Origin of the sequence: Streptomyces sp. NPDC051776 (assembly GCF_040681345.1) — a bacterium.
Lineage (GTDB): Bacteria > Actinomycetota > Actinomycetes > Streptomycetales > Streptomycetaceae > Streptomyces.
This window is the reverse complement of the sequence record NZ_JBFAYQ010000023.1, coordinates 45,672-103,342: the sequence shown is the minus strand read 5'-3', so window position 1 is coordinate 103,342 and position 57,671 is coordinate 45,672. Positions and strand designations below refer to the sequence as shown.

Annotated in this window: 51 protein-coding genes and 2 pseudogenes (1 of these 53 only partly in view); 42 read left to right on the top strand and 11 right to left on the bottom strand. The window is 70.5% G+C overall.

Annotation, left to right across the window (positions count from 1 at the left end):
- The 7 genes from hemL to ccsB form a co-directional block, all read left to right on the top strand.
- A protein-coding gene (gene hemL, locus AB0M26_RS19190; protein ID WP_365262372.1) for a glutamate-1-semialdehyde 2,1-aminomutase crosses the window boundary here: on the top strand, positions 1-46 show its 3' end. It extends 1,283 nt beyond the left edge of the window; the window shows 46 of its 1,329 coding nt (coding positions 1,284-1,329); the start codon falls outside the window, past its left edge; it ends in the stop codon at positions 44-46.
- 8 nt (positions 47-54) lie between these two features.
- The gene (locus tag AB0M26_RS19185) at positions 55-792 is read left to right on the top strand and encodes a histidine phosphatase family protein (RefSeq protein ID WP_365262369.1); all 738 of its coding nucleotides are present in this window, start codon (positions 55-57) and stop codon (positions 790-792) included.
- A 169-nt stretch (positions 793-961) separates the two neighbouring features.
- Complete coding sequence (locus AB0M26_RS19180; RefSeq protein ID WP_365262366.1) at positions 962-2,194, top strand: hypothetical protein; 1,233 nt, start codon at positions 962-964, stop codon at positions 2,192-2,194.
- Between the two features lie 328 nt (positions 2,195-2,522).
- Entirely contained in the window at positions 2,523-3,113 is a 591-nt protein-coding gene (locus AB0M26_RS19175) for a TlpA disulfide reductase family protein (protein WP_365262363.1), read from the top strand.
- Positions 3,114-3,120: 7 nt separating this feature from the next.
- Positions 3,121-3,882, top strand: coding sequence for a cytochrome c biogenesis protein CcdA (locus tag AB0M26_RS19170; RefSeq protein ID WP_365262424.1), 762 nt, complete (start codon positions 3,121-3,123; stop codon positions 3,880-3,882).
- A gap of 4 nt (positions 3,883-3,886) precedes the next feature.
- Entirely contained in the window at positions 3,887-5,923 is a 2,037-nt protein-coding gene (locus AB0M26_RS19165) for a cytochrome c biogenesis protein ResB (protein WP_365262360.1), read from the top strand.
- Entirely contained in the window at positions 5,920-7,014 is a 1,095-nt protein-coding gene (gene ccsB, locus AB0M26_RS19160; protein ID WP_365262357.1) for a c-type cytochrome biogenesis protein CcsB, read from the top strand. The genes AB0M26_RS19165 and ccsB overlap by 4 nt, the downstream gene beginning before the upstream one ends.
- Before the next feature lie 62 nt (positions 7,015-7,076).
- On the opposite strand, the gene AB0M26_RS19155 is transcribed toward ccsB, so the two are convergent.
- On the bottom strand, positions 7,077-8,078 hold the full coding sequence (locus tag AB0M26_RS19155; RefSeq protein WP_365262354.1) for a 2-oxoglutarate and iron-dependent oxygenase domain-containing protein: 1,002 nt from the start codon (positions 8,076-8,078) through the stop codon (positions 7,077-7,079).
- Between the two features lie 132 nt (positions 8,079-8,210).
- Positions 8,211-8,633: a PLD nuclease N-terminal domain-containing protein gene (locus AB0M26_RS19150; protein ID WP_365262351.1), complete on the bottom strand. Its 423-nt coding sequence runs from the start codon at positions 8,631-8,633 to the stop codon at positions 8,211-8,213.
- A gap of 112 nt (positions 8,634-8,745) precedes the next feature.
- On the opposite strand from AB0M26_RS19150, the gene AB0M26_RS19145 reads away from it, so the two are divergent.
- Positions 8,746-10,197, top strand: coding sequence for a menaquinone biosynthesis decarboxylase (locus AB0M26_RS19145; RefSeq protein WP_365262348.1), 1,452 nt, complete (start codon positions 8,746-8,748; stop codon positions 10,195-10,197).
- The gene (gene mqnP / locus AB0M26_RS19140; protein ID WP_365262345.1) at positions 10,194-11,117 is read left to right on the top strand and encodes a menaquinone biosynthesis prenyltransferase MqnP; all 924 of its coding nucleotides are present in this window, start codon (positions 10,194-10,196) and stop codon (positions 11,115-11,117) included. Before AB0M26_RS19145 ends, mqnP begins: the two co-directional genes overlap by 4 nt.
- 114 nt (positions 11,118-11,231) lie before the next feature.
- Here the strand turns inward: mqnP and AB0M26_RS19135 are convergent, their stop codons facing one another.
- Positions 11,232-11,924, bottom strand: a complete 693-nt coding sequence (locus AB0M26_RS19135; RefSeq protein WP_365262342.1) for a rhomboid family intramembrane serine protease — start codon at positions 11,922-11,924, stop codon at positions 11,232-11,234.
- 82 nt (positions 11,925-12,006) lie between these two features.
- On the opposite strand from AB0M26_RS19135, the gene AB0M26_RS19130 reads away from it, so the two are divergent.
- The 7 genes and pseudogenes from AB0M26_RS19130 (at position 12,007) to AB0M26_RS19100 (ending at position 18,334) form a co-directional block, all read left to right on the top strand.
- Complete coding sequence (locus tag AB0M26_RS19130) at positions 12,007-12,732, top strand: UbiX family flavin prenyltransferase (protein WP_365262339.1); 726 nt, start codon at positions 12,007-12,009, stop codon at positions 12,730-12,732.
- 129 nt (positions 12,733-12,861) lie between these two features.
- Positions 12,862-13,317 carry an Lrp/AsnC family transcriptional regulator gene (locus AB0M26_RS19125; RefSeq protein ID WP_365262336.1) on the top strand — a complete coding sequence of 152 codons (456 nt, stop codon included), beginning with the start codon at positions 12,862-12,864 and terminating at the stop codon, positions 13,315-13,317.
- Positions 13,318-13,368: 51 nt separating this feature from the next.
- A complete protein-coding gene (gene mqnE / locus AB0M26_RS19120; protein ID WP_365262333.1) occupies positions 13,369-14,532 on the top strand; it encodes an aminofutalosine synthase MqnE in 1,164 nt (387 codons plus the stop codon).
- Between the two features lie 300 nt (positions 14,533-14,832).
- Positions 14,833-15,597, top strand: coding sequence for a UdgX family uracil-DNA binding protein (locus tag AB0M26_RS19115; RefSeq protein ID WP_365262329.1), 765 nt, complete (start codon positions 14,833-14,835; stop codon positions 15,595-15,597).
- Positions 15,598-15,607: 10 nt separating this feature from the next.
- Positions 15,608-16,143 (top strand): annotated as a pseudogene (locus AB0M26_RS19110) (GNAT family N-acetyltransferase).
- 13 nt (positions 16,144-16,156) lie between these two features.
- Entirely contained in the window at positions 16,157-16,534 is a 378-nt protein-coding gene (locus AB0M26_RS19105) for a DUF4229 domain-containing protein (RefSeq protein WP_365262326.1), read from the top strand.
- 453 nt (positions 16,535-16,987) lie between these two features.
- Positions 16,988-18,334 carry a dicarboxylate/amino acid:cation symporter gene (locus tag AB0M26_RS19100; protein ID WP_365262323.1) on the top strand — a complete coding sequence of 449 codons (1,347 nt, stop codon included), beginning with the start codon at positions 16,988-16,990 and terminating at the stop codon, positions 18,332-18,334.
- 518 nt (positions 18,335-18,852) lie between these two features.
- Here AB0M26_RS19100 and AB0M26_RS19095 read toward each other — a convergent pair.
- Positions 18,853-18,996, bottom strand: coding sequence for a hypothetical protein (locus AB0M26_RS19095; protein WP_360861154.1), 144 nt, complete (start codon positions 18,994-18,996; stop codon positions 18,853-18,855).
- 329 nt (positions 18,997-19,325) lie between these two features.
- Here AB0M26_RS19095 and AB0M26_RS19090 point away from each other — a divergent pair, with 329 nt between their 5' ends.
- Positions 19,326-19,688, top strand: coding sequence for a hypothetical protein (locus tag AB0M26_RS19090; RefSeq protein WP_365262320.1), 363 nt, complete (start codon positions 19,326-19,328; stop codon positions 19,686-19,688).
- 40 nt (positions 19,689-19,728) lie between these two features.
- Here the strand turns inward: AB0M26_RS19090 and AB0M26_RS19085 are convergent, their stop codons facing one another.
- Positions 19,729-20,334, bottom strand: a complete 606-nt coding sequence (locus AB0M26_RS19085) for a hypothetical protein (protein WP_365262317.1) — start codon at positions 20,332-20,334, stop codon at positions 19,729-19,731.
- Positions 20,335-21,459: 1,125 nt separating this feature from the next.
- On the opposite strand from AB0M26_RS19085, the gene AB0M26_RS19080 reads away from it, so the two are divergent.
- Positions 21,460-23,388, top strand: coding sequence for an AMP-dependent synthetase/ligase (locus AB0M26_RS19080; RefSeq protein ID WP_365262314.1), 1,929 nt, complete (start codon positions 21,460-21,462; stop codon positions 23,386-23,388).
- Positions 23,389-23,452: 64 nt separating this feature from the next.
- Here AB0M26_RS19080 and AB0M26_RS19075 read toward each other — a convergent pair whose 3' ends face one another.
- Positions 23,453-24,649: an AraC family transcriptional regulator gene (locus AB0M26_RS19075; protein ID WP_365262311.1), complete on the bottom strand. Its 1,197-nt coding sequence runs from the start codon at positions 24,647-24,649 to the stop codon at positions 23,453-23,455.
- A gap of 245 nt (positions 24,650-24,894) precedes the next feature.
- Here AB0M26_RS19075 and AB0M26_RS19070 point away from each other — a divergent pair, with 245 nt between their 5' ends.
- Both AB0M26_RS19070 and AB0M26_RS19065 read left to right on the top strand, forming a co-directional pair.
- Positions 24,895-26,787, top strand: coding sequence for a long-chain fatty acid--CoA ligase (locus AB0M26_RS19070; RefSeq protein ID WP_365262308.1), 1,893 nt, complete (start codon positions 24,895-24,897; stop codon positions 26,785-26,787).
- Positions 26,788-26,926: 139 nt separating this feature from the next.
- Complete coding sequence (locus tag AB0M26_RS19065; protein ID WP_365262305.1) at positions 26,927-27,358, top strand: hypothetical protein; 432 nt, start codon at positions 26,927-26,929, stop codon at positions 27,356-27,358.
- Positions 27,359-27,521: 163 nt separating this feature from the next.
- Here the strand turns inward: AB0M26_RS19065 and AB0M26_RS19060 are convergent, their stop codons facing one another.
- A complete protein-coding gene (locus AB0M26_RS19060) occupies positions 27,522-27,725 on the bottom strand; it encodes a cold-shock protein (RefSeq protein WP_365262302.1) in 204 nt (67 codons plus the stop codon).
- A 499-nt stretch (positions 27,726-28,224) separates the two neighbouring features.
- Here AB0M26_RS19060 and AB0M26_RS19055 point away from each other — a divergent pair, with 499 nt between their 5' ends.
- From AB0M26_RS19055 to AB0M26_RS19035, 5 genes are all read left to right on the top strand, one after another.
- On the top strand, positions 28,225-29,034 hold the full coding sequence (locus AB0M26_RS19055; protein WP_365262421.1) for a menaquinone biosynthesis protein: 810 nt from the start codon (positions 28,225-28,227) through the stop codon (positions 29,032-29,034).
- Between the two features lie 182 nt (positions 29,035-29,216).
- Positions 29,217-31,070: a serine/threonine-protein kinase gene (locus AB0M26_RS19050; RefSeq protein WP_365262299.1), complete on the top strand. Its 1,854-nt coding sequence runs from the start codon at positions 29,217-29,219 to the stop codon at positions 31,068-31,070.
- Positions 31,071-31,240: 170 nt separating this feature from the next.
- Positions 31,241-32,494: a cyclic dehypoxanthinyl futalosine synthase gene (mqnC, locus tag AB0M26_RS19045; RefSeq protein WP_365262296.1), complete on the top strand. Its 1,254-nt coding sequence runs from the start codon at positions 31,241-31,243 to the stop codon at positions 32,492-32,494.
- 7 nt (positions 32,495-32,501) lie between these two features.
- Positions 32,502-33,167 (top strand): hypothetical protein, encoded by a 666-nt coding sequence (locus AB0M26_RS19040; RefSeq protein WP_365262293.1) that lies wholly within the window; start codon positions 32,502-32,504, stop codon positions 33,165-33,167.
- Between the two features lie 14 nt (positions 33,168-33,181).
- On the top strand, positions 33,182-33,877 hold the full coding sequence (locus AB0M26_RS19035) for a demethylmenaquinone methyltransferase (RefSeq protein ID WP_365262290.1): 696 nt from the start codon (positions 33,182-33,184) through the stop codon (positions 33,875-33,877).
- An 87-nt stretch (positions 33,878-33,964) separates the two neighbouring features.
- Here the strand turns inward: AB0M26_RS19035 and AB0M26_RS19030 are convergent, their stop codons facing one another.
- Positions 33,965-34,420 carry an Lrp/AsnC family transcriptional regulator gene (locus AB0M26_RS19030; protein WP_365262287.1) on the bottom strand — a complete coding sequence of 152 codons (456 nt, stop codon included), beginning with the start codon at positions 34,418-34,420 and terminating at the stop codon, positions 33,965-33,967.
- Between the two features lie 155 nt (positions 34,421-34,575).
- On the opposite strand from AB0M26_RS19030, the gene AB0M26_RS19025 reads away from it, so the two are divergent.
- Both AB0M26_RS19025 and AB0M26_RS19020 read left to right on the top strand, forming a co-directional pair.
- Positions 34,576-35,586 (top strand): asparaginase, encoded by a 1,011-nt coding sequence (locus AB0M26_RS19025; protein ID WP_365262285.1) that lies wholly within the window; start codon positions 34,576-34,578, stop codon positions 35,584-35,586.
- A 318-nt stretch (positions 35,587-35,904) separates the two neighbouring features.
- Entirely contained in the window at positions 35,905-37,191 is a 1,287-nt protein-coding gene (locus tag AB0M26_RS19020) for a geranylgeranyl reductase family protein (protein WP_365262282.1), read from the top strand.
- A 116-nt stretch (positions 37,192-37,307) separates the two neighbouring features.
- On the opposite strand, the gene AB0M26_RS19015 is transcribed toward AB0M26_RS19020, so the two are convergent.
- Positions 37,308-38,099 (bottom strand): NlpC/P60 family protein, encoded by a 792-nt coding sequence (locus AB0M26_RS19015; RefSeq protein ID WP_365262279.1) that lies wholly within the window; start codon positions 38,097-38,099, stop codon positions 37,308-37,310.
- Between the two features lie 722 nt (positions 38,100-38,821).
- On the opposite strand from AB0M26_RS19015, the gene AB0M26_RS19010 reads away from it, so the two are divergent.
- The 15 genes from AB0M26_RS19010 to AB0M26_RS18940 all read left to right on the top strand — a co-directional run bounded on the left by AB0M26_RS19010 (position 38,822) and on the right by AB0M26_RS18940 (position 55,942).
- A complete protein-coding gene (locus tag AB0M26_RS19010) occupies positions 38,822-39,181 on the top strand; it encodes an NADH-quinone oxidoreductase subunit A (protein ID WP_365262276.1) in 360 nt (119 codons plus the stop codon).
- Between the two features lie 17 nt (positions 39,182-39,198).
- Complete coding sequence (locus tag AB0M26_RS19005) at positions 39,199-39,753, top strand: NADH-quinone oxidoreductase subunit B family protein (protein ID WP_365262273.1); 555 nt, start codon at positions 39,199-39,201, stop codon at positions 39,751-39,753.
- The gene (locus AB0M26_RS19000; protein ID WP_365262270.1) at positions 39,750-40,484 is read left to right on the top strand and encodes an NADH-quinone oxidoreductase subunit C; all 735 of its coding nucleotides are present in this window, start codon (positions 39,750-39,752) and stop codon (positions 40,482-40,484) included. Before AB0M26_RS19005 ends, AB0M26_RS19000 begins: the two co-directional genes overlap by 4 nt.
- Positions 40,484-41,860 carry an NADH-quinone oxidoreductase subunit D gene (locus tag AB0M26_RS18995; protein WP_365262267.1) on the top strand — a complete coding sequence of 459 codons (1,377 nt, stop codon included), beginning with the start codon at positions 40,484-40,486 and terminating at the stop codon, positions 41,858-41,860. Before AB0M26_RS19000 ends, AB0M26_RS18995 begins: the two co-directional genes overlap by 1 nt.
- A 35-nt stretch (positions 41,861-41,895) precedes the next feature.
- Complete coding sequence (gene nuoE / locus AB0M26_RS18990; protein WP_365262418.1) at positions 41,896-42,708, top strand: NADH-quinone oxidoreductase subunit NuoE; 813 nt, start codon at positions 41,896-41,898, stop codon at positions 42,706-42,708.
- Positions 42,708-44,099 carry an NADH-quinone oxidoreductase subunit NuoF gene (nuoF, locus tag AB0M26_RS18985; RefSeq protein WP_365262264.1) on the top strand — a complete coding sequence of 464 codons (1,392 nt, stop codon included), beginning with the start codon at positions 42,708-42,710 and terminating at the stop codon, positions 44,097-44,099. Before nuoE ends, nuoF begins: the two co-directional genes overlap by 1 nt.
- A complete protein-coding gene (locus AB0M26_RS18980) occupies positions 44,100-46,613 on the top strand; it encodes an NADH-quinone oxidoreductase subunit G (protein WP_365262261.1) in 2,514 nt (837 codons plus the stop codon).
- Positions 46,610-47,965: an NADH-quinone oxidoreductase subunit NuoH gene (gene nuoH / locus AB0M26_RS18975; RefSeq protein ID WP_365262258.1), complete on the top strand. Its 1,356-nt coding sequence runs from the start codon at positions 46,610-46,612 to the stop codon at positions 47,963-47,965. The genes AB0M26_RS18980 and nuoH overlap by 4 nt, the downstream gene beginning before the upstream one ends.
- Positions 47,958-48,590 carry an NADH-quinone oxidoreductase subunit NuoI gene (gene nuoI / locus AB0M26_RS18970; RefSeq protein WP_365262255.1) on the top strand — a complete coding sequence of 211 codons (633 nt, stop codon included), beginning with the start codon at positions 47,958-47,960 and terminating at the stop codon, positions 48,588-48,590. The genes nuoH and nuoI overlap by 8 nt, the downstream gene beginning before the upstream one ends.
- Complete coding sequence (locus AB0M26_RS18965; protein ID WP_365262252.1) at positions 48,587-49,405, top strand: NADH-quinone oxidoreductase subunit J; 819 nt, start codon at positions 48,587-48,589, stop codon at positions 49,403-49,405. The genes nuoI and AB0M26_RS18965 overlap by 4 nt, the downstream gene beginning before the upstream one ends.
- Positions 49,402-49,701 carry an NADH-quinone oxidoreductase subunit NuoK gene (nuoK, locus tag AB0M26_RS18960; protein WP_365262249.1) on the top strand — a complete coding sequence of 100 codons (300 nt, stop codon included), beginning with the start codon at positions 49,402-49,404 and terminating at the stop codon, positions 49,699-49,701. The genes AB0M26_RS18965 and nuoK overlap by 4 nt, the downstream gene beginning before the upstream one ends.
- A 12-nt stretch (positions 49,702-49,713) precedes the next feature.
- Positions 49,714-51,609 (top strand): NADH-quinone oxidoreductase subunit L, encoded by a 1,896-nt coding sequence (nuoL, locus tag AB0M26_RS18955; RefSeq protein ID WP_365262246.1) that lies wholly within the window; start codon positions 49,714-49,716, stop codon positions 51,607-51,609.
- A 3-nt stretch (positions 51,610-51,612) separates the two neighbouring features.
- A complete protein-coding gene (locus AB0M26_RS18950; RefSeq protein WP_365262242.1) occupies positions 51,613-53,223 on the top strand; it encodes an NADH-quinone oxidoreductase subunit M in 1,611 nt (536 codons plus the stop codon).
- Between the two features lie 5 nt (positions 53,224-53,228).
- Positions 53,229-54,905 (top strand): NADH-quinone oxidoreductase subunit NuoN, encoded by a 1,677-nt coding sequence (nuoN, locus tag AB0M26_RS18945; RefSeq protein WP_365262239.1) that lies wholly within the window; start codon positions 53,229-53,231, stop codon positions 54,903-54,905.
- 221 nt (positions 54,906-55,126) lie between these two features.
- The gene (locus tag AB0M26_RS18940; protein ID WP_365262236.1) at positions 55,127-55,942 is read left to right on the top strand and encodes a glycerophosphodiester phosphodiesterase; all 816 of its coding nucleotides are present in this window, start codon (positions 55,127-55,129) and stop codon (positions 55,940-55,942) included.
- 113 nt (positions 55,943-56,055) lie between these two features.
- Here AB0M26_RS18940 and fahA read toward each other — a convergent pair whose 3' ends face one another.
- Both fahA and AB0M26_RS18930 read right to left on the bottom strand, forming a co-directional pair.
- The gene (gene fahA / locus AB0M26_RS18935; RefSeq protein WP_365262233.1) at positions 56,056-57,297 is read right to left on the bottom strand and encodes a fumarylacetoacetase; all 1,242 of its coding nucleotides are present in this window, start codon (positions 57,295-57,297) and stop codon (positions 56,056-56,058) included.
- A gap of 87 nt (positions 57,298-57,384) precedes the next feature.
- Positions 57,385-57,671: pseudogene (locus AB0M26_RS18930) on the bottom strand (hypothetical protein); the annotation flags it as partial.

Below are 57,671 nucleotides of genomic sequence, written 5' to 3'. Positions count from 1 at the left end.
CGCGCTGCCGTCCGCCGCTCGGGCCGCTGCCGAGGCGTCTGCATGATGGACGACATGACCAACGAGTGCGCCCCCACCGAGACCCCTGCCACCGACCGGACCGACCCGGGCGTCACCGTCGTGCATCTGCTGCGCCATGGTGAAGTCGAAAATCCGGACGGGGTGCTGTACGGGCGCCGCCCGGGCTACCACCTCTCGGAACTCGGACGGCAGATGGCCGACCGCGTCGCCGACCACCTCGCCGAGCGTGACGTCCGGTACGTCGTCTCCTCCCCGCTGGAGCGCGCACAGGAGACGGCGACCCCGATCGCCAAGGCGCACTCGCTCGACATCGCCACCGACGAACGGCTCATCGAGGCCGGCAACGTCTTCGAGGGAAAGACCTTCGGCGTCGGGGACGGGGCCCTGCGCCGGCCCGCCAACTGGCGGCACCTCACCAACCCCTTCCGCCCGTCTTGGGGCGAGCCATACATCGACCAGGTCGTACGGATGATGGGCGCGATCTCCGCGGCGCGCGATGCCGCGCGCGGACACGAGGCCGTGGCCGTCAGCCATCAGCTGCCGATCTGGATCGTGCGCAGCTACGCGGAACGGCGGCGGTTGTGGCACGACCCGCGGCGCCGGCAGTGCTCGCTCGCGAGCCTGACGTCCTTCACGTTCCACGACGACCGGATCGTCTCCGTGGGCTACAGCGAACCGGCCGGAGATCTGGTACCGGCGCATCTGCGGCCGGGAGCACAGCGGCGGTTCGGGCGGGGCGCGGTGAAGGGCGCCAAGGGATTCGGCGCCTAGCCGCGTCGCAACACTGTTTCGCGGTACTGCACCGAATCTCCGTCGAAGTCCTCGAAGTTACTCATAAGAAACCGGCCATCGGGCCGGAACCAGTCTCTCCGTCAATCCCTCTTAGCGGCTGTCCGGTTACTGGAGCAACCGGGCACTGCGAGTTCGTAGGGGGACAACGATGGGTGACATCAGCCGACGGGGAATTCTCGGACTGGGAATGGGAGCGGCGGCTGCCGTGGGCATCTCCGGCTGTGGCTCGGCGAAGGGCTGGGAATCGACGGGGGGTTCGGGATCCGGCAAGAGTTCGGGAAAGAGCGAGGGGCGGAAGGCCGAGCCGATCGGTGACGGTTCGACCGCCCGTACCGGGCCGCAGCCGCACCAGCCGAAGCCCGAACGGCTCGAACCGGGCCAGAAGCCGCCGCAGTTCGTGGTCTTTTCCTGGGACGGCGCGGGGGACATCGGAGACGGCCTCTTCCCGCGCTTCCGGAAACTCGCGAAGGACTACGGCGCTTCGATGACCTTTTTCCTTTCCGGGCTCTATCTGGTGCCGGAATCGAAGAGGAGTCTCTACCGTCCGCCGAACAACCCGGCGGGTGCATCGGATATCGGCTTTCTCAGCGACGAGAATATACGCAGGACCCTGAAGAGCGTGCGGTCGGCCTGGCTCGACGGCCACGAGATCGGCACGCATTTCAACGGGCATTTCTGCGCCGGTTCCGGTTCCGTCGCGCACTGGACGCCCGCGCAGTGGAAGTCCGAGATCGAGCAAGCTGTGTCGTTCGTCACCAAGTGGCGGACGAACACCGGCTTCAAGGATCTGGAGCCGTTGCCGTTCGACTACCGCAAGGAACTCGTCGGCGCACGTACACCGTGCCTGCTGGGCCAGGACAACCTGCTGCCGACGGCGCGGAAGCTGGGATGGCGCTATGACGCCAGCTCGCCGGGCGGACTCCAGGTCTGGCCCGGGAAGAAGAAGGGCATATGGGACTTTCCACTCCAGCAGATACCCTTCCCCGGCCGCAGCTTCGAGGTCCTGTCCATGGACTACAACCTCATGGCCAACCAGTCGCAGAACGCGACGCAGAGCGACCCGGCCAAGTACCCGGCCTGGCAGCGGCAGGCCCGTGACGCCTACGTCGCCGGCTTCGAGCGGGCCTACGGGAGCAACCGCGCGCCGCTGTTCATCGGCAACCACTTCGAGTCCTGGAACGGCGGGATCTACATGCGTGCCGTCGAGGAGGCGTTCAAGCACATCGCCGACGAGAAGCGCAAGGACGTACGGGTGGTGTCCTTCCGCCAGTACGCGGACTGGCTCGACGCCCAGGACCCGCGGGTGTTGCGGAAGCTGCGCGGGCTCGGCGTCGGCCAGCGCCCGCCCGGTGGTTGGAAGGCCTATCTCTCGGCTTCCTGACCCCGTTCGCTCGCCATCCCGATCCGCTCGTTCACGGCCCATTCGCTCATTCGCCGGCCGATCCGGTCATTCACCACATCGCCGGTCGTTCGTCGCATGGCCGGTCGTGCGACTGCGCGATCCCGGCCGGGCTCCGCGCGCTTTCCGCCGACGGCTCCTCGGAGCCGAGGGGGTGCCGCTGCGGCTTCCTCGGGTTCCGACCAGGGCCGACAGATGGTTTCGGGTGACTTGAGGGGGGTGCGGAAGATCCCTCGTAGCTCCATGCGAAACTTTTCACATGTTTGCCAGCCGCGCCTCGCGACGCCGCACGACCCCCAGTCGGCCTGCGGTGCGGAGGACTTCTCGCACCACGCTGCTGGCCGCCGGAACGGCGGCCGCGGCGGTGGCACTTACCGGGTGCCAGTCGGGCGGTACGTCCGGGGGATCCTCGGACACGAAGTTCGTCACCGGACTCGGTGGCATCGACACCGTGAAGGCCGCCGACCGGAAGCCGCTCCCGAAGATCTCCGGCACCACCCTCGAGGGAAAGCCTCTCGATCTCGCCGACTACAAAGGCAAGATCGTCGTGGTCAACGTCTGGGGATCGTGGTGTGCCCCGTGCCGTGCCGAGATGAAGCACCTCGTGAAGGTGGCGAACGCCACAAAGGCAGACGGGGTGGAGTTCGTCGGCATCAACACCCGCGATCCGAACAAGGCGCCGGCGCAGAAGCTCGAGAAGGAGTACGACGTTCCGTACCCGAGCCTCTACGACCCCATGGGCAAACTGATGCTGCGCTTCCCGCCCGGCAGCCTCAACCCCAAGGCCATCCCGTCCACGGTGATCGTCGACCGTGAGGGCCGGATCGCGGCGCGGGCGCTCAAAGCGCTGAACGAGAAGGACCTCAGCAAGACACTTGAACCGCTGATCGCGGAGAAGTGATCACGTGATCGCTCTCGCCGCCGCGACCGACCCCAACCAGACGGTCCTCACCGGCGCCCTGCTGCTGGCGGTGCCCGTCGCCCTGCTGGGCGGACTGGTCTCGTTCTTCTCCCCGTGTGTCCTGCCGCTCGTGCCCGGCTATCTCTCGTACGTGACGGGCGTCACCGGGACCGACCTCGCGGAGGCGCGGCGAGGCCGGATGGTCGGCGGAGCGTTGTTGTTCGTCCTCGGCTTCACGGCGGTCTTCGTCTCCTACGGGGCGATGTTCGGGCACTTCGGGCTGACGTTGGAAGAGCACAAGGAGACGATCTCCAAAGTGCTCGGTGCTCTCACGATCGTGCTGGGGCTGGTCTTCATGGGAGTCCTCGGCGGCTTCACCCAGCGCGAGTTCCGCTTCCACAAGCGGCCGACCCTCGGCCTCGCGGGCGCGCCGATGCTGGGCGTGCTGTTCGGCATCGGCTGGACCCCCTGCATCGGTCCCACGCTGACCGCCGTCAACGTCCTTGCGCTCAACGAGGCGAGCGCCGGACGCGGCGCACTGCTGACCGTGGCCTACTGTCTGGGTCTCGGGGTTCCCTTCATCCTCGCTGCCGTAGCCTTCCGCCGTGCGCTGGGCGCGTTCAGCTGGGTCAAGCAGCACTACGTATGGGTGATGCGGACCGGCGGCCTCATGCTGGTGCTGGTCGGAGTTCTGCTCGTCACGGGGACCTGGGACCGCTTGATCGGCGATCTGCAAGTCTGGTCGTCCACCTTCACTCCGGGAATCTGAGCCAATGTCCAAGACGGAGACGCAGACCGACGGCCCCGACGCGGCCGATGACGTCCGGACCGGCGGCGTCCGGGCGGATCGGGGCGGCGCGGACGACCGCGAACTCGGCGCCGCGGGCTCACAACTGTCCACCGCGCCCGAGGACAGGATCAACGTCCCGGTGCTGGGGATCCTCGGCTGGACGCGCTGGTTCTGGCGGCAGCTCACGTCGATGCGCGTCGCGCTGATCCTCCTCTTCCTGCTCTCACTCGGCTCCATCCCCGGCTCACTGATCCCCCAGGACAATGTCGACCCCATCAAGGTCGAGGAGTTCCGGACCCGCCACGAGACACTCGCCCCGCTCTACGACAGTCTCGGACTGTTCCACGTCTACAGCTCGGTGTGGTTCTCGGCGATCTACATCCTGTTGTTCGTCTCCCTCATCGGCTGCATCGTCCCGCGGAGCTGGCAGTTCGTCGGACAGCTCCGCGGTCGCCCGCCTGCCGCTCCGCGACGCCTCACCCGGCTGCCCGCCTACACCACGTGGCGCACCGGCGCCGAGCCCGCGCAGGTCCTGTCCGCAGCACACCGGATGCTGGGACGGCGCCGCTTCCGCGTGCACACCCCCGGCGATGCGGTCGCCGCCGAGAAGGGGTACCTGCGGGAGGCCGGCAACCTCGTCTTCCATGTCGCGCTCATCGTGATGCTGGTGGCCTTCGCCTCCGGACAGCTCTGGAAGGCCGAGGGAGGCAAGCTGATCGTCGACGGCGACGGCTTCTCCAACACCCTTACGCAGTACGACGACTTCAGGTCCGGCGACCTCTTCGACTCCGACGCCCTCGCCCCCTTCGGCTTCTCGCTGCACGGCTTCGAATCCAGCTACGAGCGCACAGGTCCCGAGAAGGGCACGGCCCGCGAGTTCCGCGCCCACGTCAAGTACTGGGAGGGCGCGGACGGCACCGAGCACAGCGACACGATCGAGGTCAACGAGCCCCTCGACGTGGCGGGCAACAAGGTCTACCTGCTCGGCAACGGCTACGCCCCCGTGGTCACGGTCAAGGACGGTCAGGGCGACATCGCGTACCAAGGGCCGGTGCCCTTTCTGCCGCAGGACAAGAACCTGACCTCCGTCGGAGTGGTCAAGGTCCCCGACTACCGCGACAAGAACGGCAAGAAGAACCAGCTCGGATTCCAGGGACGGTTCACCCCCACCTACGCGCTCGACGCGGTACGCGGTCCGCATTCCTCCTTCCCCGCGCTCGACTACCCCGTGCTCTCCCTGAACGCCTTCCGCGGCAGCCTCGGCATCGACTCCGGTCTGCCTCAGAACGTCTACCAACTCGACACGCGGAAGATGAAGCAGTTCAAGGACGAGAACGGCGACCTCTTCCGCAAGGCCCTCCGCCCCGGCGAGACGATGACGCTGCCCGACGGCGCGGGCTCGCTCACATTCGACGGAGTGAAGACATGGGCGAGCTTCCAGATCTCCTACCAGCCCGCCAACGGCCTGGCTCTCGGTGGTGCGTTGGCGGCCCTGGCCGGCCTCGCCGCGTCGCTGTTCATCCAGCGTCGCCGCGTCTGGGTGCGGGCGGTCCGGGGCGACGACGGCACGACGGTGGTCGAGATGGCCGGGCTCGGTCGCAGCGAGTCCGCCAAACTCCCGGAGGAACTGGCCGACCTCGCCGTGGCGTTGCAGCCCGACGCACCCCCCGTCGCCGAGGAGCCGAGCACCGATGACCCGGCTGCCGAGCAGCCGAGCACGGATCACCCGACCGCCGAGCAGCCGAGCACGGATGTGCCGGTCGCCGAGCAGCCGGGCACCGAGAAGCCGAGCACCGATGACCCGGCCGCCGAACAGCCGGGCACCGAAGAGCCCGACTCCGAGCACCCGGTGAACGACCTGAATGAGCCCCCGGCCGCCGAGCACCCGGCGAACGCAGCGCCGGTTCGCGACGACCGGGGCTCTGAGGCCCCCGCCACCGACAACCGGGCCGCCGGCGATTCGGCCACCCCGGACGACGACCACGCAGACCCTGCTGAAGGCGAAGGAGCGCGCGCGTGAACCTCGCGGTCGCGGCCAACGAGAACATGGCCAACATCAGCAACGTGCTGATCTATTCGGCGATGGCCGTCTACACCCTCGCCTTCCTCGCGCATATGGCCGAGTGGGTCTTCGGCAGCCGGAGCAAGGTCGGCCGCACCGCCGCCGCGCTGACCGATGCGGCCGGTGCCCGCTCCGCCGCCACCGTGGCTGTGAAGGTCGCCACCCGGGGAGGTGGCACCGCCGTACTGGAACGCCCGAAGGTCGTCACCCGGTCCGTCGCCGGATCGCGCGACGTCCCGGACGGTCCCGGCGCCGCTGGTGACAGCGAACAGGGCGATCTGTACGGCCGGGTCGCGATCTCGCTCACCGTCCTGGCCTTCCTCCTCCACGCGGTCGGCGTCGTCGCCCGCGCGCTCTCCGTGGAGCGCGCCCCCTGGGGCAACATGTACGAGTTCTCGACCACCTTCTCCGCCGTGGCCGTCGGTGTGTACATCGTCTTCCTCGCGACGAAGAAGAATGTGCGCTGGATCGGGCTCCCCCTGGTCACGACCGTCCTCCTCGATCTCGGCCTCGCTGTCACTGTCTTGTACACCGACAGCGACCAGTTGGTTCCCGCCCTCCACTCGTACTGGCTGTGGATCCACGTCTCCTGCGCGATCATCTCCGGCGCGGTGCTCTACCTCGGATTCGTCGGCACGCTGCTCTACCTCTTCCGCGACCGCTACGAGGCCAAGCTCGCCGCCCCGGTGGGCAAGCGGCCCGGCGCGTTCGCCTCGTCCGTGCTGGAGCGGCTCCCGTCGGCCGCGAGCCTGGACAAGTTCGCGTACCGCATCAACGCGACCGTCTTCCCGCTGTGGACCTTCACGATCATCGCCGGCGCGATCTGGGCCGAGGCCGCCTGGGGCCGCTACTGGGGTTGGGACCCCAAGGAGGTCTGGTCGTTCATCACCTGGGTCGCCTACGCCTGCTATCTGCACGCCCGGGCCACGGCAGGCTGGAAGGGACGCAAGGCCGCGTACATTGCGCTGGTGGCCTTCGCCTGCTTCCTCTTCAACTACTACGGCGTCAACTTCTTCATCAACGGCAGGCACTCCTACGACGGAGTCTGAGACGCCGGAGCCGTACGACGTCCGCGAGCGGCCCGTGCTGCCGGGACCACCGCTCGCCGTGGTCAGTCCGCGCTGATCGCGTCGAGCCTGGCCCGCAGATACGTGTGCGAGTCCACTGGCTCGTACGCGATCCTGCCGACCGGCGCGGGCAGCGACTCCACGCGCGTGCGCGGGTCGCACTCGTAGAAGTACACCAGTGACATCAGTTCCTCCGCCGGGGCGGCGGCCGGAGGAGGCAGGACGCGGTGACGGCCGGAGCGCCACCGGTCGCCGGTCCAACGGGCCATCAAGTCCCCGATGTTGACCGTGAAGGCCGCCGGGTCGTACGGCGCGTCCTCCCAGCCGCCCTCGTCCGTGAAGACCTGCAGCCCGCCCTTGCCGTTCTGCCGGTCGAGGATCGTGACCGTCCCGAAGTCGGTGTGCGCGCCGATGCGGAACTGGCCCGGCTCCGGTTCGCCCACGACGTCCCTGCCCGGGTACCAGTTGATGTTGAAGCCCCAGGTCGGGTGGCGCGTGTGCCGGGTGAAGAAGTCCGGCGGGCCGCCGAGGGCCCGCGCCAGCAGCTCCAGCATCGTGTCGGAGAGCGTCCGCATCCGCGCGACGTACGTCTCGACCGGACGGCGCAGTTCCGGAGCCTCCGCCGGCCAGGCGTTGGGCAGGAACCATTCCGCGTCGACCTCGGGGTCACCGGTCGGCTCATCAGCGGCGAAGGAGAGCGACTCCTTCAGGTCCGGCGGGCCCGGTGCCCCGTCCGGGTCGGGGCCCGAGCCGGACACGGAGCCGGTGTCCGCGTAGGCATTGGCCTCCGCGCCCGGTCCCAGCCAGCCGCGGCCGCCGACCCGCACCGCGTACGGGCGCTTGACGGCCTCCGGGAGCCGGAAGAAGGCGCGGGCGGTCTCGCGGATCCGGGTACGCAGTGCCGGTTCGACTCCGTGACCGGTGATCAGCAGGAACCCGGCCGTCTGCAGGGCGGCGTCGACCTGCCGTGCGGTGCGTTCGCGCGCTTCCGCGTCGCCGGACAGCCAGGGACGGAGATCGATGACCGGGATACGGGACTGGCCCACGTGATCACTCCTCGGACCGGTGCAAAGGCGCAAAGGCGGACGGGCGGGAAGACGGAGAGGCGGAGAGGGCGGGCAGGCGGGCAGGCGGGCAGACGGAGAGGCGGACGGGATTGACGCGCCGACGGCCGCTCGTCAGGACCGCTTGTCGTCCGGCCCGTGGTCCCGGTCCCGGTCCCGGTCCCGGTCCCGATCACGATCCCCGTCGCGTTCCTGGCTCCGGTCCTCGTCCCGCTCCTGGTTCGGCTCCGGCCCCATGTCACGGTCCTGTTCCAGGGACTTGAGGAACTCGGGGTTGTCGTCCGGCGCCACCCAGCGCGTGCGCCCCCGCCGCCCGACCCCGTACGAGCGCGTGCCGGGGTCCGTCTCGGACCGGCGCGGGCGCCCCGCCAGCAGCCAGGCCAGCGAGCCGAAGAGCAGATAGCCGAAGAGCACGATGATGAGGACCCAGGCGGCCTTCGGGAGCTTGCGCACCTGGTCCTCGGGGGTGTTGAGGCAGTCGATGAAGGCGTAGATCCACAGCGCCAGGACCAGCAGGAAGGGCAGATACCTGAGCATGGTGGAGCGGTCTCCCGGGATGCGGAGGGGGGCCCGGCGCGGCCCTGATGACGCGTCCAGGGTAGGCCCCCAGTGGCCGAACCACGGTAGGAGGTAGCAGATACTGGGGCGTATGGCTTACGACGATCTTCGCTCGCTGCTGCGGGCGCTGGAGCGCGACGGCGACCTCAAGCGCATCACCGCCGAAGTCGACCCGTATTTGGAAGTCGGTGAGATCGTCGACCGGGTCAACAAGGCGGGCGGCCCTGCGCTGCTCTTCGAGAACGTCAAGGGTTCGGCGATGCCGCTGGCCATGAACGTCTTCGGCACCGACCGTCGCCTCCTCAAGGCCCTCGGCCTCACCTCCTACGACGAGATCAGCGGGAAGATCGAAGGGCTGCTGAAGCCTGAGCTGCCGCACGGATTCGGCGGGATGCGCGAGGCGTTCGGCAAGCTCGGCAGCATGGCGCACGTGCCGCCGAAGCGGGTGAAGGACGGTCCGGTCCAAGAGGTCGTCCTGAGAGGCGACGACGTGGATCTCGACCGGATCCCGGCGCTGTTCACCTGGCCGGAGGACGGCGGGTCCTTCTTCAACCTGGGACTCACCCACACCAAGGACCCCGAGACCGGGGTGCGCAATCTCGGGCTGTACCGCCTGCAGCGTCACGACCGCCGCACCATCGGCATGCACTGGCAGATCCACAAGGACAGCCGGAACCACTACCAGGTGGCCGCCCGGCGCGGCGAGACGCTGCCGGTCGCCATCGCCTTCGGGTGCCCGCCGGCCGTGACGTACGCGTCGACGGCCCCGCTGCCGGGCGACATCGACGAGTATCTGTTCGCCGGGTTCGTGCAGGGCAAGCGTGTCGAGATGGTGGACTGCAAGACCGTGCCACTGCAGGTCCCGGCCAACGCCGAGGTCGTCCTGGAGGGCCGGCTGGAACCCGGGAAGATGCTCCCCGAGGGCCCGTTCGGGGACCACACCGGCTTCTACACGCCGCAGGAGGAGTTCCCGGCGCTCACCATCGACTGTGTGACGATGCGCCGCCGCCCGCTGCTGCAGTCGATCGTCGTCGGCCGCCCGCCGACCGAGGACGGACCGTTGGGGCGGGCGACCGAGCGGTTCTTCCTGCCCCTGCTGAAGATCATCGTGCCGGACATCGTGGACTACCACCTGCCCGAGGCGGGCGGCTTCCACAACTGCGCGATCGTCTCGATCGACAAGAAGTACCCGAAGCACGCGCAGAAGGTCATGCACGCCGTCTGGGGCGCGCACATGATGTCGCTGACCAAGCTCATCGTGGTCGTCGACGCCGACTGCGACGTGCACGATCTGCACGAGGTCGCGTGGCGCGCGCTCGGCAACACCGACTACGCGCGGGACCTCACGGTCGTCGAGGGCCCGGTCGACCACCTCGACCACGCCTCGTACCAGCAGTTCTGGGGCGGTAAGGCGGGCATCGACGCGACCAGGAAGCTGCCGGAGGAGGGCTACACCCGTGGCGGCGGCTGGCCCGAGATGGTCACGTCCGATCCGGACACGGCTGCCAGGGTCGACCGCCGGTGGAAGGAGTACGGCCTGTGAGCGCGGCAGAGGGCGTACTCGGGTCCGGTTCCGGACCCGCACGCGCCGGGGGCGGGATCCGGGCCTTTCTGCGGCTGGTGATGATCGAGCACTCGGTCTTCGCGCTGCCCTTCGCCTACATCGCCGCGCTCACCGCGATGTTCCTCGAGGACGGAACCGTCCACTGGTGGGAACTGCTTCTGGTCACCGTCGCGATGGTTGGCCTGCGCACCTTCGCCATGGCCTGCAACCGGATCATCGACCGCGAGATCGACGCCCGCAATCCGCGGACCGCGGGTCGTGAACTGGTCACCGGCGCGGTCTCCGTACGGTCCGCGTGGACCGGCGCCCTGGCCGCCGTCGTCGTGTTCCTGGGCGCGGCGGCGCTGCTGAACCCGCTCTGCCTCGCGCTGGCTCCCGTCGCCGTGATCCCGATGGTGGTCTATCCGTACGGGAAGCGGTTCACCACCTACCCGCACGCGATCCTCGGTCTGGCCCAGGCCATGGGGCCGGTCGGCGCATGGCTCGCGGTCACCGGGACGTGGTCGTGGGACGCGGTGATCCTCGGCCTGGCGGTGGGCGTCTGGATCGGCGGCTTCGACCTGATCTTCGCCTGCCAGGACGTGCGGGCCGATCGGGCGCACGGCGTGCTGTCCGTCCCGGCCCGGTTCGGCATCCCGGCCGCACTGCACGGCGCCCGTGTCTGCCACGTCGTCACCACAGGTCTGCTGGTCTGGTACGGGGCGGCGACCGGCGCCGGGATCTTCTACTGGGCGGGACTGGTGGTCGTGGCGGTGGCCTTCCTCTACGAGCACACGATCGTCAGGCCGCACGACCTGTCCCGGCTGAACCGGGCGTTCTTCACGGTCAACGGGTTCATTGGCATCGCACTGTTCCTGTGCGCGCTGCTCGACCTGGTGCTACGCGGGCTCAGCGTCTGAGCCCGCGGGGCGCGTACGCCCCGGCGTCGCCCGGGAGTTGACGGCCTCCGGTCCGCGGGGCCTCAACGCCCGGAGAGGCGGGGCCTCAACGCCCGGACAGGCGGTGAGAGCCCGTCAGCGTATCTGCTCCTCGGTGCGGTGCTCGCGGAAGAGGAAGGCCGCGAGCACGCCGCCGAGCAGGCCGAAGAGGTGGCCCTGCCAGCTGATGCCGGAGTCCGTCGGCAGCGCGCCCCACAGGATCGACCCGTACAGGATCCCCACGACCAGGCCGATGCCCACCCATGTGGGCCGCCGGTCGACGAAGCCGCGCACCAGCAGATAGCCGAAGAGCCCGAAGACCACGCCCGACGCGCCCGCCGTGAACGTGCCGGCCGGTGCAAAGAGCCACACGCCCAGTCCGCTCGTCAGGATGATCACTGCGACCACGCCTGCGAACCGGCGCAGTCCGCTCACGGCGGCGAGGAAGCCGAGGATCAGTAGCGGCACGGTGTTCGCCATGAGATGGCCGAACCCGAAGTGGAGGAAGGCCGCGGGCACCACGTCCCGCAACTCGCCGAACTCGCGCGGCGTGACGGCATACGGGTCCAGGGCGTGCCCGCTCGCCACGTCCAGTGCCTCCAGCAGCCAGAGCAGCGCCACCCACGCCAGCACGACCAGGGCTGCGGCCCGGGCACGCTCCCCGCGCCCCGGTGCGGGAGGCTGCGGCCGCGCCGGTCCGGGCCCGTACGGCGACCGGCCGTCGCCATAGCGCCCCGGGCCGTACGACCCGGGGTCGGGAGATCCGAAACCGGAAGGTCCGTACACCATGGGCGACCCCCTTTCCTCCACCTCGACAACGCCCGGAACGGCCCCCCGGGTTCCTTCCCGCCGCGGCGGATAGGCTCGGTGCGTGCAGCCGCAGGAGAACGCGAGTGCCGACGCCGGCACCGGACAGCGACGGCCCTGGGTCGTCGGGGTGTCCGGGGCCTCCGGCACGCCGTACGCGGCGGCCGTGCTGCGTGCGTTGCTGCACGCGGGCGAGGCCGTGGACCTGGTCGTCAGCCGGGCCTCGCGCCTCACCCTCCTGGACGAGACCGGTATCGCCTTCCGTGACGCGCACTGGCGCGAGGACCTACGGAGCTGGCTGGCGCGGGGCGCGGACGGCACGCTGGAGCGCTTCGCGGCCGCGCTGCCGGACCTGACAGCCCTGCCCGAGCGGTCGGACGTACGGTACTGGGCGGCCGGTGACCTGGCCGCGGGGCCGTCGTCGGGTTCGTATCCGGTCAAGGGCATGCTGATCGTCCCCGCCAGCACGGCGTGCGTGGCGGGTGTCGCGCTGGGGCTGTCGAAGGACCTGCTGCAGAGGGCGGCGAGCGTGGCGCTCAAGGAGCGGCGCCCTCTCGTCGTCGCCGTGCGGGAGACGCCGCTGAACGGGCAGACCCTGGAGCACCTGATGGCGCTCGACCGGGCGGGTGCGGTGGTGATGCCGGCCTCACCGGCGTTCTACGCCGGCGCGAACGACATCCAGGACCTGGTGGACTTCGTGGCAGGCCGGGTGCTGGACGCGGCGGGGGTTCCGCACAAGCTGTACCGCCGCTGGGACGGGGCCATCGGGGGCTCCCGGGTGCGGGAATAGGCGCACGGCGCCTGCCGTGGGAGCCCTGTTTACCTTGGATCCGTAGGCCGATTCGCAGGCGAGGTGGCCTGTGCGCCTTTGAATCTTTATACTGGAGGCTGACATTGTGAACAATGGAAGGCGCCAGTGATGGACGCGGTTGACAGGCAGCTCATTCAGGCACTCCGGGAGAACGGCCGCGCCTCGTACGCCGAGCTCGGGCGGCTGGTCGGACTCTCCGGGCCCAGCGTCACGGACCGGATCAACCGCCTGGAGGCGGCCGACGTGATCACCGGCTACCGCGCGACCGTCAACGCCGCCTCCCTCGGCCTCGGGGTGACCGCCCTCATCGGCATCTCCCTCTCCGACGCCACCGACCACGAAGACGTTGCGCGGCGGCTGCGCGATCTCGAGGAGATCGAGGACTGCTGGTTCATCGCCGGTGACGACTCCTACATGCTCAAGGTCCGCGTCAGCGACGTCGACGGGCTGGAGAAGACCATCCGCCGGCTGTCCGGGACCAAGGGCGTCTCCCGCACGCGTACCACCATCGTGCTCTCCACCAAATGGGAGAACCGGGTCGGCGAGCTGCCCGAGAGCGTCTAGGCGTAGGCTCGTTCAGGCCCATTTACGGCGGAGAAGAGGAAAGGCGGCGGCATGGACGCGGGACTCAAGCGCGAGCTGGAGGAGAAGGTCCACGCCGGGGAGCGGCTGACCCGGGAGGACGGCCTGGCACTCTACGAGTCCGACGACCTCGCCTGGCTGGGCGGCCTCGCCCATGAGGTACGGACGCGGAAGAACGGCGACGTCGTCCACTTCAACGTCAACCGTCACCTCAACATGACGAATGTGTGCACCGCGTCCTGTGCTTACTGCTCCTTTCAGCGCAAGCCGGGGGAGAAGGACGCGTACACGATGCGCATCGAGGAGGCCGTCCGCCTCGCCAAGACGATGGAGGCGGAGAATCTCACAGAGCTGCACATCGTCAACGGCCTGCACCCGACGCTGCCCTGGCGCTACTACCCGCGTTCGCTCAAGGCCCTGAAGCAAGCCCTCCCGAACGTGTCTCTGAAGGCCTTCACCGCGACCGAGATCCATCACTTCGAGACCATCTCGGGGATGAGCGCGAGCGAAATCCTTGACGAACTGATCGATGCGGGCCTGGAGTCGCTCACCGGCGGCGGCGCCGAGATCTTCGACTGGGAGGTCCGGCAGCACATCGTCGACCACCGCACCCACTGGGAGGACTGGTCGCGCATCCACCGCCTCGCGCACGAGAAGGGTCTCAAGACCCCCTGCACGATGCTCTACGGGCACATCGAGGAGCCCCGCCACCGCGTCGACCACGTGCTGAGGCTGCGCGAGCTGCAGGACGAGACCGGCGGCTTCCAGGTCTTCATCCCGCTGCGCTACCAGCACGACTTCGTGGACATGCAGGACGGCAAGGTCCGCAACCGGCTGCAGGCCCGTACGACCATGGCGACCGGGGCCGAGGCGCTGAAGACGTTCGCGGTCTCCCGGCTGCTCTTCGACAACGTCCGGCATGTGAAGGTCTTCTGGGTGATGCACGGGGTGCAGACCGCGCAGCTCGCCCTGCAGCACGGCGCGGACGACATGGACGGCTCGGTCGTCGAGTACAAGATCACGCACGACGCCGACAACTTCGGCACCCCGAACAAGCTGACTCGTGACGACCTGCTCGACCTCATCCGCGACGCCGGCTTCCGGCCGGTCGAGCGGAACACCCGCTACGAGGTCATCCGCGAGTACCCGGGCCCGGACCCGGACCGGCGCGAGTCGCCGCAGCCGATGCGCGTCTGAGGCGGGCCCCAGGCCGGGCCCGCGGGCGGCCCGGCGGGGGCCCTGCACCGGACGGGGGCCCCGGGCGCCCGCGTGCGGGCTGCACCGGCGAGGCCCGGGGCGGAGGCGCAGGCCGGACGGAGGCCCTGGGCGGCAAGCGGAAGCGCAGGCCGCACGGAGGCCCGGGCGGGCAGGCGGAGGCCGAGGCCGCCAGGCGATGCGTCGCGCACGCCAGGGCATGGGCGTACGTCCGGTACGGGACCGGCCGCGCCGTCCCGCTCCCGTCGTCATAAGGCCCGGCCCCCTGGGTACCCGGCGCGCATGACGCGAGGCGATGCCGCACAGGAACACAGCCCCGAGGGCGCCTACACGGCCGAGCCCTTCCTCCCGGGCCCGGACGCGGGTGTCGCCGCCCTCCGCAAGGCCGCCGCCGACTGCCGCGGCTGTCCGCTGCACCGTGACACCACCCAGACCGTGTTCGGCGAGGGCGCGGCGGACGCCCGCGTGCTGCTGCTGGGCGAGCAGCCCGGGGACCAGGAGGACCGCCAGGGCCACCCCTTCGTCGGGCCGGCGGGCAAGGTGCTGACTCGGGCGCTGGACGAGGCCGGGATCGATCCGGAGGTGACGTACGTCACCAATGCCGTCAAGCACTTCAAGTTCGAGCATGTCCCCGAGCGTGGCAAGCGCCGTATCCACAAGGCACCGAGCCTGCGCGAGCTGTCCGCCTGCAAGCCATGGCTGGCGGCCGAACTCCGCGCCGTCGACCCGGAGGTGGTCGTCGCCCTCGGCGCCACGGCCGGAAAGGCGCTCCTCGGATCGTCGTTCCGGGTCACCAAGCAGCGCGGGATGTTGCTGCCCTGCCCCGTGATCGAGGGATGGCCCGGCGGAACGGGCGGAGCGGAGCGCGGGGCGGGCGAGCGCGGGGACGCCGGTGCGGCCGCGGACGACGGCGAGGGCCGGGGCGCCTGTCTGGTCGCCACCATCCACCCCTCCGCCGTGCTGCGCTCGGACGATCGTGAGGCGACGTACCGGGGCCTGGTGTCCGACCTGCGGATCGCCGCGGAGGCGCTGCACGCCCCCGGTTAGGGTCGGGGGCATGCCATTCACCCCGCCACTCGCCTTCGACCTGGACCCGGAGATGACGCGCGAGCTGCGCGACGGTGTGTGCAGGCTCTGGGCGGACGTCTCGAACGCGGGCGGCGCCGTCGGCTTCGTACCGCCCGTGACCGCCGGCGACATCCGGCCCGAACTCGTCGGACACCTGGCCACCATGGTCGAGGGCCGGACCCGGTTCCTGGTCGGCCGCGACGAGCGCGGCGAGCCCGCCGCGACCGCCTTCTTCACCCTCAACACCCAGCGGCTGATGCGCCACTGGTGCTGGCTCTACACCGTGATGGTGCACCCCGCCCACCAGGGCAAGGGATACGGGCGGGCGCTGATGACCGCCGCCGAGGAGGCGGCCCGCACGATGGACGGCATCCACGGGATCCGGCTGACCTGCCGGGGCGGGAGGGACTGGAACGGTTCTACGCCGGCTGCGGCTACAAGGAGGTCGGGCGCGTCCCCGGCGCGATCAGGGTCGCGGAGGACGACTACCGCGACGACGTCACCATGTGGCTCCCGCTCCACTGATCGTCGGGGGCACATGCTTCACTGGATGCGGTACGGCGCGAGAGCCCGCCGCGGACACCATCAGCCGGAGAAGAAGGTCGGACCCGTGAGCACGAGTACGAGCAGCAGTGGCAGCAAGCAGCGCGCGACGCTCCGCTACACCGCGATGCGGCTCGGCGTCTTCGCCGGCTGCTTCCTCGCGGTCTGGGCCCTGACGTACCTGCGCGTCCTGCCGAGCGGGCTCGGAGAGTCCAACTTCGCCTGGGTGGTGCTGCTCGCGCTGATCCTGTCCGCTCCCCTGAGCTGGGTGCTGCTCCGCAAGCAGCGCGACGCGATGTCCGAGCAGATCGTCGAGAAGGTCGACCGGGCCAAGACGCGGCTGGCGACGAACCAGGCGCAGGAAGACGCCTAGGCCCGCCGGTGTGCCGTCCGTGTATCGGCACACCTGACGCCACGCGTACGGATGGCCCGCTCCCGCGTGCCGTCGCCGGCCGCGCGTAACACTCGTCACAAACCTCTCGCGCCTCACCGCTGAGCAGCCGCTTCCCGGTGGGGCGTTGGCCTGCCCGCGGAGTCTCTGACTCAAAGCAGAACTTTGGAAGCCTTCAAAGTTCAAGTGTTAGCGTGTTCGGCATGACGACAGCAGCCGCGCACCGCCACGCCGAGGGGCAACCTCTCCCGGCGCGCCTGCCCGTCGGGTTCTGTCGCTCCAACTGCTGTATGCCGGCGGCCTGTTGCCGCCGCAGCTGAGCGACATAGCATCGGCGCTGCCGTCCGTACCTCCACGCGTCAGTCCCACCCGCGTCAGTACCGCCACGGCCGCCGCACCCCGTCCCCGTAGGTCTTCACCCGCCGGAGTGTGTCCGTGTCCTCCCCTGACAACCCTGCGTCCGTCCCCGACGCGCCCGCCCGGAAGCCCTCGGGCTTCTCGCTGCCCAAGGTGCCGTTCTGGGCCCAGATCCTGCTGGGTCTCGTCCTCGGCGTGCTGCTGGGCTGGATCGCCCGCAGCGGTGACGTCGGCTGGCTCGTCACCACTCTCGACAGGATCGGCGCGATCTTCGTCCAGCTGCTGAAGCTGGCCGTCGCGCCGCTCGTCTTCTTCGCGATCCTGGTGTCGATCACCAATCTGCGGAAGGTCAACAACGCGGCCAGGCTCGCCGGCCGCACCCTGCTGTGGTTCATGATCACGTCGCTGATCGCGGTCACCATCGGCCTGACGATCGGTCTGATCACCAACCCCGGCGCCGGCACCGGCCTCACCGCAAAGGACGGCGCCAAGCCCGAAGAGGCAGGCTCCTGGCTCGACTTCCTGACCGGCATCGTCCCGACGGACGTCGTCACGCCGTTCACCGAGCTCAACGTTCTCCAGATCGTCTTCCTCGCGGTCGTGGCGGGCATCGCCGCCCTGCAGCTCGGCGAGAAGGCCGAACCGGTCCTACGGCTGAGCCACAGCGTTCTGGAGCTGCTGCAGAAGGCCCTCTGGTGGGTCATCCGCCTCGCGCCGCTGGGCACGCTGGGCCTCATCGGCTTCGCCATCGCCACCTACGGGTGGGACCTCATCGGCAAGTACGCCACCTTCACCGCGGACGTCTACGTCGGCTGCGCCCTGGTGATGTTCGGCGTCTACCCGCTGCTGCTCGCGACGGTCGGCAAGGTCAACCCGCTGCAGTTCTTCCGCGGTGCCTGGCCCGCGATCCAGCTCGCCTTCGTCTCCCGGTCGTCCGTGGGCACGATGCCGGTCACGCAGCGCGTCACCGAACGGCTCGGCGTCCCGCGCGAATACGCCTCCTTCGCCGTGCCGTTCGGCGCCACGACGAAGATGGACGGCTGCGCCGCGATCTACCCGGCGCTCGCCGCGATCTTCATCGCGGAGATCTTCGATGTGACCCTGGGCATCGGCGACTACCTCCTGATCGCCTTCGTCTCGGTCATCGGCTCGGCGGCGACCGCCGGTCTGACGGGCGCGACGGTGATGCTGACCCTCACCCTGTCCACGCTCGGCCTCCCGCTGGAAGGCGTCGGCCTGCTCCTGGCCATAGACCCGGTCCTGGACATGATGCGTACGGCCACGAACGTCGCCGGGCAAGTTGTCTGCCCGTTGCTGGTCTCCGGACGTGAGGGCATCCTCGACCGGGACGCGTACGACAACGTCAGGAGCGTCGGTCCGGACAGCGCGGACGTGGACGCCGAGTCCGCCCCGGCCGCTGCGTAGGTCGTCGTCAGCCGCGGAGTCCCCGATCACCTCCGGATATCGGGGACTCTGGCATCGGTGCGTGGTGTGCCCCGTACTGCCGTTGGAGCCCTGGCTGCGATCGTCGGCAGCCTCGCGCCATGGCTGACTGCGTGCAGGTCTACACAGCGCCGGAGAGCCGCGAGGCAGCTGTGGCGCTTCACGCGTTGGAGGACCTGAGAGGATCCAAGAGGCCCCGCTTGGCTCGCTGGCCCGGGGCTCATGCTTGGCACTGTCGCCGGTGTGGTCATTGTGGCTGTACGCGTGTCCGGACTGGCGGAGCCGCGATGGGCCGGTAGCCCGGGCACCTACGGCAGGGGTCCGCTGGGGAATCGGTGCGGCCTTCACCCAGGCGGCCACTCGGCCGCCGACGCGAGCCCGGAATACGGATTGCGCTCAGGATCAGGTCGGGCCCAGGCACTCTCCCGTTGACCGACTCGCCTTCGGCGAGTGCCGGCCGTGCCCGGACCTTCTCCTGTGGGGCGCCCGCGTGCGTGCCGCTAGCGGGCGAACTGACCTACACAGGCGACGATCGCGACGAGAAGACTGAGCACGCCGATGAGAACTTGCCACTTGTCGGGCCCGGTCCACCTCTCCGGCCCGGCCCACCGGTTGCTCGTCCGCTCCAGGTCCTGATCGTCCATCGCTCCTCCTCGCTCCTCCGGACGGGCCCCGAAGGACAGGGCCTCCGTCGGCGTCCGGCCGACGAAACTGTGAGGAGGAACGGGGATGAACTCCCCTGAGAATACAGTGGGTTGGCCCGCGACGGCAGACCTTCCCGCTCGTACGCCCAGGGGTGCCCCCGCGCCGCGGCTCTTCGCGGCAGGGTGCAGCCCACGCCATCGAATGCGCGCTTTCGTGGGATTCCGGCCGCCGGTTCCGCGGACGCTGTCCCTACGCTGACCGCTTGGTCAGGGGCGAGGAAGAACGTCGGAGACACCGAGTGCGCGGCGCTCGTGGACAGGGGTGTGCAGTGACGGGTCTCGAGATTGCGGTGGTGATCATCGCGAGTGGCTATGTCGCGGGTGGCGTCTGGGATCGCGTGAAGAGCACGGTCCACGACCGTCGTTCGGAACGGCTGCGGGAGATCAACGGGCCGGAGCCGATATGCGGTTGCCGTCACCACCTCGCGTATCACGACCCGAAGGAGGGGCGCTGCTACGCCGAGGTGAAGAAGCCGGTGGAGTGGGACGAGGACGGGGACGAGATCCGGTTCGCGCACGAGCAGTGTCCGTGCCGCCGGTACGCCGGGCCGGAGCCGCTGGCGACCCTGTACGCGCCCGAGGTCACAGGTGGTGGCCGGCACGGCGAGCGGCTCGCGCTGGAGAGCGGCTGACCGGATACCGCTGCGCGGGCGGCGCGCCCCGGCGGCGCCGTCAGTCGTCGTCGAAGCCGGTGGAGGCCGCGTCGACCGCCAGATCCTCGCGCATCTCGCCGCGCAGGTGCGAAAGATGTCCCCACAGCTCGTCGAACCCCTCGTCAAAAGCCCGGAGTTCGGCCGCGTCGCAGGGCGTCGTCCCGGCGATGCGCTTCAGCGTGCCGTACCGCGTGTTGAGGTGCCGGCTCACGATCCCCGCGACCGCGAGCACCTTCACGGGCATGATCATCTGGGCTTCGGCGTAGTTCTCGCGGTGCGCCGTGCGGCGGTCTTCCAGCTGCTGGAGTACGGCGTCGAGATCGCCCGTGCCGTCGCGGAGTGCATGCAGGACGTTGACCTGGGCGGTCATGTACTGCCGCGCCGCGGTGTTCACGGCGATGTAGCAGGCGCGGCGGAGTTCGAGAAGTTGCTGGGCACGGGCCTCGGCGCGTTCCGCCTGCAGCAGCGCATCCGCGTGCTCGCGCTCCTCGCGCCGCTGTTCGGCGGCCGCCGCCAGCTCCATCCGCTTCGTACGATCGGCGCGGCTCTGCGAGAGCAACGTGCCGGTCAGTGTGCCCGCGACGCCCACCACCGCCACGAGCAACGCGCCCCAGCCGTCGCCCACGTGCCCTCCCCTGCGTCCGGCGTGGCCGCCCGTCCACCGGTGTGCCGTACGGCCAGGAAGAAGTATGGCCCGCCGCCGCACCCTCCCCGTCATGGGGCGGTACGAACGGCTCGACAGTGCACACCGCTGTCCGTGGCCGCCCTCGCCCGTCAGCCGTCCGCGACCGGCGTGACGGGCGGCCCTCCGGGGGCGCGCCCGGCCGAGCCGGCGTGCATGTGCGCGGGCGGATCCCCCCGCCGGACGCACGGCTTCCGCTGCTCCCCGCGGGGCAGGACGCGGTGGACACGGCGCTGAAGCGGCGGGCCGCGCTGGGGGAGTAGGTGGGGTGCCGTGGCCCGGAGCCCGGGCGACGGTCGATGGCCCGGAGCCCGGGGTCGCCCGGAACCCGCGGTGGCTCGGAACCGCCTGCCGGTCCGGGGAGGGACGGGCGGAACCGGTGGGTCCGGCGGCACCGGCCACTCCGGCGTTCCGGTCCGCCTCGTCCGCGGCGGTGAAGAGGAGCGGGCCGAGGCAGTCCGAAGCGGTGGGTGAGGAATCGGCCAGGAGCGCTTCCGATGACACGAAGGTGGCGATCGGCCATTGGCCAACACCTTGCCCTGCCGTAAATTCACCTCGCAGTAAGGTTACTTCCGGGTCAGGAGCTGGTCGCGATGAGCTCTCGCGCGCGAGATCCACACCGAAATCCCCATACCGGGGACGTACCGGCCACGTCGTATGGCTTCACCCCGCCGCATGCGACGAGCCCTTCGGACCCCGCGGATCCCTCACGCTCCGCTGACCTCTCGTACGCCACGGACATCCCCGCCCACCTACCGAGCCCCCGCGTCCGCAGTCTCGCCGTGCGGGGGAGGCCGGGCCGCGGCCTGATCTCCGTCTGCGCGGCGGGAGTTCAGGGGGTTGCCGCCGTCCTCGAACGCCCCTGACACCGCCGCGGCGTTCGCTTCCCGGCGGGACACGCGGAGCCGGAGCCGCGGGCACGCCCCCGCGGCAGACACAGGTACGAGCCGTTGCACCCCCGTATGCGCCAACCACTCCGTATGCGCCAACCACCCCGTACGCGCCAACCACCCGCCACTCCCCACGCTCCCGATTCGCTCGCACCATCCAAGAGACGAGGAGCCGCTCGTGTCACGCCAGGAAACCGCACCCCCAACACCCGCCGCCGAAGCCCCCGCCCCGGTACTCGTCCCGCCGCAGAAGTCGGTCATCGACGGCGTCGTCCGCGAAGTCTTCGTCCCTCCGCTCGTGCCGACCGTCGCCAAGGGGTCCGTCGCCGACATCCCCTTCGACAACGCGGCCGAGGCCCCGGCCGAGACCGTGCTCGGCCGGAAGCAGCCGGACGGCACCTGGCGGGACGTGACGGCGGCCGAGTTCGCCGCTGAGGTGCTCGCCATCGCCAAGGGCCTGATCGCCCACGGCCTGCGCCCGGGTGACCGGCTTGCGATCATGGCCCGTACGACGTACGAGTGGACGCTCCTGGACTTCGCCGCCTGGTCCGCCGGGCTGATCTCCGTCCCCATCTACCCCACTTCGTCCGCGAGTCAGGCCGCCTGGATCATCCACGACTCGGGTGCGGCGGCCTGTGTGGTGGAGAACGTCGAGCAGGCCCGGCTCATCAGCGGGCAGCGGGCCGGACTGCCCTACCTGGCGCACCTCTGGCAGCTCGACGCGGGAGCCGCGTCCCAACTCGCCACCGCCGGCTGGCAGGTCACGGACGAGGAGGTCACCGCACGCCGCGCCTGGCTGGGGCCCGAGTCGATCGCCACCCTCATCTACACCTCGGGGACCACCGGCCGGCCCAAGGGCTGCGTCCTGACGCACGGCAACTTCTTCGCCGAGGTGGACAATTCGATCGAACTGCTCCATCCGGTCTTCAATTCCGTGTCCACGGAGCCGGCCTCCACCCTCCTCTTCCTCCCGCTGTCCCATGTCTTCGGCCGGATGGTGGCGATCGGCTGTCTGCGTGCCCGCGTCAGGCTCGGCCACGCCCCGAGCATCCAGACGGAGGATCTGCTCGCCGATCTCGCGGGGTTCCGGCCGACCTTCCTGCTCGCCATCCCGTACGTCCTGGAGAAGGTCTTCAACACCGGCCGGGCCACGGCCGAGAAGATGGGCCGCGCCTCCTCCTTCGACCGCGCCGCAAGGATCGCCCGGCGCTACGGCGAGGCCCAGGAGGCACAGCAGCACGGCACGGGACCCGGCCCGGGCCTCGGCCTGCGCGCCGCCCGGGCGCTCTACGACCCACTCGTCTACCGCCGCATACGCGCGGCCCTCGGAGGCAAGGTCAAGTACGCCGTCTGCGGAGGATCGCCTCTCGGCCACCGCCTCGCCGCCTTCTACACCGGCGCCGGCATCGAGGTCTTCGAGGGCTACGGACTGACGGAGACGACCGCCGCCTCCACCGTCACGCCGCCCCTCAAGCCGCGGCTCGGTACGGTCGGCTGGCCGCTCCCCGGCACCGGTGTGCGGATCGCGGACGACGGCGAGGTGCTGCTGCGCGGCCCCCATGTCTTCTCCGGCTACTGGGACTCGTCCATGGCCACCGCCGTGCCCGCCACACGCGGTGGCTGGTTCCCGACCGGCGATCTGGGCGCGCTCGACGAGGACGGCTACCTCACCATCACCGGGCGCAAGAAGGAACTGATCATCACCGCGGCGGGCAAGAACGTGGCTCCCGCGCCCCTGGAGGACCGGCTCCGCTCGCACCCGCTCGTCGGACAGTGCATCGTCATCGGCGACAACCGGCCGTACGTCACCGCGCTGATCACCCTCGAACCGGACGGGCTCATGCACTGGCGGCAGATGCACAAGAAGCAGGACATACGCATCGAGGAGCTGGTGCACGACGCCGACCTGCTCGCGGATATCCAGCGCGGTGTGGACGACGCCAACGGGCTGGTCTCCAGGGCGGAGTCGATCCGCCGTTTCAGCGTGCTGCCCGTGGACTTCACAGAGGACCAGGGGCACCTGACCCCTTCGATGAAGCTGAAGCGCGCGGCCATCGTGCGGGACTTCGCCCCACAGGTCGAAGCGCTGTACGCGAAGCGGCGGTAGGCGGTAGGCGGTAGGTGGCAGGGTGCGGTTGCCGGAGGGCGGCAGGCAGGCGGTGGCCGGAAGGTCACTCCGGCGCCCGGGGGTGTGGTGCGCACGGCTCGGCACCACGCCTCCCGGTATCGCCGCGCGACGCACCGCCCGACCTGGCTCCGCTTCGTGCGGTCGTCCCGGCTCCGCTCCGTGCGGTGGTCCCGGCGCGGTCCGCCCCCGCCCCGCCGGCGGCCGTCCGGTACGCGCCCGGGGTCGTGCCCGTCCAGCGCCGGAAGGCCCGGTGGAACGCGGTGTCCTCGGAGAAGCCGAGGCGCGCCGCCACTTCCGCGATCGGCTCGCCTCCCCCGACGAGCCCCTCGATCGCCGCGTCCTGCCGCACCGCGTCCTTCAACTCCTGGAAGGAGGTGCCCTCCTGCCGCAGGCGCCGCCGCAGGGTGGAGGGACTGACGGCGAGGCGGGCCGCGACGTCGGCCGCCTCCGGCAGCCGCGCGGGGCCGCCGGTGCGCAGGGACGGCGTGAGCACTCGCCGGACCTGCTCGGCGACCGTCGTGCCGTAGTCGTGGCGGCTGAGCAGGGTGGCGGGGGCCCGTCGCAGCATCTCGCCGAGCGCCGCTTCGTCCTGTACGACGGGGGCCGACAGCCAGCGGGCGTCCATGGCCGCCGCGGTGCGCTCCGCGCCGAAGCGCACCGGACACCCGAAGAGCAGGTCGTACTCCGCGCGGTGCGGGGGAGCGGGCGCCGGATGGGCGAACTCGGCCCGCAGCAGCGGGATACGGCGGCCGACCAGCCAGCTCGACAGCCGGTGCCAGACGACGATCAGACACTGTGCGACGAACCGGTCCGCGTCGCGGGACAGGTCGTTGCGGACGACGCACCGTGCCGCGCCGGCAGCATCGCCCGGCCCGCACACTCCCGCATGCCGCTCCAGGACCAGCCGGGGACCGCTCGGGAAGAGCCCGTAGAACCGAAACGCCCGTTCCGTTGCGGCGCCGAGGTCGCGGCAGCCCAGCACGGCGCAGCACATCATCGCGAATGTGCCCGGCTTGCTGGGGGCCGCGCCGAGACCGAGGAACTCGTCGTCCGTCGCCGCGCACACCGCCCGCAGGAGGGCGGTGAACTGCTCGGGCGTGACCCGCCCGAGGTCGTCGCGCAGCAGCAGCGGGGGAATCCCGGCCCGCTGCAGAAGCGGGACGGCGTCGATCCCCAGGTGCCGCACGCCGCGCAGGACCGCGCGCGCGTGGTGCACCGTGATCGTCCGCCGGCTCGGCATCGGAAGCTGCTCCGTGGGCTGCGTGGTCGTGAACGGGCTCGGTCGTCTCGTGGCGTCCGTGGGCTGCACGGCCCCGACCTTCACCGGACGCGGTGAGCGGTGAGGGGGCGCCGTGAGCGGTGAGGCCAGTCGTGCTGACGTTTCCCGTCATGCCTGCCGGCCATGCCCGCTCCGTAGCGTCGTGCGCACGCGTCGTACGTACGCCCCCGCAGGGCCCACGCCCCGCGCCGACCGGAGGAGGCGCCATGACCGCACGGCCGGAACAGCCGGAGCAGCGGGAAGGGCCGGAACAGCAGGAACAGCAGGAACAGCGGGCAAGGCCGGAACAGCAGGAACAGCAGGAACAGCAGGAACAGCAGGAAAGGTCGGAACAGCCCGAACAGCCGGGCACGCTCGCGGTGTTCGCCGAGTGGACCGCCGACCGCTTCGCTGAACTGCCCGCGCTGCGGTTCCGGCAGGGCGACGGCTGGGCCGGGGTGACGTACCGGGAGCTGCGCGAGACCGTACGGGCCGTCGGCCGCGGGCTGATCGGCGCACTGGCGGTGCGGGCGGGCGAGCGGGTGGCGATCCTCGGCGAGACCCGCCCCGAGTGGACGTACGCGCACCTCGCCGTGCTCGCCGCCGGCGCCGTCGCCGTACCCGTCTACCCGACCGCGGGGGACGAGGAAGTGGCCTGGGTGCTCGGCGACTCCGGAGCCGCCGTGATCATCTGTGAGGAGGCGCAGGCCGGGAGGATCGAGCGCCTCCGGAAGCGGCTGCCCGCACTCCGGCACGTGGTGCTCATGTCCGGGGCCACGGACGGCGAGGCGCTGCTGACCGCGCTGCCCGGTGCGGCGCCGTTGGCCGACCTTCTCGCCCGCGGCGCGGCCGTCACGTCCGGAGACCTGGCGTCGATCGTCTACACCTCCGGCACCACCGGCCCACCCAAGGGCTGCCGCCTCACCCACGGCAACATCGACGCCGTCTGCGCGGGAACGCTCGGGCTCACCGACGGCGGCCCCGGCGACCTCACGTACCTCTACCTGCCCCTCGCCCATCTCATGGCACAGCTCGTGCAGTTCAAGGCGCTGCTGCGCGGCGGGTGCCTCTGCTACTTCGGCGGGAGGACCGAGAACATCCTCGCCGAGCTGGTCGAGGTCCGACCGACCCATCTGCCGTCCGTGCCACGGCTGTTCGAGAAGGTCCACGCGGCCGTACTGGCGGCGGCCGAGTCCGGGGAGGGCGGCCGCGACCGCTTCGAGGCCGCCGTACGGCTCGGGGTGCGGGTCGCGGAGGCACGGGAGCGCGGGGAGGAGTCCTCGGACGGGACATCGGCACGGTGGCAGGAGGCCGACCGTGCCCTCTACGCCCGGGTCCGCGCGGCCTTCGGCGGCCGGCTGCGCTGGGCCCTGACCGGCGCCGCGCCCATCGCCCCACAGGCCCTGGACCTTCTGCGCGCCTCCGGCATCGCCGTCTTCGAGGGCTACGGGATGACGGAGTCGGGCGGCGTCATCGCGCTCAACCACCCGGGTGCGGTGCGGTACGGGACGGTGGGCCGGCCGATGCGCGGATGCGAGGTGCGGATCGCCGTCGACGGCGAGGTGCTGGTCCGCGGAGCCAACGTCTTCCCCGGCTACGAGGGCAACGACGCTGCCACTCGGGAGGCCGTCGACGCCGACGGCTGGCTGCACACCGGGGACCTCGGCGCGCTGGACGACGACGGCTATCTCACCGTCACCGGACGCAAGAAGGAGCTGATCATCACGTCCTCCGGCAAGAATCTGACCCCCACGCTCGTGGAGTCGGCGATCCAGCAGTCGCGGTGGATCTCCCGCGCGGTGATGGTCGGCGACCACCGCCCCTACCCGGTGGCGCTGTTGACGCTCGACGCCGAGGAGATCGCCGGGTGGGCGCGGAGCGAGGGCGTGGACACCGGTGACCGCCCGGCCCGCCACCCCGCCGTGCGAGCGCTCTGCCAGGAGGCGGTGGACGCGGCGAACGCCCGGGCCGCCCGCCCGGCCCGCATCCGTGCCTTCGCGGTCCTCGACGAGGACTTCACGGTCGCCTCCGGGCTGCTGACCCCCACGCTGAAGCTGCGGCGCGCGGCGGTGTCCGAGCGGTACGCGGCGGAGATCGCGGCGCTGTACGAGAGGAGCTGAGCCGTACGGATGGAACTGAGCCGTATCAGGGGGATTGTGCCCGGGCGGCGCCGGGCCGGTCGGGCCGGCCCAAGCCGCACCCGTCCCGGGGCGGGATGCCCACCCGTACGGACAGACGGAAAAAGATGACAATGGACGGGTGGAACGGTCTCCGTCCCGCGCCGTGCACTGTCACGCGTACGCCTGGGTCGGGCCCCGCTGGCTGTTCGACAGGGAGGACGAGCGGCGGCCGGAGTTCGAGGCTGCCTTCGCGGCATCGGAGGTGACCCCCCTCCGGGTCGTGGAGTGGCTGCGCAAGCCCCGCCGGATGATCCGGTCCACTTTCACCGACCCGACGGAAGCGGCCGCGTGGATCAGGGCCCGCGCCGGGGAGGTTCTGCCGGACCAGCTGCACCCGGAGGAGGCCTGGTGGCCGCCGCTGGACCGGCGCGAGAAGGACGCGGTGGACCTGCTGAGCCGGGGCGGCGATGTGGTGTGGGGCTTCCACCTGCGGGACGGGCGCTTCGCCTCGTACGCCCTCATCTCCTGCCCCAACCGGCTGGATCCGGAGCTCGCCTGCCCGGAGCGGTGACCGCGGCGGCGGCCCGCATACGGCTGGGCCGGCACGCGGAGGGCACGGCGCGACGGTGCCCGGCGGGTCCCGGAGCGCCGTGACCAGCGCCGGGCAAGGGCAGGAGCCCCGCTCCCCACCGAGGTGGAGGAGCAGGGCTCCTTGGGTACTGCTGGTGCTGCGATCAGGCAGGGGTGACGTTCTCCGCCTGCGGGCCCTTCGGGCCCTGCGTGACGTCGAAGGTCACGGTCTGGTTCTCCTCCAGGGAGCGGAAGCCAGTCGCGTTGATCGCGGAGTAGTGGACGAAGACATCGGGGCCGCCGCCGTCCTGGGCGATGAAACCGAAGCCCTTCTCGGCGTTGAACCACTTGACGGTTCCGGTAGCCATAAGCCCTCCTTGGGCCAAAGGGTTGCCCTGCTCCAGAACCTGCAAGAAGTCTGAAAACTACAAAAGCCTGCGGCGTCACATGCTCCGCAGGCTCTGTACTGCAAGGGAAACCAAACTGCAACTTGCCGTGAGAGTAGCACGGGGCGTTCTCGCCGAGGAAGAGGCGAAGATCACCCAGGAGGCGGGTTTTGCGGTCGCGACACGGCTCTCACCTGCACGGTCACGCGCGGTGACGCGCGGCACGCCGTGTCGCCGCGCCGCGGCACACCCAGGGCATTCGGGTGAATCCGGCTCAGGGCGGGGCGCCGGTGCGCCTCCGTACGCGGTCCCCCCGGCCCGGGTCCACTTCGCGCCACGCCGCGCTGTACGCGCCCCCGGGCGCGGGACGCGGCGGCGCCGGGTCTAGCCTCCCGATGTGGAGAATCCAGACCGAGCCGCCGGTGCCGGCACCACCCTTGCCGCCGACGGCCACCACCGCAGCCGTCCCCGGGTCGGCCACATCCAGTTCCTGAACTGCCTGCCCCTCTACTGGGGCCTCGCGCACACCGGCGCGCTCCTCGACCTCGAGCTGAGCAAGGACACCCCCGAGAAGCTCAGCGAGCAGCTCGTCCGCGGCGAGCTGGACATCGCTCCCGTCACCCTCGTCGAATTCCTCCGCAACGCCGACGACCTCGTCGCCTTTCCCGACCTCGCCGTCGGCTGCGACGGCCCCGTCATGTCCTGCGTCATCGTCTCCCAGGTGCCGCTGGACCAGCTCCACCGCGCACGCGTCGCACTCGGCTCCACCTCCCGTACGTCCGTACGCCTCGCGCAGCTGCTCATCGCCGAGCAGTACGGGATCGAGCCCGAGTACTACCGCTGCCCGCCCGACCTGGGGCTGATGATGCAGGAGGCGCAGGCGGCCGTGCTCATCGGCGACACCGCTCTTCGGGCCTCCCTCCACGACGCACCCCGCCTCGGGCTCCAGGTCCACGACCTCGGGCAGATGTGGAAGGACTGGACGGGCCTGCCTTTCGTGTTCGCCGTCTGGGCGACCCGCCGCGAATACCTCGCGCGCGAGCCGCGGATCGTGCGCCAGGCGCACGAGGCGTTCCTCGCCTCCCGCGACGTCTCCCTCCAGGAAGTCACCAAGGTCGCCGAACAGGCCGCGCGCTGGGAGTCCTTCGACGCCCGGCTGCTGGAGCGCTACTTCACCACGCTCGACTTCCGGTTCGGGCCCGAACAGCTCGCGGGCGTGGCCGAGTTCGCACGGCGCACGGGCGCCACGACCGGGTTTCCGCCCGACGTCCGCGTCCGGCTGCTGCCGTAGCCGTAGCCGCAGCCGGAGGTGGGATCCGGGCCGGGCGCGTGGCCCGGGGCGGGCGCTCCGGGCGCGCACCTCTAGGGGGCCCGGCTCCGCTCCCTTCGCTCCCAGGCGCTGACCCCAGGCTCTAAGCTGTCGGCGCGCGTCGCAGGGAGACATCCGGGCGAGCCGAGGGGGGAACGGCAGGCATGCATCCGCTGGAGGCGGACGATCCGCGCGCTATCGGCCCGTACCGGCTGCTTCGCCGGCTCGGGGCGGGCGGCATGGGCCGGGTCTATCTCGGGCGCAGCGCGGGCGGCCGGACGGTCGCGGTGAAGGTCGTGCACCCCCACCACGCGGGGGAGACGGAGTTCCGCGCCCGCTTCCGGCGCGAGATCGAGTCCGCACGCCGTGTCGGCGGTGACTGGACCGCGCCCGTGCTCGACGCCGACCCCGAGGCGTCCCTGCCCTGGGTGGCGACGGGGTACGTGGCGGGTCCCGACCTCAGCCGCGCCGTGTCCGCCGTCGGCCCGCTGCCCACGCACACCGTACGGACCCTGGGCGCCGGGCTCGCCGAAGCGCTGGCCGCGGTGCACGCGCTCGGTCTCGTCCACCGCGACGTCAAACCGTCGAACGTCCTCCTGACCGTGGACGGCCCCCGGCTCATCGACTTCGGCATCGCGCGCGCCACGGACGGCACGGCGTCACTGACCGCCACGGGTGTCTCCATCGGCTCGCCCGGCTACATGTCGCCCGAGCAGATCCTCGGTCACGGGGTCACGCACGCCTCGGACGTCTTCTCCCTCGGTGCCGTCCTGGCGTTCGCGGCCACCGGCGAGACGCCCTTCCCCGGGGACAGTTCGGCCTCCCTGCTCTACAAAGTCGTGCACGAGGAGCCGGAGCTGGGCGCCGCCCTGACGGACGGGCTGCGCGAACTCGTCACCGCCTGCCTGGCCAAGGACCCCGCGGACCGGCCCACCCCGCAGCTGGTGGCGCGCCGGCTGGGCGGCGGGACGGGCGCGCAGGGGCTCGCACGGAGCGGGTGGCTGCCGGGGCCGCTGGTCGAGCAGGTCAGCCGACGGGCCGTGGAACTCCTCGGCCTGGAGGCGGAGACAGGCTCGGAGACCGGCCCGGAGACCGGGTCGGAGACCAGCGGCGCCGGGCCGGGGGCGGCAGCGGAGCGCTCGGGTCCGGTCACCCTGCCACCCGCCGAATTCCCCTCCGGTGGGCGGGAGTCGGGCAGCGGCCCCGCAACCCCGTATCCGCCCGCGGCCGCAACGGTGGGCGCGTACGGGCCGCCCCACCCCTCGTACGCGGACAGGAGCGCCGCCGGCGGGAGCGCTACGAACGGGAGCGCCGCGGACGGGGCCGCCGATTCGTACGCGGACAGGGCCGCCGGCTCGTACGCGGACGGGACCGCCGATGCCGATGCGCGCAACGGGGCGGCACGCGGCGGCGGGCGGGCGATCTCCGTCTCCGCCACGGCAACCGCCGCGCCCCCGCCGGCCGGAGCCCGTGGTCCGCGGCGGCTGAGCTGCACGCTGGTGCTGTCCGTGGCCGCCGCTCTCGCGGTCGTCACCACGACCGCGTACCTTCTCGGCCTGATGCCGGGCGCCAAGAACGGCGAGGACAACACGGCCGACAGCGCGGGCCGACCCTCGGCGTCGGCTTCTTCGTCCGCTGCCGCGTCCTCCGTGCCCACGACGTTCCTCGGCACATGGGAGGGCGATCTCACCTCCGAGAACGGCATTCCGGGCGGCCTGATGACCATCACCATCGAACAGGGCAAGGTCGGCCAGAAGGTGGGGTCCGGCGACATCCGGCTCGCCCCGCTGCGGTGCCGCAGCCTCTGGCGGCTCGTCAAGGCGCGCCCCGACGAACTGGTCCTCGACTCGCGCTTCGAGGAGACCGAGGGCCAGGCACTGTGCAGCCAGGGCTCCACGGAGGAGCGGCTCACCCTTCGGCCGGACGGCACGCTCCGCTACACGGCGAAGGACGACCCGGCGGGCAACCCCACCGGCACTCTGCGAAAGCTCGCCCGGCACACGCCCGAAGCGGGCTGAACGGACCCGGCGAACCCGTACGACGACAGGGCCCGTTCGCCGTCCGCGGCCACCGCCGTGCTCCCCTGGGGCCCGCCGGCCCGCAGCGCCGTCCCGTCGTCCGCTGCCGAGGAGCGCTGGCGTACGCTGGGGCGGTCGTCACGTACCCCTGTCGGAAGGGACCGGTCCCGGTGAGCGAGAGCGCCGACCTTCAGTCCGTCCTCGACCGCGCCGCCGGCGGTGGCCGCATCACCCCCGAGGAGGCGCTCGACTTGTACCGGTCGGCGTCCCTGCACGCGCTGGGCTCCGCCGCGGACGCCGCGCGCCGTCGCCGCTACGCCGGCACCGAGCACATCGCGACGTACATCATCGAGCGCAACATCAACTACACCAACGTGTGCGTGACGGCGTGCAAGTTCTGCGCCTTCTACGCGGCGCCGAAGGACACCGCGAAGGGCTGGACGCGGGACCTCGACGACATCCTCGAGCGGTGCGAGGAGACCGTGCGTCTCGGCGGCACCCAGATCATGTTCCAGGGCGGCCACCACCCGGACTTCGGCGTCGAGTACTACGAGGAGCACTTCTCCGCGATCAAGAAGGCGTTCCCGGAGCTCGTCATCCACTCCCTCGGCGCCTCCGAGGTCGAGCACATGGCGCGTATCTCCGGGGTCACCGCGGAGGAGGCGATCCGCCGGATCCACGCCGCGGGCCTGGACTCGTTCGCGGGCGCCGGCGCCGAACTCCTGCCCGCCCGCCCGCGGAAGGCCATCGCTCCGCTCAAGGAGTCCGGCGAGCGCTGGCTGGAGATCATGGAGGTGGCGCACGGCCTCGGCGTCGAGTCGACCTCCACCATGCTCATGGGGACCGGCGAGACCAACGCCGAGCGCATCGAGCACATCCGCATGATCCGTGACGTCCAGGACCGTACGGGCGGCTTCCGCGCGTTCATCCCGTACACCTACCAGCCCGAGAACAACCATCTGAAGGGCCGCACCCAGACGACGGTCTTCGAGTACCTGCGGATGATCGCCGTCGCCCGGCTCTTCCTCGACAACGTCGCCCACATCCAGGGCTCCTGGCTCACCGTCGGCAAGGAGGCCGGCCAGCTCTCGCTGCACTACGGCGCCGACGACCTCGGCTCGGTGATGCTGGAGGAGAACGTGGTCTCCTCGGCCGGCGCCAAGCACCGTTCCAACCGCATGGAGCTGCTGGAGCTGATCCGTGCCGCCGGCCGCGTCCCGGCGCAGCGCGCCACGACGTACGAGCATCTGGTCGTGCACGACGACCCGGCCGACGACCCGGTCGACGACCGTGTGGTCTCCCACCTCTCCTCGACCGCGTTGGACGACGGAGGGGTGGCGCGCCGCGCCTCGGCCGAGGGTGGCGGCGAGCGACGGGTGGGCGGCACGGCGCGCCCCGCGCTCAAGCTCGTCGAGGCCGACTGACGCCGCTGTGCTGACCGTTCACACCGCGGACGCGGTCTGGCCGGGGCCCGGCCGGGCGGTCGTCCGCGGCGGTGCGGTGGTGGTCGACGGCGCGACGGTCGCCGCCCTAGGACCGTACGAGCGGGTGGTCGCCGATCACCCCCGCGCCCGGATCCGGCGCTGGCCCGGGCTGCTGACGCCGGGCCTGGTCCACCGCGGGGCCGGGCGCCTGCTGGAGGCGGTCTACCACCCGGACCCCCGGGAGGCGGACGAGCTGGGCAGGGAGCCGGTGCCCGATGCGGCGCTCGCCGCCGCGCGGCCGGGCGCGAGCGCTCGCCGCGGCATCCAGCGGATGCTGGCGCACGGGACGACGGCGGTGGCGGGGAAGTTCGCGACGCCGGAGGTGCGGACGGCTCTCGCTCGCGCCGGGATGGTCGCGGTGGGTGGTCCGGTCGCTGACGCCTCGCTCGCACCCTCACTCGATCCGCTGGCGGGCGGCGCGTGCGACGAGCTCTTCGCCGGGGTCCTCGCGCCCGGCGTGTGCGCGGACTTCGCGGTGTTCGCCGTGGAGGCGGAGGCCGCCCTCGCGGGCGAGGGCCGCGTGGTCGGTCCGTGGGAGGCGCTCGCCGCGCACGGGGCCGGATCCTGTGTCGCCACGGTCCTGGGGGGCCGTCTGGTCCATAGGGCCCGATAGGCCAGAATGGGCGCGTGACCCGAGCCTCCCTGGACAAGCAGCCGCACGAAGTCGCCGCGATGTTCGACGACGTGGCGGCCAAGTACGACCTCACGAACGACGTGCTGTCCCTGGGCCAGGCCCGGCTCTGGCGCAGGGCGGTCGCGCAGGCCGTCGGCGCCCGCCCGGCGGAGCGGATCCTGGACCTCGCCGCGGGCACGGCCACCTCATCGCAGCCATTCGCCGACGCGGGCGCGTACGTCGTCCCCTGCGACTTCTCGCTGGGCATGCTGCGCGAGGGCAAGCAGCGCCACCCGCACATGCCGTTCACGGCCGGGGACGCCACGCGGCTGCCCTTCCGCGACGACACCTTCGACGCCGTCACCATCTCCTTCGGGCTGCGCAACGTGCAGGACACGGATGCCGTGCTGCGCGAGCTGCTGCGGGTGACGCGGCCGGGCGGCCGGGTGGTGATCTGCGAGTTCAGCCACCCCACATGGGCGCCGTTCCGCACGGTCTACACCGAGTACCTGATGCGTGCCGTGCCGCCGGTCGCCACCGCGGTCAGCAGCAGCCCCGACGCGTACGTCTATCTCGCCGAGTCGATCCGCGCCTGGCCGGACCAGCCCGCGCTGGCGGCGCGGATGCAGAAGGCCGGCTGGTCGAAGGTCGCCTGGCGCAACCTGACGGGCGGCATCGTCGCCCTGCACCGCGCCCGCAAGACGCCGTAGCGGGGCGGACTGCGGGCAGGAGGCGGGCGGGAGCCCTCGTACGGCGCGCGGTCCTCGTGCGGGCTGCTGCCACCACCTCGGCGGGGCCTAGCGGCCCACCGGCAGCCCCCGCGGTTCCTTGATCCGCTTCATCACGATCTGCGAGTTGACCTCCGTCACGCCCGGCAGCGTCGTGATCCGCTCGATCCACAGCCGCTCGTACGCGTCGATGTCGGCGACGGCGATCCGCAGCAGACAGCCGGGGCTGCCGAAGAGCCGGTACGCCTCGACGACATCGGGCAGCTCGCGCAGAGCGTCCTCGAACGCCTCCACCGTCTCCCGGTCCCGCCGTACCTCCACCGAGACCAGTACCTCGAAGCCGCGGCCGACCGAGCCCGGGTCGATCACGGCCCGGTAGCCGCGGATCACGCCGTCCTCCTCGAGCTGCCGTACGCGGCGCAGGCACGGCGAGGGGGTCAGGCCCACGCGCTGGGCCAGTTCCTGGTTGGTCAGGCGGCCGTCCCGCTGCAGCTCGCGCAAGATACTGTGATCAATAGCGTCCATGCCAGCAATTATCTGCCACAGCTGGACCAGGCTCTGTGAAATTCCGCCATCCTATTGCCCATACAAGTCCCTATTCTTGCTCGAAAGCGATCGGGGGGCGGATTCAGCGCGGAAACGCACTGGGGATACGCACTGGGAAAGAAGGTGAGCTGGGCATGCGAAGGATCGTCGTGGTGACCACCGGCGGGACGATCGCCAGCCGCTGGCAGGGCAACGGCTACGCGGCCGACGCGGCCGGGCGGGACGTCCTCGCCGTGGCGGCGGTGCCCGAAGGCGTCGAGACCGAGATCGTCGACCTGTTCACCGTCAACAGCCCCCGGCTGACGACAGCCCACCAGCTCGCTCTGCTCCGCGCCGTGCACGACGTGCTGGAGGACTCCTCTGTCGACGGCGTCGTCGTCACCCACGGCACCGACACCCTGGAGGAGTCGGCCTTCCTGGTCGACCTCCATCACCACGACCGCCGCCCGGTCGTCTTCACCGGAGCCCAGCGCCCCCTGGAAGCCGTCGACGGCGACGCCTCCGGCAACCTCTACGACGCCCTGCTGACCGCCGCGAACGTCCAGGACGTCGGCACCCTCACGGTCTTCGCCGGCCGGATGCACGCAGCCCGCGGCACCATGAAGACCCAGACCGTCGCCTCCGATGCGTTCGCCGACCCCTCCAACGAGCCCGTGGGCAAGGTCGGTTTCGGCCGCGTGCACGTCCTGCGCCGCCCCGACCGCTCCGAGCCGCTCCCGCTGCCGTCCGTGGACACGGAGATGCCGCGCGTGGACATGGTCATGCACCACGCGGACGCCGACCCGCTGCTGCTGGAGGCCGCCGTGGAGGCCGGGGCGCGGGGCATCGTCCTCGTCGCGGCGGGTGCGGGCAATGCCACCCCGGAGTTCGCCGCCGAGGTCGAGCGCGCCGTCGCCCGCGGTGTCCTCGTCGCGCTGACGACGCGGGTCCCGGCCGGTCCAGTCACCCCGATCTACGCGGGCGGCGGCGGCGCCGTCGACCTCATCGCGGCCGGTGCCGTACCGACCGGCACACTCCGCGCCGGCCAGGCCCGGATCGCCCTGCTCTCCGCACTGATGGCCGCCGAGAAGCCGGCCGAGCAGGCCGACCTCCTGCGTCGTATCGCGGAACCGGACCCCGCCGTCCTCACTGCCCGGGCGTCCTGACCGCAACTCCCGACTCCGGACGGCCCGTCGCGTCGCTGAAGACCGCGACCGGCCGTCCGGGCCTCACCGTCCGGGCCTTGCCGTCCGGGCCTTGCCGTCCGGGCCTTGCCGTCCGGGCCTCAGCGTCCGGGCCTCAGCGTCCGGGCCTCAGCGTCCGGGCCTCAGCGTCCGGGCCTCAGCGTCCGGGCCTCAGCGTCCGGGCCTCACCGCGGCCGCGGGACCACCGGCACGCGCGGGACCACCGGCGGGCGGGCGAAGCGCGCGTTCTAAACTGCGACCGTCCGCCGTCTTTCCGCCGAGTGCACCAGGAGTGCCGACGTGCCCGACACCGCTCGCAGCGAGCGCAGCGCCGATGTGATCGTCGTGGGAGCCGGGCCCGCCGGCTCCACCACCGCCTACTACCTGGCCAAGGCCGGACTCGACGTCCTGCTGCTGGAGAAGACGGCGTTCCCCCGCGAGAAGGTCTGCGGCGACGGCCTGACGCCGCGGGCCACCAAGCAGCTCGTCTCCATGGGCATCGACATCTCCGAAGAGGCGGGCTGGCTGCGCAACAAGGGCCTGCGCATCATCGGCGGCGGCGTCCGTCTCCAGCTCGACTGGCCGGAGCTGGCCTCGTACCCGGACTACGGACTCGTCCGCAAACGCGACGACTTCGACGAGCAGTTGGCCCGCCAGGCGCAGAAGGCCGGCGCGCGGCTGCACGAGCGGTGCAACGTCGGCGCCCCGGTCGTCGATCCGCGTACGGGCCGTATCACCGGCGTCGAAGCGAAGCTCGGCGAGGAGAAGACGCCGGTCACCTTCCACGCGCCGCTCGTCGTCGCCGCCGACGGCAACTCCACCCGGCTGTCCCTGGCGATGGGCCTGCACCGGCGCGAGGACCGCCCCATGGGCGTGGCCGTACGGACGTACTTCACCTCGCCCCGCCACGACGACGACTACCTCGAGTCCTGGCTGGAGTTGTGGGACCGGCGAGGGGGCCAGGAGCGGCTGCTGCCCGGCTACGGCTGGATCTTCGGCATGGGCGACGGCACCTCGAACGTCGGCCTCGGCGTCCTCAACACGTCCGAGGCGTTCAGGGAACTGGACTGGCGTGAGGTGCTCAAGGCCTGGTGCGCCTCGATGCCCGAGGACTGGGGCTACACCCCGGACAACATGACGGGCCCGATCCGCGGCGCCGCCCTTCCGATGGCCTTCAACCGCCAACCGCACTACACCAAGGGGCTGTTGCTCGTCGGCGATGCGGGCGGGCTGGTCAACCCGTTCAACGGCGAGGGCATCGCCTATGCGATGGAATCCGGCCAGATCGCGGCCGACGTCATCGTCCAGGGGCATGCGCGCGCGACCGCGCGACAGCGCGAACTGGCCCTGCACGCCTACCCGAAGATCCTCAAGGACACCTACGGCGGCTACTACACGCTCGGCCGCGCCTTCGTGAAGCTCATCGGCAATCCGAAGGTCATGAAGATCGCCGCCGAGCGCGGGCTCACGCATCCGCTGCTGATGAGGTTCACGCTCAAGATGCTCGCCAACCTCACCGACCCGAGGGGCGGCGACGCGATGGACCGCATCATCAACGGACTGAGCAAGGTGGCTCCGAAGGCCTGAGCGCGCGGCCGGAAGGGGCCTGGAGGGCCCCGTACGACGCAAAGGGCCGCCGCTCCCGGGAGAGGGAGCGGCGGCCCTTCATGTGCGCGCGGAGGGCCCGCGGTGGCCCTTCAGGCTCAGAGCACGCGGCGCGCCGAGGTCGGGGGGTAGTCGCTGAGCTTCTGCTTCACGACGCCCTTGCCGGGGTTGGCGGCGTCGATGTACATGGCCTCGCCGTTCTCCTCGCCCGCGTAGACCGCCACGTGGTACGCGCTGCCCGTACCGCCCCAGAAGAGCAGGTCGCCCTTCTTGAGGTTGTCCAGGGACACCGGCGTGCCCGTGGTCGACTGGTCCTGCGAGACGCGGGGCAGGTCGACGCCCACGGTCTTGAAGGCGGCCTGGGTGAGGCCCGAGCAGTCGTACGCCGACGGCCCGCTGGCACCGAGCACATACGCCTTGCCGAGCTGTGCCTCGAGGAAGTTCATGACCGTGTCCACGCTGCCGCTGGCGGAGGAGGTGCTGAGCGTGGTGCGCTCGGCGGCGCGGGAGGCGCGCTCACGGGCCTCCGTGGCCTTCTTGGCCTTGGCGCGCGCCTCGGCTTTCCGCTCGGCCTGCTGCTTCGCCTTCTTCGCGGCCTTGCGGGCGGAGTCCGCGGCGCGCTGGCGCATGTCCTGCAGATCGGCCCGCTGCTGGTAGTCGAGGGCGGCCTGCTCGGTCGCCGCGGAGGACCGCGCGGCGACGTCGGTGAGGACGTCGTTCACGGCGGGGATCTCCGCGGTCGTCTCGCCGGCGGGCTCGGCCGCGATCGCGGACCCCGATCCTGCCGTCACGGCGATGGTGCTGAGGACGCCGCCGGCAACGCGCGCGCGTACCCACGTGGTGGTGGTGCGCGGTTTCCGGCGGCTTCGTATGTGAGCGGTGTGGGACATGCGTACACGGCTACCAGGGAGCTATGGGTTCCTTCAAGAAACGTGTGATGCGCCACACTTGTCGAGTACGCGGCGAGAATCGTTTGTTACCGATCTTGGTGCACTGATTCCACTCCGAAGGGATCAGCTCCGGTCAGAGCCATGATCACGGGTTTTCGATGATTCGCCCGAATTGCTCGCCGCTTACCACCACACGCGGTCAGTGGCCAAGAAACACATTCTGTAGCCCGCCGGTAGAGTGAGATGGCTCACGGTTTGGCGACGAATTGAACACGGGTCTCCCGCAAGTGAATGTGTGCACGCACCGGCGATCATGGCCGGTTTTCGAGCCGTCACCCGGAGCCCGCTCCGCGGCCCCCGCCCCCCGCGTCCGGGGTTCAACTATCAGGCCGGGAGATCCATTGCGAATTTGCATGGACAGCGAGGCTTTGCTAAATGCGCACCGCCCTGACCAGCGGTAAGGCCATCCAATGTCACATCTCGTGGTCGGCCGGACGCTTCGCGTATGAAGATCACCGCTGATCCGACTTCATGATCGTTCGTCAGGTGGTGGAGATCACAAAGGCCTTGTGCAACCCCGTGTCGCAGATCACAGACTGGGGGGCATAGGATGCATTCGACTCGGGCTTGTGAACTGCCTCACATATGCACGATCTTCGTCCCGGCAGAGCGCACGTCCGGTCGCGGTCCGCAGTCATCGTCGACTGGAAGGAGCGAGGAGCGTGAACGCCTATGCGCCCATCCTCGTGCTAGGCGCCCTCGGGGCAGGCTTCGCGATCTTCTCCGTGGTCATGGCCAGTCTCGTCGGCCCGAAGCGGTTCAACCGGGCCAAGCTCGAGGCGTACGAGTGCGGCATCGAGCCGACCCCGCATCCCGCCGGCGGCGGGCGCTTCCCGATCAAGTACTACCTGACGGCGATGCTCTTCATCGTCTTCGACATCGAGATCGTCTTCCTCTATCCCTGGGCCGTCACCTTCGACGCGCTGGGGCTGTTCGGGCTCGTCGAGATGATCCTCTTCGTGCTCACGGTCTTCGTCGCCTACGCCTACGTGTGGCGGCGCGGCGGCCTGGAATGGGACTAGGGGGCTAGGGGCCAACCATGGGTATCGAAGAGAAACTGCCGAGCGGCTTTCTGCTGACCACCGTCGAGCAGGCAGCCGGCTGGGTGCGCAAGTCCTCGGTCTTCCCGGCCACGTTCGGCCTGGCGTGCTGCGCCATCGAGATGATGACGACGGGTGCCGGCCGCTACGACCTCGCGCGCTTCGGCATGGAGGTCTTCCGCGGATCGCCGCGCCAGGCGGACCTGATGATCGTGGCGGGCCGGGTGAGCCAGAAGATGGCGCCGGTGCTGCGGCAGGTCTACGACCAGATGCCGAACCCCAAGTGGGTCATCTCCATGGGCGTCTGCGCCTCCTCCGGCGGGATGTTCAACAACTACGCGATCGTGCAGGGCGTCGACCATGTCGTGCCGGTGGACATCTACCTTCCCGGCTGCCCGCCCCGCCCCGAGATGCTGCTGGACGCGATCCTCAAGCTCCACCAGAAGATCCAGGGCGAGAAGCTCGGCGTGAACCGCGAACAGGCCGCCCGCGAAGCGGAGGAGGCCGCCTTGAAGGCCCTTCCGACGATCGAGATGAAGGGGCTGCTCCGGTGAGCGAGGAGAACGGGGTCAACCCCGACAAGGACCTGAACGCCCAGAACCTGCCCGGCCAGCGCGGTGACCACGGCGAGGTCATCGACGTACGCCGCGGCATGTTCGGCGGGAGTACCGGTGGCGACACCTCCGGCTACGGCGGGCTCGTCCGGTCCGTTCGGCTGCCCGGCGCGTCCAACCGCCCGTACGGAGGCTGGTTCGACGAGGTCGCCGACGAGCTCGAGGGCGCTCTGGAGGAGCAGGATCTGCTTCCGGAGAACGCGATCGAGAAGACCGTCGTCGACCGCGATGAACTCACCTTCCACATCGCCCGCGAGCATCTCGTCCAGGTGGCGACGACGCTCCGTGACGACCCGGCCCTGCGCTTCGAACTGTGCACCGGCGTCAGCGGAGTTCACTTCCCCGGCGACAAGGGCCGCGAGCTGCACGCCGTCTACCACCTGCGCTCGATCACCCACAACCGGCTGATCCGGCTGGAGGTCGGCTGCCCCGACGCCGACCCGCACATCCCGTCGATCGTCCCGGTCTATCCGACCAACGACTGGCACGAGCGCGAGACGTACGACTTCTTCGGCATCGTCTTCGACGGCCACCCGGCGCTGACGCGGATCATGATGCCGGACGACTGGCAGGGCTTCCCGCAGCGCAGGGACTACCCGCTCGGCGGCATCCCCGTCGAGTACAAGGGCGCCCAGATCCCGGCTCCCGACCAGCGGAGGTCGTACACCTGATGTCCACGTCGCATGCCAACCCGTCACCCGGCCGCCTCCCCTCGTCGGAGCCCTCCGGGCCGCACCCGTCGGATGCGCGCGAGACCACGGAAGGCACCGTCTACACAGTCACCGGAGGTGACTGGGACGAGGTCGCGGCCGCCGCGGCCAAGGCCGACGACGAGCGCATCGTCGTCAACATGGGCCCCCAGCACCCGTCCACGCACGGTGTGCTCCGGCTGATCCTGGAGATCGACGGCGAGACGGTCACCGAGGCCCGCTGCGGAATCGGCTATCTCCACACCGGGATCGAGAAGAACCTCGAGTACCGGACGTGGACCCAGGGCACCACGTTCGTGACGCGCATGGACTACCTCACCTCGTTCTACAACGAGACGGGGTACTGCCTGGCCGTGGAGAAGCTGCTCGGCATCGAGGACGACATCCCCGACCGGGCCACCCTGATCCGGGTGCTCCTCATGGAGCTCAACCGTCTCTCCTCGCACTTGGTGTGCATCGCCACCGGCGGCATGGAGCTCGGTGCCACCACGGTCATGATCTACGGGTTCCGGGACCGCGAAATGATCCTGGACCTCTACGAGTTGATCACCGGCCTGCGGATGAACCACGCGTACATCCGTCCCGGCGGCCTCGCCCAGGACCTGCCGCCCGGCGCGGTCGACGCCGTGCGCGAGTTCATCAAGACGATGCGGAAGAACCTCCCGGAGTACGACAAGCTCGCCACCGGGAACCCGATCTTCAAGGGCCGCATGCAGGGCGTCGGGTACCTCGACCTCGCGGGCTGCATGGCCCTCGGCGCCACAGGACCGATTCTGCGCTCCACCGGCCTCCCGCACGACCTCCGCAAGACCCAGCCCTACTGCGGCTACGAGACCTTCGACTTCGAGGTCCCGACCGCCGACACCTGCGACGCGTACGGCCGCTTCCTCATCCGCCTCGAGGAGATGCGGCAGTCGCTGCGGATCGTCGAGCAGTGCCTGGACCGGCTGGAGCCGGGCCCGGTGATGGTCGGCGACAAGAAGATCGCCTGGCCCGCACAGCTCGCGCTCGGGCCCGACGGCCTGGGCAACTCGCTCGACCACATCAAGAAGATCATGGGCACCTCGATGGAGGCCCTGATCCACCACTTCAAGCTGGTCACCGAAGGCTTCCGGGTCCCGCCCGGCCAGGCGTACGCGGCCGTGGAGTCGCCCAAGGGCGAGCTGGGTGTGCACGCGGTCAGCGACGGCGGCACCCGCCCGTACCGGGTCCACTTCCGCGACCCCTCGTTCACCAACCTGCAGGCCATGGCGGCGATGTGCGAAGGCGGCCAGGTCGCCGACGTCATCGTCGCGGTGGCGTCCATCGACCCCGTGATGGGAGGCGTCGACCGGTGACAGGCAACGCAGCCAACCCCGAGGTGCACCTGGGGATGCCGCAGCTCCCGGCCCCCGACTACCCGGCCGACGTCCGGGCGCGGCTGGAGGCCGACGCGCGCGAGGTGATCGCCCGCTACCCCGACAGCCGGTCCGCGCTGCTGCCGCTGCTGCACCTGGTGCAGTCGGAGGAGGGGTACGTCTCCCGCACCGGTATCCGGTTCTGCGCCGAGATGCTGGACCTCACCACCGCCGAGGTCACCGCGGTCTCCACCTTCTACACGATGTACCGGCGCAAGCCGTCGGGCGACTACCAGGTCGGCGTCTGCACCAACACCCTCTGCGCGGTGATGGGCGGCGACGCCATCTTCGACGAGTTGAAGCAGCACCTGGGCGTCGGCAACGGCGAGACCACCGAGGACGGCAAGGTCACGCTGGAGCACATCGAGTGCAACGCGGCCTGCGACTTCGCGCCCGTGGTGATGGTCAACTGGGAGTTCTTCGACAACCAGACGCCCGACTCCGCACGGCAGTTGGTGGACGACCTGCGGGCCGGCCGCGAGGTCGAGCCCACCCGCGGCGCGCCCCTGTGCACGTACCAGCAGACGGCCCGGATCCTCGCCGGCTTCCCGGACGAGCGGGCGGGAGCGGTCGAGGCGACCGGCGGCGCGGGCCACGCCTCGCTCGCCGGGCTGCGGCTCGCCAAGGGCGAGACCGGTCCCGGCCGGGTCGTCTCCCCGCGCTCGGCCGGATACCCCGCGGACGAGCCGCCCGCGACCCACCCGAGCTCGCACGACGCACCCCACAAGACCTCCGCCTCGGATCCGAAGCACCCCTCAGGCCCGGTGACCGAGGAAGGTGAGGAGTGATGACCGTGTCAACCGAACAAGGCGGCACCTCCCGGCCCGAGGCCGGAGGGGAGACCAGCCCCGAGAAGCTGCTCGTGCCCGTGCTGTCGGCGTTCTGGGACCAGCCGGACTCCTGGACTCTGGACACCTACCGGCGCTACGACGGCTACCAGGGACTGCGCAAGGCCCTGGAGATGGCCCCGGACGACGTCATCGCCCTGGTCAAGGACTCCGGCCTGCGAGGCCGCGGGGGCGCGGGCTTCCCCACCGGCATGAAGTGGCAGTTCATCCCGCAGGGCGACGACAAGCCGCACTACCTCGTCGTCAACGCCGACGAGTCCGAGCCCGGCACCTGCAAGGACATCCCCCTCCTCTTCGCCAATCCGCACTCGCTCATCGAGGGCATGGTGATCGCCTGCCATGCCATTCGCTCCAGCCACGCCTTCATCTACCTGCGCGGCGAGACGGTGCCCGTGCTCCGCCGGCTGCACCACGCGGTCTCCGAGGCGTACGAGGCCGGATACCTCGGCAAGGACATCATGGGCAGCGGCTTCGACCTGGACATCACCGTCCACGCGGGCGCGGGCGCGTACATCTGCGGCGAGGAGACGGCGCTGCTCGACTCGCTCGAGGGCCGCCGCGGCCAGCCCCGGCTGCGGCCCCCCTTCCCCGCGGTCGCCGGTCTCTACGCCTGCCCCACCGTGGTGAACAACGTCGAGTCCATCGCGTCGGTTCCCGCGATCCTGCACAAGGGCAAGGACTGGTTCCGCTCCATGGGCAGCGAGAAGTCCCCGGGCTTCACGCTCTACTCCCTCTCGGGACACGTCGCGGGACCCGGCCAGTACGAGGCACCGCTCGGCATCACGCTGCGCCAGCTCCTCGACATGAGCGGAGGCATGAGGCCCGGCCACCGGCTGAAGTTCTGGACGCCCGGCGGCTCCTCGACCCCGCTGCTCACCGACGAGCACCTCGACGTACCGCTGGACTATGAGGCCGTGGGCGCGGCCGGTTCGATGCTCGGAACCAAGGCGTTGCAGTGCTTCGACGAGACCACCTGTGTGGTGCGGGCCGTGACCCGCTGGACGGAGTTCTACGCCCACGAGTCCTGCGGCAAGTGCACACCGTGCCGCGAAGGCACGTACTGGCTGGTGCAGTTGCTCCGCGACATCGAGGCCGGCAAGGGCCGCATGGAGGACCTCGACAAGCTGAACGACATCGCCGACAACATCAACGGCAAGTCCTTCTGCGCCCTCGGTGACGGTGCCGCCAGCCCGATCTTCTCCTCCCTGAAGTACTTCCGCGAGGAGTACGAGCAGCACATCACCGGCCGCGGCTGCCCCTTCGACCCCGCCAGGTCGACGCTGTGGGCCGACGACCACAAGACCGCCACCACCAAGGGGGTGCACGGGTAAATGACCGTGCTGCGTTCATCGAGCGGCTCCGCCGGCGTGGCCAACGCCCCCTCCGGAGGCGGGGAGGCGGCGGTGCCGCCGGAGGACCTGGTGTCCCTCACCATCGACGGCATCGAGCTCTCCGTCCCGAAGGGGACCCTCGTGATCCGGGCGGCAGAGCTGCTCGGCATCGAGATCCCGCGCTTCTGCGACCACCCGCTTCTCGACCCCGTCGGTGCCTGCCGCCAGTGCATCGTCGAGGTCGAGGGCCAGCGCAAGCCCATGGCGTCCTGCACGATCACGTGTACGGACGGGATGGTGGTGAAGACCCAACTCACCTCGCCCGTGGCCGACAAGGCCCAGCGCGGCGTGATGGAGCTGCTGCTCATCAACCACCCGCTCGACTGCCCCGTCTGCGACAAGGGCGGCGAGTGCCCCCTGCAGAACCAGGCGATGAGCGCCGGGCAGGCCGACACCCGCTTCGAGGGCAAGAAGCGGACGTTCGAGAAGCCTGTGCCGATCTCGGCGCAGGTGCTGCTGGACCGCGAGCGGTGCGTGCTGTGCGCGCGCTGCACCCGCTTCTCCAACCAGATCGCCGGCGACCCGATGATCGAGCTGCTCGAACGCGGCGCGCTCCAGCAGGTCGGCACCGGCGAGGGCGACCCCTTCGAGTCGTACTTCTCCGGCAACACCATCCAGATCTGCCCGGTGGGTGCGCTCACCTCCAAGGCATACCGGTTCCGCTCCCGCCCCTTCGACCTCGTCTCCTCGCCGAGCATGTGCGAGCACTGCGCGGGCGGCTGCGCGACGCGCACCGACCACCGGCGCGGCAAGGTCATGCGGCGCCTCGCCGCCGACGACCCCGAGGTCAACGAGGAGTGGATCTGCGACAAGGGACGCTTCGGCTTCCGCTACGCGCAGGGCACCGACCGGCTGACCACACCGCTCGTCCGCAACGCCGACGGTGAACTGGAGCCGGCGAGCTGGCCCGACGCCCTGGAGGTCGCGGCCCGGGGGCTGGGCGAGGCCAAGGGCCGTACCGGCGTGCTGACCGGCGGCCGGCTCACCGTCGAGGACGCCTACGCGTACGCCAAGTTCGCCCGCGTCGCCCTCGACACCAACGACATCGACTTCCGCGCCCGCGTGCACAGCGCGGAGGAGGCCGACTTCCTCGCCGCGTACGTGGCCGGGCGCGGACGTGATCTCGACGGAGCGGGTGCAACGTACAGCGCGCTGGAGAAGGCCCCGGCCGTGCTGCTCGTCGGGTTCGAGTCCGAGGAGGAGGCGCCGGGCGTCTTCCTGCGGCTGCGCAAGGCCAACCGCAAGCACGGCCAGCGCACCTTCGCCATCGCCCCGTACGCAACCCGCGGGCTGACCAAGGCGGGCGGCGCGCTGCTCCCGGCCGCTCCTGGTACCGAGACCGCGTGGCTGGACGCCATCGCGGGCGCCTCGGGACTGGACGGGGAAGGCGAGCAGGCAGCCGAGGCGCTGCGCACCGAGGGTGCGATGATCATCGTCGGCGAGCGGCTGGCGGGCATCCCGGGCGGGCTCACCTCGGCCGTCGGCGCGGCCTCCGCGACCGGCGCGAAGCTGGTGTGGATTCCGCGCCGCGCAGGCGAGCGCGGGGCGATCGAGGCCGGGGCACTGCCCGGGCTGCTGCCCGGCGGTCGCCCGGCGACCGACCCGCGGGCCCGCGAGGAGACCGCGGCCGCCTGGGGCGTCGGCGGCCTGCCGCACCGCCACGGCCGCGATACCTCCCAGATCATCGAGGCCGCCATCGGCGGCGAACTGGCCGCGCTGCTCGTCGCGGGTGTCGAGGTCGCCGACCTGCCCGACCCGGACCGCGCGGTCAAGGCGCTGGACGAGGCCAGGTTCGTGGTCAGCCTCGAACAGCGGCCGAGCGAGGTCACGGAGAGGGCGGACGTGGTACTGCCGGTCGCCGCCGTCGCCGAGAAGGACGGCACCTTCCTCAACTGGGAGGGCCGTGCACGGCTGTTCGAGGCCGCGCTCAAGCCGGACCTGATGGTCCAGCGCCACCGGATGACCGACGCCGCCGTGCTCACCATGCTCGCCGACGCCATGGACGAGCACCTCGGCCTGCCGGACGTACTCACCGTACGCCGCGAGATGGAGCGGCTCGGCACCTGGACCGGACCGCACGCCGCCGGTCCCGCGCAGCAGCCGGAGATGCTGCCCCGTCCCGCGGAGGGCGAGGCCGTCCTCGCCGGTCACCGGCTCCTGCTCGACCAAGGCCGCCTGCAGACCGGCGACGAGGCACTGGCAGCCACCCGGCACGCCGCCGTGGCCCGCCTCTCGGCCGCCACGGCCGAGGAGGCCGGAGTGGCCGACGGAGCGATGCTGCGGGTCTCCGGGCCGGCGGGGTCCGTGGAACTCCCGCTCCAGGTGACGCCGATGCCCGACCGGGTGGTCTGGTTGCCGCTCAACTCGACGGGCGGCGGCGCGTACCGGGACCTCGGGGCCGTGCCCGGCCGGCTGGTGAAGATCGCCGCGGCTCCGACGGAGGTGGACGCATGATCCAGACGCTGGCAGCCGAAGACCTGTCGATGTTCGGCCACGACCCGTGGTGGCTGGTCGTCATCAAGGCGGTCTTCTGCTTCGCCTTCCTCATGGTGACGGTGCTCATCTCCATCGTCTGGGAGCGCAAGGTCGTCGCCTGGATGCAGCGCCGCATCGGCCCCAACCGCCACGGCCCCTGGGGCATGCTCCAGTCCCTGGCGGACGGCATCAAGCTGATGCTCAAGGAGGACCTGGTCGTCAAGCGCGCCGACAAGGTCGTCTACGTCCTGGCGCCGGTCGTCGCGGCGATCCCCGCCTTCATGGCGATCGCGGTGATCCCCTTCGGCCCCGCCGGGAACGAGATCTCGATCTTCGGCCAGCGCACCGCGATGCAGCTCACCGACCTGCCGATCGCGATCCTCTACATCCTCGCGGTCGCGTCCGTCGGCTTCTACGGCATCGTGCTCGCCGGCTGGTCCTCGGGCTCGACGTACCCGCTGCTCGGAGGTCTGCGGTCGGCGGCCCAGCTCATCTCGTACGAGATCGCGATGGGCCTGTCGTTCGCGGCGGTCTTCCTCTACTCCGGGTCGATGTCCACCTCGACGATCGTTGCGGAGCAGCACGACCGCTGGTTCGCGGTCCTGCTCCCGGTCTCGTTCCTGGTCTACATCGTGTCGATGGTGGGTGAGACGAACCGCCTGCCCTTCGACATGCCGGAGTCCGAGGGCGACCTCGTCGGCGGCTTCAACACCGAGTACTCCTCGATCAAGTTCGCGATGTTCATGCTCGCCGAGTACGTCAACATGGTCACCGTCTCGGCGGTCGCGACCACGCTGTTCCTCGGCGGCTGGATGGCCCCGTACCCGATCAGCGCGTTCTGGGAGGGCGCGAACCACGGCTGGTGGCCGATGCTCTGGTTCACCGTCAAGGTCCAGTTGCTGCTGTTCTTCTTCATCTGGATCCGCGGCTCGCTCCCGCGTGTGCGCTACGACCAGTTGATGAAGCTGGGGTGGAAGGTCCTCATCCCGGTCTCGATGGTCTGGGTCATGCTCGTGGCCACCGTGCGCGCACTGCGCAACGAGAACGTGGACTACCAGGAGATCGTGCTGTACGTCGGCGGAGGCGTCCTCGCGCTGCTCCTGCTGTCGTTCGTCGTGGACGTCTTCCGCGAGCGCGGTGCGAAGGCGGCCGAGACCGGGGCCGGTCCTGAGCCGGCGTTCGATCCGATGGCCGGAGGCTTCCCGGTTCCCCCGCTGCCCGGACAGACCCTCCCACCCGTTCCGCGCCGACGGCCGCGTGAGACGCGTGAGTTGATTGTCAGTGGCGGAGTCGATACTGACCGTGACGGAAAGGAGGCCGACGGTGCCTGACTTCCAGAACCCGGTGGCCGGCTTCGGCGTGACCTTCAAGGCCATGTTCACGAAGCGGCTGACCGAGCAGTACCCGGAGGAGAAGAAGCCGACCGCGCCACGCTTCCACGGCCGGCACCAGCTCAACCGCCATCCGGACGGGCTCGAGAAGTGCATCGGCTGCGAGCTCTGCGCCTGGGCCTGCCCGGCCGACGCGATCTACGTGGAGGGCGCGGACAACACCGAGGAGGAGCGCTACTCCCCGGGCGAGCGCTACGGCCGCGTCTACCAGATCAACTATCTGCGCTGCATCCTGTGCGGCCTCTGCGTCGAGGCGTGCCCCACCCGCGCGCTGACCATGACCAATGAATACGAACTCGCCGACCGGACCCGCGAATCGCTCATCTACACCAAGGAGGAGCTGCTCGCGGGGCTGGAGGAGGGCATGGTCGACTCGCCGCACGCGATCTTCCCCGGCATGACCGAGAAGGACTACTACCGCGGTCTGGTCACCGAGGCCGCGCCCGGTACGGAGCGCCAGGTCGCGGTGTCCAAGGGCGAGAAGCCCCAGGAGGCCGCCTCCACCACCGGGGAGAACGAGCCTGCCGCCCCGAATCCGGCGGTGCAGAAGGGGGCGGACGCATGAACGCGCTGGCCGCCTACTCCACTTCCACCGGCGAGGCCGTCCAGTTCTGGGTGCTGAGCACGGTGGCCGTCATCGGCGCGCTGTGCACGATCCTGATGAAGAAGGCCGTGCACAGCGCACTGTGCCTGGCCGGCACCATGATCGTCCTGGCGGTGTTCTACCTCGCGAACGGCGCGTACTTCCTCGGCGTCGTGCAGATCGTTGTCTACACCGGCGCGGTCATGATGCTGTTCCTCTTCGTCGTCATGCTGGTCGGCGTCACCGCGTCCGACTCGCTCAAGGAGACGCTGAAGGGGCAGCGCTGGCTGGCGGCGCTCTGCGGCCTGGGCTTCGGAATCCTGCTGGTCGCCGGTATCGCCAACGCCTCGCTTGGCGACTTCAGCGGTCTGGGCGAGGCCAACTCCGGTGGAAATGTGGAGGGGTTGGCGGCGCTCGTCTTCACCAAGTACGTCTTCGCCTTCGAGATCACCGGCGCCCTGCTGATCACGGCGGCCGTCGGAGCGATGGTGCTCACCCACCGCGAGCGCACCGAGCGCGCCGCGACCCAGCGCGAGCAGGCCGAGGCCCGCGTCCGCGCCGGCAAGCAGGTGCCGCCGCTGCCCGCGCCGGGTGTCTACGCCCGGCACAACGCCGTCGACATCCCCGGACTGCTGCCCGACGGCACGGTCTCCGACCTCACCGTCAGCGACACGCTGCGGGCCCGGGGCCAGATCCGCGATGTGTCGGGCCAGGCACTGGCCGACCTCGCGGCGCTGGAGCAGCGCGCCGAGGCGCGGCTGGGCCGGCTCGAGCGAGCCGAGGAGGCAGGCAAGTGAACCCGGTCAACTACCTCTACCTGGCAGCTCTGCTGTTCAGCATCGGCGCGGCCGGCGTGCTGCTCAGGCGGAACGCGATCGTGGTCTTCATGTGCGTCGAGCTGATGCTGAACGCCTGCAACCTGGCGTTCGTCACCTTCTCGCGGATGCACGGCAACCTCGACGGCCAGATCATCGCGTTCTTCACGATGGTCGTCGCCGCGGCCGAGGTCGTGGTCGGCCTGGCGATCATCGTGATGATCTTCCGCTCCCGCCATTCGGCCTCGGTCGACGACGCCAGCCTGATGAAGCTGTAAGGGGTCGCAACAGTGGACAACCTCATCGGACTGCTCATCGCGGCCCCGCTGCTCGGCGCGGCCGTACTGCTGTGCGGCGGGCGGCGACTCGACCGTATCGGCCACTGGATCGGCTGCGTACTCGCCTCGGCGTCCTTCGTGATGGCCGCGGTGCTCTTCTTCCACATGCTGGGGCTGGGAGGTGAGGAACGGACCATCCGGGAGCACCTGTTCAGCTGGATCCCGGTAGGCGGCTTCCAGGCCGACGTGGCTTTCCAGCTCGACCAGCTCTCCATGACCTTCGTCCTGCTGATCAGCGGAGTGGGCTCGCTCATCCACTTCTACTCCGTCGGCTACATGGAGCACGACGAGCGCCGCCGCCGCTTCTTCGGCTACCTCAACCTCTTCCTCGCGGCGATGCTCCTGCTGGTGCTCGCCGACAACTACCTGCTGCTGTACGTCGGATGGGAGGGCGTGGGCCTCGCCTCGTACCTGCTCATCGGCTTCTGGCAGCACAAGCCCAGCGCGGCGACGGCGGCCAAGAAGGCCTTCATCGTCAACCGCGTAGGCGACATGGGCCTGTCGATCGCGATCATGATCATGTTCGTGACCTTCGGGACCTTTGCCTTCCGGCCCGTGCTGGACTCGGTCGGCGAGACGGGCGAGGGAACGCTCACCGCGATCGGGCTCCTGCTGCTCCTCGGAGCCTGCGGCAAGTCCGCCCAGGTGCCGCTCCAGTCCTGGCTCGGTGACGCGATGGAGGGCCCGACCCCGGTCTCGGCCCTCATCCACGCCGCCACCATGGTGACCGCGGGCGTGTACCTCATCACCCGGTCCGGGGCGATCTTCAACGCGGCACCGGACGCGCAGATCGCGGTGGTCACGGTCGGCGCGGTCACGCTGCTCTTCGGTGCGATCGTCGGTTGCGCCAAGGACGACATCAAGAAGGCCCTGGCGGGTTCGACGATGTCCCAGATCGGCTACATGATCCTCGCCGCCGGCCTCGGACCCATCGGCTATGTCTTCGCGATCATGCACCTGGTCACCCACGGCTTCTTCAAGGCCGGGCTCTTCCTCGGCGCCGGTTCGGTCATGCACGGCATGAACGACGAGGTGGACATGCGGAAGTACGGGGCCCTGAGGAAGTACATGCCGATCACTTTCGTCACCTTCGGGCTCGGCTATCTGGCGATCATCGGCTTCCCGGGTCTGTCCGGCTTCTTCTCCAAGGACAAGATCATCGAGGCGGCGTTCGCCAAGGGCGGTACGGAAGGCTGGATCCTCGGGGGAGCGGCCCTGCTGGGCGCGGCCATCACCGCGTACTACATGACGCGCGTGATGGTGATGACGTTCTTCGGCGAGAAGCGGTGGCAGCCGGACGCCCAGGGCAATGAGCCGCACCCGCACGAGTCGCCGAAGTCGATGACCATCCCCATGATCATCCTCGCCTTCGGATCGGTCTTCGCGGGCGGTCTGTTCAGCATCAACGAAGCGTTTGTGAAGTGGCTCGAACCCGTCACCCAGTTCGAGCACGGACACTCGCCGCTGAGCGCGGCCACCGTCACCACGGCGACGGTCGTCGTGATGCTGCTCGGCGTCGGCCTCGGCTGGGCGCAGTACGGTCGCCGGCCCGTGCCGGTCACGGCGCCCCGCGGTTCGCTGCTGACCCGGGCCGCCCGCCGCGATCTGCTGCAGGACGACTTCAACCACGTCGTCCTGGTCAAACCCGGCGAGTATCTGACGCGCGGCCTGGTCTATCTCGACCACAGCGTCGTCGACGGGGTGGTGAACGGCACGGCGGCCTCGGTCGGCGGCCTGTCGGGCCGGATGCGCAAGGTGCAGAACGGCTTCGCCCGCACGTATGCGGTCTCGATGTTCGGCGGTGCGGCGGTGCTCGTCGCCGCCACCCTGCTGATGAGGGCGGTCTGATCGATGTCATTTCCCCTGCTGACGCTCACGGCCGCGGTGCCCGCCATCGGCGCCGTCGCCACGGCGGCCGCGCCCGCCGCGAAGCGCACCGCCGCGAAGTGGCTCGCGCTGGCCTTCTCGCTCGCCACGCTCGTGCTGGCGGCAGTCGTCCTCGTACGGTTCGAACCGGGCGACGCCCGCTACCAGTTGACCGAATCCCACGCCTGGATCGCGGACTTCGGGGTCAGGTACGAGCTGGGTGTGGACGGCATCGGGGTGTCCCTCGTCGCCCTGACGGCCCTGCTCATCCCCTTCATCATCCTGGCGGGCTGGCATGACGCCGACCCCCTGGAGGAGAAGGCGCCCAACCGCAGGTGGCGGCCGACCCAGGGCTTCTTCGCGCTGATCCTGATGGTCGAGGCGATGGTGATCCTCTCCTTCGAGGCCACCGATGTCTTCCTCTTCTACATCTTCTTCGAAGCCATGCTCATCCCGATGTACTTCCTCATCGGCGGCTTCGGGGACCGGGCGGGCGCCCACGGCGAGGACGAGGCGAGCAAGCAGCGCAGTTACGCCGCGGTGAAGTTCCTCCTCTACAACCTCGCCGGCGGACTGATCATGCTGGCCGCCGTCATCGGGCTCTTCGCCATCACCGCCGACGACCTCGGCCAGGGCACCTTCTCCCTCCAGGAGATCGTCCAGGCGCGGGCGAACGGCGACCTCACCATGGCGACGTCCACCGAGCGGTGGCTGTTCCTGGGCTTCTTCTTCGCGTTCGCGGTGAAGGCGCCGCTCTGGCCGCTCCACACCTGGCTGCCGAACGCGATGGGGGAGTCCACCGCGCCCGTCGCCGTCCTCATCACGGCAGTCGTCGACAAAGTCGGCACCTTCGCGATGCTCCGCTTCTGCCTCCAGCTCTTCCCGGAGGCGTCGAAGTGGGCCACGCCGGCGATCATCGCCCTCGCGCTGGTCAGCATCGTCTACGGTGCGCTGCTCGCGGTCGGCCAGCGGGACATCAAGCGCCTGGTCGCCTATGCGTCGATCTCCCACTTCGGCTTCATCATCCTGGGCATCTTCGCCATGACCAGCCAGGGCCAGGGCGGGGCGACGCTCTACATGGTCAACCACGGGATCTCGACCGCGGCGCTGATGCTGGTCGCGGGCTTCCTGATCTCCCGCCGTGGCTCGCGCCTGATCGCCGACTACGGCGGGGTGCAGAAAGTGGCTCCGGTCCTCGCGGGCACCTTCCTGATCGGCGGTCTGGCCACCCTGTCGCTGCCGGGGCTCGCGCCGTTCGTCAGTGAATTCCTGGTTCTGGTCGGCACGTTCAGCCGCTATCCGGCGGCGGGCATCATCGCGACCTTCGGCATCGTGCTGGCCGCGCTCTACGTCCTGGTGCTCTACCAGCGCACCATGACAGGGCCGGTCAAGGAGGACGTCCGGAGCATGCCCGACCTCAAGGTCCGTGAACTGGCGGTCGTCGCCCCGTTGATCGCACTGCTGATCTTCCTGGGCGTCTACCCGAAGCCGGTCACGGACATCGTCAACCCGGCGGTCGACCACACGCTCTCCGTGGTGGACGAGCACGACCCCAAGCCTGATGTTCCGGTACGAGACGTGGAGGCCGCGAAGTGATCGCCGTGGCAGACGCAAGCGTTGTCCACAGCCTGTGGACAACGGCGGCAGAGGCCCCCCAGAAGATCCCGGGCCCCAAGATCGAGTACGGGCAGCTCGCCCCGACCCTCATCGTGCTCGGTGCCGCGATCGTCGGCGTGCTCGTCGAGGCCTTCCTGCCGCGCCGCAGCCGCTACTACACGCAGCTCATGGTGTCGCTGGTCGGTCTCGCCGCCGCCTTCGCGGCGGTCGTCGGCCTGGCAGCCGGCGGCTTCGCCGGCACCAAGTCGCGGATCTCCGCCATGGGCGCGGTCGCGGTGGACGGCCCCGCCCTCTTCCTGCAGGGCACGATCCTGCTGGTGTCCCTGGTCGCGGTCTTCACCTTTGGCGAACGGCGGCTGGAATCCTCGGCGCACGGTGGGGGTGCTTCCGGCGAAGCCAGGAGGAAGGCCGACTCCTTCGCCGCGTCGGCCGCCGCCACACCGGGCGGACCGGCCGAACAGGCCGCGGTGAAGGCCGGGTTCACCACCACCGAGGTGTTCCCGATGCTGCTCTTCGCGGTCGGCGGCATGCTGGTCTTCCCCGCCGCGAACGATCTGCTGACCCTCTTCGTCGCCCTCGAGGTCTTCTCGCTCCCGCTGTACGTCCTGTGCGCGCTGGCCCGCCGCCAACGGCTGCTGTCGCAGGAGTCGGCAATGAAGTACTTCCTGCTAGGCGCCTTCTCGTCGGCGTTCCTGCTCTTCGGTATCGCGCTGCTCTACGGCTACGCGGGCACCGTCACGTACGCCGGAATCGCCGACGTCGTGGACGGCACCGTGCGGGACATCACCCCGGCCCTCGCCGGGACCATGGGCAATGACGTGCTGCTGCTCATCGGCGGTGCCATGGTGCTGATGGGTCTGCTCTTCAAGGTCGGCGCCGTGCCGTTCCACATGTGGACGCCGGACGTCTACCAGGGCGCCCCGACGCCGGTCACCGGCTTCATGGCGGCAGCGACGAAGGTCGCCGCGTTCGGCGCGCTGCTCCGCCTGCTGTACGTCGTACTGCCCGGCATGCGCTGGGACTGGCGGCCGGTGATGTGGGGCATCGCCATCATCACCATGCTGGTCGGCGCGATCGTGGCGGTCACCCAGACCGATGTGAAGCGCCTCCTCGCCTACTCCTCGATCGCCCACGCGGGCTTCATCCTGGCCGGTGTCATCGCGGCCACCCCTGACGGTGTCTCGTCGGTGCTGTTCTACCTGGCTGCGTACTCCTTCGTGACGCTCGGCGCCTTCGCCGTGGTCACGCTGGTGCGCGACGCGGGCGGCGAGGCCACACACCTGTCCAAGTGGGCCGGGCTCGGGCGCCGTTCGCCCCTGGTGGCGGCGGTCTTCGCGATCTTCCTGCTGGCCTTCGCCGGTATCCCGCTGACCTCTGGCTTCTCCGGCAAGTTCGCCGTCTTCAAGGCGGCGGCCGAGGGCGGCGCCGGGGCGTTGGTCGTCGTCGGTGTCATTTCGTCGGCGATCGCGGCATTCTTCTACATCCGGGTCATCGTGCTGATGTTCTTCAGTGAGCCGAAGCCGGAAGGCCCCACGGTCGCCGTGCCCAGCCCGCTCACGATGGCGGCGATCGGAATCGGCGTGGCAGTGACGGTCGTGCTTGGGGTCGCGCCGCAGTACTTCCTGGATCTGGCGGGTCAGGCCGGTGTGTTCGTGAGGTAGCAACTCACCGCGCGCGCCTCGCCCGTACGTCTGCGGTGCCCCGGAGCCGAACCGGCTCCGGGGCACCGCCCGTCCGGTACTCCACCGGGCGGGGCCGTCGTCCATCCGATGAATCAAAGTCCTCTCCGGGCGGGGCGACCGAGTGACGCGCCGTGGAGGACATTTCTCCGCATCGCGGGTCGCTGGCTGTTCGTTCACTGTCGGATGCCAGGGTTGCGTCCGTGAACCTCCCACCGTCACAGCCCAGTTACGGCCTCCCGGTTGTCCCCACCGGCCGCGTCACCCAGGTCGTCGCACATCGCGGGGCCTCCCACGATCACCCCGAACACACCCTCGCCGCCTACGAGCAGGCCATCGAGGACGGCGCCGACGCGCTGGAGTGCGATGTGCGGCTGACGCGCGACGCGCGGCTGGTGTGCGTCCACGACCGGCGGGTGAACCGCACGTCCGACGGCCGCGGCGCCGTGTCCGCCCTGACCCTGGACGAGCTGGACCGCTTCGACTTCGGCTCCTGGAAGGGCGGCGGCGCCGAGTCCTCGCGGATCCTCGCCTTCGACGAACTGCTGGCACTGGCGACGTCCGCGTCCCGCCCCGTGGGGGTCGCCGTCGAGACCAAGCACCCCACCCGCTGGGCCGGGCACGTCGAGCACGAACTCGTACGGCAGTTGCGGCTGTTCGGGCTGCACCGGGCCCGGCCCGGCGAGCCTCCGAGGGTACGGCTGATGAGCTTCTCGCGGACCGCCCTGCGACGGTTGGCGGCCCTGGTGCCCGAGCTGCCGCGGGTCCTGCTCACCGAGCGGCGGCCGCTGCCGGGCCGGGCAGCGGCCCTGCCGCCCGGCGTCCGGATCGCCGGCCCCGGCATTGAGCTCGTACGGGCCAGGCCCGATCTCGTACGGCGCCTGCGGGAGGCGGGTCACGGGGTGCACGTGTGGACGGTGGACGAACCGGAGGACGTGGAGCTGTGTCTGGAGCTCGGCGTGGAGACGCTGATCACCAACCGCCCGCGCCAGGTCCTGGAGCAGATCGGCAATCGCTGAACCGGCTCCCTCGCCGCCGTTGGCGTCCCGGCCGTGCCGCGCGCCCGCAGGCGCCCACCTGCCGCCCTCTCTGCGCAGGTGGGCGGAGCCCGGAGACCGGAGCGAGGGAACTGTCAGACCGCTCGGGCCGCCGCGGGCAGCACGCGGCCGGACACCTCGCCGAGGCCGATGCGGCTGCCGTCCGCGCCCGGGGCCCATGCCGTCAGCGTCACCTCGTCCCCGTCCTCCAGGAACGTCCGCTTGCCGTCCGGCAGCTCCACCGGGTCGCGACCGGACCACGTCAGCTCCAGCAGGCACCCGCGCTGCTCAGCCTCGGGGCCGGAGACCGTCCCGGAGGCGAAAAGGTCACCCGTGCGCAGCGAGGCACCGTTGACCGTCATATGGGCGAGCTGCTGGGCAGCCGTCCAGTACATGGTCGAGAAGGGCGGTTCCGAGACCGGATGCCCATTGATCGAGACCGTGATCCGGATGTCCAGCCCGCCCGGTTCCAGATCCGCGTCGTCCAGGTAGGGCAACAGCGCGTGATCGCGGGCCGGAGGCGCCGTACGGGCCGCGTCCAGGGCCTCCAGCGGGGTGACCCACGCGGAGACGGACGTGGCGAAGGACTTCCCGAGGAAGGGCCCCAACGGCACGTACTCCCATGCCTGGATGTCGCGCGCCGACCAGTCGTTGAGCAGGCAGACGCCGAAGACGTGGTCGCGGTAGGCGGTCTGCGGGACCGGCTCGCCGAGCGGCGACGGCGTGCCGACGACGAAGCCGACCTCCGCCTCGATGTCCAGGCGCAGCGAGGGCCCGAAGGAGGGCGCCGGGTCGGAGGGCGCCTTGCGCTGGCCGCAGGGCCGTACGACGGGGGTGCCCGAGACCACGACGGTGCCGGCCCGGCCGTGGTAGCCGATGGGCAGGTGCTTCCAGTTCGGGGTGAGCGGCTCGCCGTCGGGCCGGAAGATGCGGCCGACGTTGGTGGCGTGGTGCTCGCTGGCGTAGAAGTCGACGTAGTCGGCGACCTCGAAGGGGAGGTGCAGGGTGACGTCGGTCAGGGGGTGCAGGAACGGCTCGATCGCCGGGTAGCCGAGCCAGGTGCGGATGTCGGCGCGCACGGCCCGCCAGACGGGTCGGCCCGCGGCCATGAGGGCGCCCAGGGTGGGGTGGGCGAGCAGGTCCGAGTGCGGGGAGCCCAGCGCCGTGGCCGCCGTGTGGACGTCCAGGACGTGGTCGCCGTAGCGCACTCCGATGCGGCGCCTGCCGGGCTCGTCCGCCGTGCTGAAGACGCCGTACGGGAGGTTGCCCAGACCGAAGAGGTCACCTTCGGGAGGATTGAGCGGGCTCCGCTCGGGCTGCTCGTGCTGCTCGGGCATGGATCGGTGCCTCGCCTTCCTGTCCGCCGGGTGGCCGGGCCCACAGGTTACGGCCTGGCGGCGGGCCATGGGCCGATAGGCAGTGAATCACCAATGCACATCACATGCTGGGAAAAAGCAGTGCTGGCGCGGGAAGTTCCGCACAGGCCCGGCGGGTACGGCACGCGCCCGCGGGGGTCCGCACGCGCCGGGCCGGTGCCGGGTCCGTGCCGACTCGGCACCGACACTCCGACGTGGCTCCGGCTCCGGCTCCCGCTCCCGCTCGGGCTCGGGGTCCGGCTCGGGCTCGGGGTCCGGCTCGGGCTCGGGGTCCGGCTCGGGCTCGGGGTCCGGCTCGGGCTCGGGGTCCGGCTCGGGCTCGGGGTCCGGCTCGA

Bases quoted from the DNA above. Each gene is read 5' to 3' on its own strand.
- AB0M26_RS19115 (WP_365262329.1), top strand. From the start codon at position 14,833: ATGACGCGAGGCGATGCCGCACAGGAACACAGCCCCGAGGGCGCCTAC.
- AB0M26_RS19025 (WP_365262285.1), top strand. From the start codon at position 34,576: ATGCGAAGGATCGTCGTGGTGACCACCGGCGGGACGATCGCCAGCCGC.
- AB0M26_RS19070 (WP_365262308.1), top strand. From the start codon at position 24,895: ATGACCGCACGGCCGGAACAGCCGGAGCAGCGGGAAGGGCCGGAACAG.
- AB0M26_RS19050 (WP_365262299.1), top strand. From the start codon at position 29,217: ATGCATCCGCTGGAGGCGGACGATCCGCGCGCTATCGGCCCGTACCGG.
- AB0M26_RS18950 (WP_365262242.1), top strand. From the start codon at position 51,613: ATGTCATTTCCCCTGCTGACGCTCACGGCCGCGGTGCCCGCCATCGGC.
- AB0M26_RS18980 (WP_365262261.1), top strand. From the start codon at position 44,100: ATGACCGTGCTGCGTTCATCGAGCGGCTCCGCCGGCGTGGCCAACGCC.
- AB0M26_RS18965 (WP_365262252.1), top strand. From the start codon at position 48,587: ATGAACGCGCTGGCCGCCTACTCCACTTCCACCGGCGAGGCCGTCCAG.
- nuoF (WP_365262264.1), top strand. From the start codon at position 42,708: ATGACCGTGTCAACCGAACAAGGCGGCACCTCCCGGCCCGAGGCCGGA.
- AB0M26_RS19135 (WP_365262342.1), bottom strand. From the start codon at position 11,924: ATGGTGTACGGACCTTCCGGTTTCGGATCTCCCGACCCCGGGTCGTAC.
- AB0M26_RS19015 (WP_365262279.1), bottom strand. From the start codon at position 38,099: ATGTCCCACACCGCTCACATACGAAGCCGCCGGAAACCGCGCACCACC.
- AB0M26_RS19005 (WP_365262273.1), top strand. From the start codon at position 39,199: ATGGGTATCGAAGAGAAACTGCCGAGCGGCTTTCTGCTGACCACCGTC.
- nuoE (WP_365262418.1), top strand. From the start codon at position 41,896: ATGCCGCAGCTCCCGGCCCCCGACTACCCGGCCGACGTCCGGGCGCGG.
- AB0M26_RS19150 (WP_365262351.1), bottom strand. From the start codon at position 8,633: ATGCTCAGGTATCTGCCCTTCCTGCTGGTCCTGGCGCTGTGGATCTAC.
- AB0M26_RS19095 (WP_360861154.1), bottom strand. From the start codon at position 18,996: ATGGACGATCAGGACCTGGAGCGGACGAGCAACCGGTGGGCCGGGCCG.
- AB0M26_RS19185 (WP_365262369.1), top strand. From the start codon at position 55: ATGACCAACGAGTGCGCCCCCACCGAGACCCCTGCCACCGACCGGACC.
- nuoH (WP_365262258.1), top strand. From the start codon at position 46,610: ATGATCCAGACGCTGGCAGCCGAAGACCTGTCGATGTTCGGCCACGAC.
- AB0M26_RS19030 (WP_365262287.1), bottom strand. From the start codon at position 34,420: ATGGACGCTATTGATCACAGTATCTTGCGCGAGCTGCAGCGGGACGGC.
- fahA (WP_365262233.1), bottom strand. From the start codon at position 57,297: ATGCCCGAGCAGCACGAGCAGCCCGAGCGGAGCCCGCTCAATCCTCCC.
- AB0M26_RS19180 (WP_365262366.1), top strand. From the start codon at position 962: ATGGGTGACATCAGCCGACGGGGAATTCTCGGACTGGGAATGGGAGCG.
- AB0M26_RS19125 (WP_365262336.1), top strand. From the start codon at position 12,862: ATGGACGCGGTTGACAGGCAGCTCATTCAGGCACTCCGGGAGAACGGC.
- AB0M26_RS19060 (WP_365262302.1), bottom strand. From the start codon at position 27,725: ATGGCTACCGGAACCGTCAAGTGGTTCAACGCCGAGAAGGGCTTCGGT.
- AB0M26_RS19165 (WP_365262360.1), top strand. From the start codon at position 3,887: ATGTCCAAGACGGAGACGCAGACCGACGGCCCCGACGCGGCCGATGAC.
- mqnE (WP_365262333.1), top strand. From the start codon at position 13,369: ATGGACGCGGGACTCAAGCGCGAGCTGGAGGAGAAGGTCCACGCCGGG.
- AB0M26_RS19145 (WP_365262348.1), top strand. From the start codon at position 8,746: ATGGCTTACGACGATCTTCGCTCGCTGCTGCGGGCGCTGGAGCGCGAC.
- AB0M26_RS18995 (WP_365262267.1), top strand. From the start codon at position 40,484: ATGTCCACGTCGCATGCCAACCCGTCACCCGGCCGCCTCCCCTCGTCG.
- AB0M26_RS19105 (WP_365262326.1), top strand. From the start codon at position 16,157: ATGCTTCACTGGATGCGGTACGGCGCGAGAGCCCGCCGCGGACACCAT.
- AB0M26_RS19075 (WP_365262311.1), bottom strand. From the start codon at position 24,649: ATGCCGAGCCGGCGGACGATCACGGTGCACCACGCGCGCGCGGTCCTG.